Annotated in this window: 42 protein-coding genes; 11 read left to right on the forward strand and 31 right to left on the reverse strand. The window is 63.7% G+C overall.

The annotated features are described in order from the left end of the window. The first annotated feature begins 154 nt into the window (after positions 1–154). Entirely contained in the window at positions 155–1141 is a 987-nt protein-coding gene (locus AC0L3E_RS32135; RefSeq protein ID WP_128307314.1) for a phosphoenolpyruvate carboxykinase (ATP), read from the forward strand. A 217-nt stretch (positions 1142–1358) separates the two neighbouring features. On the opposite strand, the gene AC0L3E_RS32140 is transcribed toward AC0L3E_RS32135, so the two are convergent. The 17 genes from AC0L3E_RS32140 to AC0L3E_RS32220 form a co-directional block, all read right to left on the reverse strand. Further along, positions 1359–2318 carry a glycosyltransferase family 4 protein gene (locus AC0L3E_RS32140; protein WP_473606585.1) on the reverse strand — a complete coding sequence of 320 codons (960 nt, stop codon included), beginning with the start codon at positions 2316–2318 and terminating at the stop codon, positions 1359–1361. Continuing rightward, on the reverse strand, positions 2315–3172 hold the full coding sequence (locus AC0L3E_RS32145; RefSeq protein WP_473606586.1) for a glycosyltransferase: 858 nt from the start codon (positions 3170–3172) through the stop codon (positions 2315–2317). The genes AC0L3E_RS32140 and AC0L3E_RS32145 overlap by 4 nt, the downstream gene beginning before the upstream one ends. A 122-nt stretch (positions 3173–3294) precedes the next feature. Beyond that, positions 3295–4320 (reverse strand): nucleotidyltransferase family protein, encoded by a 1026-nt coding sequence (locus AC0L3E_RS32150; protein WP_473606587.1) that lies wholly within the window; start codon positions 4318–4320, stop codon positions 3295–3297. A 63-nt stretch (positions 4321–4383) separates the two neighbouring features. After that, positions 4384–5370: a dihydroxyacetone kinase subunit DhaK gene (dhaK, locus tag AC0L3E_RS32155; protein WP_473606588.1), complete on the reverse strand. Its 987-nt coding sequence runs from the start codon at positions 5368–5370 to the stop codon at positions 4384–4386. 90 nt (positions 5371–5460) lie between these two features. Further along, entirely contained in the window at positions 5461–5883 is a 423-nt protein-coding gene (locus AC0L3E_RS32160; RefSeq protein ID WP_127328785.1) for a hypothetical protein, read from the reverse strand. Between the two features lie 11 nt (positions 5884–5894). Then, positions 5895–7481: a phosphoenolpyruvate--protein phosphotransferase gene (gene ptsP, locus AC0L3E_RS32165; protein WP_127328784.1), complete on the reverse strand. Its 1587-nt coding sequence runs from the start codon at positions 7479–7481 to the stop codon at positions 5895–5897. Continuing rightward, entirely contained in the window at positions 7465–7767 is a 303-nt protein-coding gene (locus tag AC0L3E_RS32170) for an HPr family phosphocarrier protein (protein WP_127271907.1), read from the reverse strand. Before AC0L3E_RS32170 ends, ptsP begins: the two co-directional genes overlap by 17 nt. A 21-nt stretch (positions 7768–7788) precedes the next feature. Next, on the reverse strand, positions 7789–8178 hold the full coding sequence (gene dhaM / locus AC0L3E_RS32175; protein ID WP_013528085.1) for a dihydroxyacetone kinase phosphoryl donor subunit DhaM: 390 nt from the start codon (positions 8176–8178) through the stop codon (positions 7789–7791). Continuing rightward, positions 8175–8777: a dihydroxyacetone kinase subunit DhaL gene (gene dhaL, locus AC0L3E_RS32180; RefSeq protein WP_127328783.1), complete on the reverse strand. Its 603-nt coding sequence runs from the start codon at positions 8775–8777 to the stop codon at positions 8175–8177. Before dhaL ends, dhaM begins: the two co-directional genes overlap by 4 nt. 72 nt (positions 8778–8849) lie before the next feature. After that, positions 8850–10493 carry a dihydroxyacetone kinase subunit DhaK gene (locus AC0L3E_RS32185; RefSeq protein WP_473606589.1) on the reverse strand — a complete coding sequence of 548 codons (1644 nt, stop codon included), beginning with the start codon at positions 10491–10493 and terminating at the stop codon, positions 8850–8852. A 55-nt stretch (positions 10494–10548) separates the two neighbouring features. Beyond that, positions 10549–11562: an ABC transporter ATP-binding protein gene (locus tag AC0L3E_RS32190; protein WP_473606590.1), complete on the reverse strand. Its 1014-nt coding sequence runs from the start codon at positions 11560–11562 to the stop codon at positions 10549–10551. Continuing rightward, positions 11555–12667, reverse strand: a complete 1113-nt coding sequence (locus AC0L3E_RS32195; RefSeq protein WP_127320731.1) for an ABC transporter ATP-binding protein — start codon at positions 12665–12667, stop codon at positions 11555–11557. The genes AC0L3E_RS32190 and AC0L3E_RS32195 overlap by 8 nt, the downstream gene beginning before the upstream one ends. Before the next feature lie 2 nt (positions 12668–12669). Continuing rightward, entirely contained in the window at positions 12670–12876 is a 207-nt protein-coding gene (locus AC0L3E_RS32200; RefSeq protein ID WP_127320730.1) for a hypothetical protein, read from the reverse strand. Beyond that, positions 12873–13823: a carbohydrate ABC transporter permease gene (locus AC0L3E_RS32205; RefSeq protein WP_013528079.1), complete on the reverse strand. Its 951-nt coding sequence runs from the start codon at positions 13821–13823 to the stop codon at positions 12873–12875. Before AC0L3E_RS32205 ends, AC0L3E_RS32200 begins: the two co-directional genes overlap by 4 nt. Beyond that, positions 13820–14767, reverse strand: a complete 948-nt coding sequence (locus AC0L3E_RS32210; RefSeq protein WP_032901495.1) for a carbohydrate ABC transporter permease — start codon at positions 14765–14767, stop codon at positions 13820–13822. The genes AC0L3E_RS32205 and AC0L3E_RS32210 overlap by 4 nt, the downstream gene beginning before the upstream one ends. A gap of 126 nt (positions 14768–14893) precedes the next feature. Next, on the reverse strand, positions 14894–16225 hold the full coding sequence (locus AC0L3E_RS32215; RefSeq protein WP_027039732.1) for an ABC transporter substrate-binding protein: 1332 nt from the start codon (positions 16223–16225) through the stop codon (positions 14894–14896). Between the two features lie 277 nt (positions 16226–16502). After that, entirely contained in the window at positions 16503–17192 is a 690-nt protein-coding gene (locus AC0L3E_RS32220) for a PIG-L deacetylase family protein (protein WP_128307320.1), read from the reverse strand. Positions 17193–17220: 28 nt separating this feature from the next. On the opposite strand from AC0L3E_RS32220, the gene AC0L3E_RS32225 reads away from it, so the two are divergent. The 5 genes from AC0L3E_RS32225 (at position 17221) to nhaA (ending at position 24211) form a co-directional block, all read left to right on the forward strand. Beyond that, positions 17221–18111, forward strand: a complete 891-nt coding sequence (locus AC0L3E_RS32225; protein ID WP_473606592.1) for a DMT family transporter — start codon at positions 17221–17223, stop codon at positions 18109–18111. Positions 18112–18158: 47 nt separating this feature from the next. After that, positions 18159–20618, forward strand: a complete 2460-nt coding sequence (hrpB, locus tag AC0L3E_RS32230; RefSeq protein WP_473606593.1) for an ATP-dependent helicase HrpB — start codon at positions 18159–18161, stop codon at positions 20616–20618. A gap of 118 nt (positions 20619–20736) precedes the next feature. Then, a complete protein-coding gene (locus tag AC0L3E_RS32235; protein WP_127383477.1) occupies positions 20737–22068 on the forward strand; it encodes an ActS/PrrB/RegB family redox-sensitive histidine kinase in 1332 nt (443 codons plus the stop codon). Positions 22069–22153: 85 nt separating this feature from the next. Then, positions 22154–22717: an ActR/PrrA/RegA family redox response regulator transcription factor gene (locus AC0L3E_RS32240; RefSeq protein ID WP_013528072.1), complete on the forward strand. Its 564-nt coding sequence runs from the start codon at positions 22154–22156 to the stop codon at positions 22715–22717. Positions 22718–23014: 297 nt separating this feature from the next. Further along, a complete protein-coding gene (nhaA, locus tag AC0L3E_RS32245) occupies positions 23015–24211 on the forward strand; it encodes a Na+/H+ antiporter NhaA (protein WP_473606594.1) in 1197 nt (398 codons plus the stop codon). A gap of 29 nt (positions 24212–24240) precedes the next feature. Here the strand turns inward: nhaA and AC0L3E_RS32250 are convergent, their stop codons facing one another. From AC0L3E_RS32250 to cueR, 4 genes are all read right to left on the reverse strand, one after another. Next, a complete protein-coding gene (locus tag AC0L3E_RS32250; RefSeq protein ID WP_050596738.1) occupies positions 24241–24741 on the reverse strand; it encodes an MmcB family DNA repair protein in 501 nt (166 codons plus the stop codon). 91 nt (positions 24742–24832) lie between these two features. After that, positions 24833–25093 carry a hypothetical protein gene (locus AC0L3E_RS32255; RefSeq protein ID WP_473606595.1) on the reverse strand — a complete coding sequence of 87 codons (261 nt, stop codon included), beginning with the start codon at positions 25091–25093 and terminating at the stop codon, positions 24833–24835. Between the two features lie 941 nt (positions 25094–26034). After that, the gene (locus AC0L3E_RS32260) at positions 26035–26466 is read right to left on the reverse strand and encodes an OsmC family protein (protein WP_473606596.1); all 432 of its coding nucleotides are present in this window, start codon (positions 26464–26466) and stop codon (positions 26035–26037) included. Between the two features lie 55 nt (positions 26467–26521). After that, positions 26522–26947 carry a Cu(I)-responsive transcriptional regulator gene (cueR, locus tag AC0L3E_RS32265; RefSeq protein ID WP_473606597.1) on the reverse strand — a complete coding sequence of 142 codons (426 nt, stop codon included), beginning with the start codon at positions 26945–26947 and terminating at the stop codon, positions 26522–26524. 226 nt (positions 26948–27173) lie between these two features. On the opposite strand from cueR, the gene AC0L3E_RS32270 reads away from it, so the two are divergent. After that, the gene (locus AC0L3E_RS32270; protein ID WP_127269476.1) at positions 27174–27791 is read left to right on the forward strand and encodes a L,D-transpeptidase; all 618 of its coding nucleotides are present in this window, start codon (positions 27174–27176) and stop codon (positions 27789–27791) included. A gap of 111 nt (positions 27792–27902) precedes the next feature. On the opposite strand, the gene AC0L3E_RS32275 is transcribed toward AC0L3E_RS32270, so the two are convergent. The 7 genes from AC0L3E_RS32275 to AC0L3E_RS32305 form a co-directional block, all read right to left on the reverse strand. After that, on the reverse strand, positions 27903–28229 hold the full coding sequence (locus tag AC0L3E_RS32275) for an NIPSNAP family protein (protein WP_127269475.1): 327 nt from the start codon (positions 28227–28229) through the stop codon (positions 27903–27905). 81 nt (positions 28230–28310) lie between these two features. After that, positions 28311–28880 (reverse strand): NifU family protein, encoded by a 570-nt coding sequence (locus AC0L3E_RS32280; RefSeq protein WP_023811631.1) that lies wholly within the window; start codon positions 28878–28880, stop codon positions 28311–28313. 156 nt (positions 28881–29036) lie between these two features. Continuing rightward, a complete protein-coding gene (locus AC0L3E_RS32285; RefSeq protein WP_013528063.1) occupies positions 29037–29528 on the reverse strand; it encodes a universal stress protein in 492 nt (163 codons plus the stop codon). 93 nt (positions 29529–29621) lie between these two features. Beyond that, entirely contained in the window at positions 29622–30689 is a 1068-nt protein-coding gene (trpS, locus tag AC0L3E_RS32290) for a tryptophan--tRNA ligase (RefSeq protein ID WP_127332038.1), read from the reverse strand. Between the two features lie 172 nt (positions 30690–30861). Beyond that, the gene (murJ, locus tag AC0L3E_RS32295; protein WP_473606599.1) at positions 30862–32469 is read right to left on the reverse strand and encodes a murein biosynthesis integral membrane protein MurJ; all 1608 of its coding nucleotides are present in this window, start codon (positions 32467–32469) and stop codon (positions 30862–30864) included. Positions 32470–32515: 46 nt separating this feature from the next. Continuing rightward, a complete protein-coding gene (locus AC0L3E_RS32300; protein WP_128307711.1) occupies positions 32516–35317 on the reverse strand; it encodes a [protein-PII] uridylyltransferase in 2802 nt (933 codons plus the stop codon). Positions 35318–35396: 79 nt separating this feature from the next. After that, entirely contained in the window at positions 35397–36215 is an 819-nt protein-coding gene (locus AC0L3E_RS32305; RefSeq protein WP_473606602.1) for a glycosyltransferase family 25 protein, read from the reverse strand. A gap of 185 nt (positions 36216–36400) precedes the next feature. On the opposite strand from AC0L3E_RS32305, the gene AC0L3E_RS32310 reads away from it, so the two are divergent. The 3 genes from AC0L3E_RS32310 (at position 36401) to AC0L3E_RS32320 (ending at position 40271) form a co-directional block, all read left to right on the forward strand. Then, positions 36401–38905 (forward strand): heavy metal translocating P-type ATPase, encoded by a 2505-nt coding sequence (locus tag AC0L3E_RS32310; RefSeq protein ID WP_473606600.1) that lies wholly within the window; start codon positions 36401–36403, stop codon positions 38903–38905. A 43-nt stretch (positions 38906–38948) separates the two neighbouring features. After that, on the forward strand, positions 38949–39341 hold the full coding sequence (gene copM / locus AC0L3E_RS32315) for a CopM family metallochaperone (protein WP_128307710.1): 393 nt from the start codon (positions 38949–38951) through the stop codon (positions 39339–39341). Positions 39342–39425: 84 nt separating this feature from the next. Then, the gene (locus tag AC0L3E_RS32320) at positions 39426–40271 is read left to right on the forward strand and encodes an aldo/keto reductase (RefSeq protein WP_473606601.1); all 846 of its coding nucleotides are present in this window, start codon (positions 39426–39428) and stop codon (positions 40269–40271) included. Here AC0L3E_RS32320 and mutS read toward each other — a convergent pair whose 3' ends face one another. Further along, positions 40272–43001, reverse strand: a complete 2730-nt coding sequence (gene mutS / locus AC0L3E_RS32325) for a DNA mismatch repair protein MutS (RefSeq protein ID WP_128307709.1) — start codon at positions 42999–43001, stop codon at positions 40272–40274. It abuts the gene before it with no gap. A 213-nt stretch (positions 43002–43214) separates the two neighbouring features. Here mutS and AC0L3E_RS32330 point away from each other — a divergent pair, with 213 nt between their 5' ends. Then, a complete protein-coding gene (locus AC0L3E_RS32330; protein WP_128307708.1) occupies positions 43215–45494 on the forward strand; it encodes an NADP-dependent malic enzyme in 2280 nt (759 codons plus the stop codon). Between the two features lie 33 nt (positions 45495–45527). Here AC0L3E_RS32330 and AC0L3E_RS32335 read toward each other — a convergent pair whose 3' ends face one another. Both AC0L3E_RS32335 and AC0L3E_RS32340 read right to left on the reverse strand, forming a co-directional pair. Beyond that, positions 45528–46229 (reverse strand): antitoxin Xre/MbcA/ParS-like domain-containing protein, encoded by a 702-nt coding sequence (locus AC0L3E_RS32335; RefSeq protein WP_128307707.1) that lies wholly within the window; start codon positions 46227–46229, stop codon positions 45528–45530. Positions 46230–46620: 391 nt separating this feature from the next. Next, on the reverse strand, positions 46621–46794 hold a 174-nt coding region (locus AC0L3E_RS32340; RefSeq protein ID WP_473606603.1), incomplete at its 5' end, for a PfkB family carbohydrate kinase.

Raw genomic sequence — 46794 nt, forward strand, 5'->3', positions numbered from 1 at the left:
AGGGCAACGCTATCGCTTTCATCCTGTCGAGAAAGGGCATGCCGTCGTAAACGGTTGAAATGCCCGGAAATATCTGGCCGGTGGTCAGCGACAAGCTTCCCGGCATGGTCGAAATCTATCGTCATCATGCCGATGCCGTAAAGGCGCGTCCCGCTTGACCAGACCTTCAGCCTGCTATGGCCTCAACGGCCTGATCCTTGGCATATCGGCCGAGCGCCCGGAGCTGTGGCAGGATTTCGACCGGATGCTGGGCAGCCTGCGTATCGCGGAACCCGTCGAGCCGGACTTTCGTCTCGAGATCGCCGAGACAGACACCCTGGACGAGGCGCCCAACGGATCCCTCGTCTTCGATGGCGAGGTGCCGGAGGATGGTCCCTGCCGGATGTTCGAGGATGGTGGTATCATCCATCTGGTCTTTCCCGGGCGTCAGACCGTTGCCATCAACGGCGTGGCGGGATGGGCCGAACTCCGGATCCGCCCCGGCGCGAAAGCCGCGTGGACACCGGCAATGCTGGTGCTCGACGCCGCGCTCGACGCCGGTGGCCAGCATATGCTGCACACTGCCGGCTTGACGTTGCCGGACAGCGATGCGGTGGTGCTGATCCATGCTCCGAGCGGCACCGGCAAGACCACGACGTCACTCGCGCTGGCAACTCAGGGCTTTGGCCTCTGCTCCGACGACGCCATGATCGTGCATGCCACTTCGGGCAAGGTCGTAGCCTGGGGTCTGCCGCGCGCCGTCAAGATCCATCGGAAGACCGCGGAGATGATCCCGCAGGTGGCGCCCTGCCTTGGCCAGACTTGGGATCGCAACAGCGAACAGCCCGTCTCGCTTGAAAGGCTGGAGGATATCATCCGGGTGGAAAACGCGTCCGCCCGGCCGGTGGCGGCCCTTCTGCACCTGGCGCGTTCCGCCGGAAGCCAGAGCCGGCTCGTCGCCATGGCCGGCACCGACGCAATGGTGGCACTGGCGGTGGACAACGTCCGCACCGGTATGACCGGGCTGCTGCCGATGCAGAAACGCCGGCTGGCGACCATCGCCGGGCTGGTCAATGCGGTGCCGACCTTCCGGTTGGAGGTGGGCGCGCGCCCGGCTGACGCGGCGGCACTGATCAGCGCCGCTCTGACGACTCGGGACTGAATACCCCAGGCAACGTGGGGCCGCTATTCCTTGTTCCCAAGGGCGTGGGGATAGCGTGTTTCGGAGTGCTTCTACTTCGCAGTTTTGCGCAAAAACAACGATTTAAGCGCAGCGCCGCCTCGTTATCCTTGCTGCGCGAGGTACGGAAGAGCAAGGGTCCGGGAAAACTCGAATGGCGCTACAAAGGTCAGGTTTGGCAGGGCACACCCGAAGCCGCTCATCTCATGGGCCCGACAGCTCCGCCCGCAGTAAGCAACGAGGCAAACATGCGCGCGTAGTTCTCCGCCTGCACGCCCCAATCCCACTCTTGGATCGTCTCGATCATGCGGGCGGCCATCCTCGACCGGAGCGATGGCGTGTCCCGCAACAAGGCTAGCTTGTTCGCAAGCCCCTCCGCAGTTCCATCGAAGAACAGCCCGTTGTCGCCATCCCGAATCAGCTCGGGCATGTTTCCCACACGGGTGGTCACCAAAGGGACACCGCACGCCGCCGCCTCCAAGCAAGGATTGGGAGTGCCTTCGCTGAGGCTGGCGCAGACATAAACGTCGAGATCCCGATAGAAGCCGGGCATCTCGTCATGGCTACGCCAGCGTTGCTCGCGAATCGCCGTCAGTAGGCGCGCGCCCGGCACGGCCGCTACCGCGGGCTCGATGACGTCGTGGAAGCCGCGATGTGCTGGACCATGGTTGCCGAGACTTCCCGCCCATCCGACACGGAGCTCGCCAGAACCGGGTTGTGGCTCTTGTGCGGGACAAAAGAACGTCGTGTCGACTCCATTGGGCGTGTAGTGGACCGGAACACGCAGTAGAGGACCGTATTCGTGCTCGAGCTGCCGATTGTTGACAAAGACAGCGCGCGCCAGCCGGTGCAGGGCGGCGAGCCCGGGCTCGCGGAATTCGCCCTCCAGCTCTCTGTGGCTGCAGATCCCGACGAGCAGCCTGTCAGACCGCCTGGCGAGGGCCGATTCCGGCAGGGGCAGCTTCGAGATCTGGAGCCAATAGAAGATGAGCACGATGTCCGCCGTGTTCACGTCCGACTCAGTCACATCATGTTGAAATCGTTGGACGATCTCGAACCTTCTTTCCAGCACGCGCCGGAGATTTTGGGTCTTGCGATCAATCGCCCAGCCGGGTCGATCCGCGATCGCCAGGACGCGGGGGAGGTGTACCTCATTCACGAGGCGTACCGCTCAAGCCAGTGTGCCGACCATGGATTGGCCTCGTCCAGATCGTCGTCCGTCGCGCTGGCGCGCACGTGGCTGGCGTCCGGCAGCAGAATATCCTCTGATCGCAAGCGGGGTCGCCATCCGTGCCAGCCACGACCAATGACCTCTTCGCTCAGGAACCGGCGGCCAGCATACTTGCATGCGGCGTGCTCTGCGCTAAGGAACAGATAGTGCTTCATGCGAAAACGCTCGGAGTAAAGCCTCACCGGACCCGCGAACCGTACGAGATGGCCGCCTGACCACGCAATCTCCATGGGGCCGTCCTGTTTCTTGTAGGCACGGACGCAGTGTGGGGAGGTTGGCCGGAACGGGTAGTAGGTGCGCAGCGTGTGTTGATAATCGGGATTGTCGTGATCGGGAGCTTCTCTGGTAGGAATGAACGTAAACTCGGAAGATTCGATCGCATTGAAGCCGAGTGCGTCGGCTGCCGCAATGGCGGAGACCAACGATGAGTACGAAGTCGGCGGAAGGTGGATCTCGTCAGCGTCAACATGCATGAACCAGTCTGCTTCGAGCGACTGAAACAGTTCCTCTTTGCGACGAAGAAGGTGCTCCCAGCAATACCAGCCGTTATGCGGGATGGTTTCGAATCCTATCAATCCGGCTCCGCAGTAGCGTTGGGCAATCTCAAGCGTTCGGTCCGTCGACTGATTGTCGCAGATGTAGACCTGTACGCCTTGACGAAAGAGGTTCTCGAGACATCCGGAGACGAACCGTTCTTCGTTCCGTGTCGTAAGGACCGCGACGACTCGCGGGGAACTCCGATCACGCGCAGCATTCGCAATGTGGGTATTGAGATCGGCCAAATTCCTCAATCCTTCGTCGTGTGCTTCCCGACGCAGGCTAAAGACTCAGAGCGGCCAAGCCAAGAGCGCCATCACTTTCCGACCTGAGGTGATGGCGCGACGCTTTTCCGGGGGAGAACGTCTCACACTTTTCCTGGAATTGCTCTGGCCCTGGCCAGCCGTTGGATCCAGCGGAAGGCGTCGCGGCGTAGGCGCGAACCAAGCTTGTCCCTGGAATTGACGCCGAGCAGCGTATTCGTGGTGATCAACCGCCTGGCCAGCCGTATGGAGAGATCGGGTTTGATGCGGCCGGCGAGTTCGAGCGCGCGGCTTTCGTCGAACAACTGGCCGGTCACATCGAGCACGATTGCCAACTCGAGCTCGATGCCGGTGGTACGGGCAGCGTCGAAGAGGCGTGCTTCCGCTTCGGGTGATTGCAGCGCCCGCACGCCTTGCAGCACGTCGACGCAAAGCTGCAGCCGGTGGAATTTGTGGCCGCCGGCGGCATGCACGATGGCGATCGTGAGAAGAGCCGCCGGCGTGTCTGTCGCGTCGCCGTCGATGGCGCGCAATTCAGGGAAACCCAGCGACAGGCGCCGCCGCATGCCGGTGTCATGCACGAGGTCGCCATGCAGTTCGACCAGCAGGCTGGAATTCTCCTTTTCGAGCCATTTGAATTCCTGCAATTCGTAGGATTCGGCCTCGTCGCTGCCAAGCTCGAAGCCGCATGCCGCGATCACCTGGTTTGCCCTGGCCAGATTGGCGGGTTCGACCAAGATGTCGATGTCGGTGAACGGCCTGTCGGCGACGTTGCGGTAGAGCTTGCGCGCGAAGACCGGCCCCTTGACGATCCGCGCCGGAACATTGTCCGCCGCCAGTCCCTTCATGATGCGGTCGCCATGATACTTCAACAGCATCGACTGGCCGGTGGCGATCGTCGCTTTCTGGCGCAGGTCCTCCAGTTTGTCTCGCAGCTCCTGATCCGACGGCAGTTGCGCGTCGCCGCTGAGCCTGCGCAGCATGATCGGCAAGACGCCATGGAATTCGGCGTTGTCGAGCAGCGACATCAGCGTCTTTGCCGACAAATTATCGACGTCGACAGTCGGCGCCTCCGGATCTGCGTAGCGCAGCAGCAGCTTTTCTTCGGCAGGGGTAAGCGGTGGCAGCATCAACCTGGACAATGTTGCGATTGAAGGGAAAGATGTTGCAGAAAAGCAGGGTGGAAGCCAGCTTTACATGCCCCAGCGCAGCGCTGCTGTGTGCACCGGCGCGTCCCAGAATGCGGTCGTCTCGTCGTCGAGCATGGTCAGCGTGATCGAGCAGCCGGCCATGTCGAGCGAGGTGACGTAGGAGCCTACCAGCGAACGGGTCACCGTCACGCCGTGTTTTTCGAAGATCGCCCGCGCGCTGTTGTACATCAGATAGAGTTCCATCAGCGGCGTGCCGCCGAAGCCGTTGACGAACAGCAGCGCCGGACCCTTCGCCCTATCGCCGAGATCGCCCAGGATCGCGGTGCAAATCTCCTGCGCGATAGCATCGGCGCTTTTCAGCGTGTCGCGCCGGCGGCCGGGCTCGCCATGGATGCCGACGCCGAATTCCATCTCGCCATCGCCGATGTCGAAAGTCGGCCTGCCCGCCGCCGGTACGGTGCAACTGGTCAGCGCCACGCCCATCGAGCGGGTAGCAGCGTTGACGCCGTCGCCCAGCGCCTTCAGCGGCGCCAGCGCCAGGCCATGTTCGGCAGCGGCTCCGACGATCTTTTCCACCACCAGCGTGCCGGCGACGCCGCGCCGGCCCGTCGTATAGGAAGAATTCTCGACGGCGACATCGTCATTGGTCACGATCTGCAGGATGCCTTCCGACATTTCGGCCGCCATGTCGAAGTTCATGACGTCGCCTTCATAGTTCTTGACGATGAACAGGCAGCCGGCGCCCGTGTCGACGGCTTGCGCCGCCGCCAGCATCTGGTCCGGCGTCGGCGAGGTGAACACCTGGCCGGGGCAGGCGGCGTCGAGCATGCCGTGCCCGACAAAGCCGCCATGCAGCGGCTCGTGGCCGGAGCCTCCGCCGGAGATCAACGCCACCTTGCCCGGCCGCAAGGTCTTGCGGCGGATGAATTTGTGCTCGTCGCCAAGCACCAGGATGTCGGCATGGGCGGCCACGAAACCGTCGAGGCTCTCGGTCAGCACCGTGTCCACCGAGTTCATGAACTTCTTCACGATCGTCTCCTCCCGAAATAGGCCTTCCAAACAATTCCAGGAAAAATGTGTCGCGGTTTTTTCCGGAATTGCGTAAAACAAAGAGTTCGATCAGCTACCCTTGCCGGTGATGCTGGTGATCTTCTGGATAAAGTCGTTCACCGCTTTGTCGAGTGCGGCGTTCTGCTTGTCGTCGCCGAAATCCGGCACCACAAGCGAGACATGCCGCGTCTTGCGCATGCCTGCCGCGACCGAAATTTTCCCCGGATGCGCCTGATGGTAGGCGGCGAGAAACTGATCGCGCTCAACCGGACTGAAATGGCAGACCGAAAATATAGCCGGCAAATGTTTAGACGGGATCGGAATTGAATAGGCAGGACTGGAAATCTGCGTGACGAAGCTTCGGTGTTTGCCGAGCGCATCGGCCAGGCGCTGGCGCATGCCGGATGGGCGCTGGTCGATGACGTGCGACAGGATCGTCTTGTAGGCGCGGATCGCGTCCTCGGAGCCAGGTTCGGGTTTGATGTCGACCATGCCGGCCGCGCCTAGACAGAAACGTCCGCGATGGCCGCCTTGGCCATGGCGAGTTGCGCCGGAGCGACGGAAAGATCGCGCAGGCCGGCCTCGAGCAGTGACGGGATCGAGGCGGGATCGCCGCCTGCATCGCCGCACAGGCTGACCGGGATTCCTTCCCGCTGGCCAAACGCGGTCACGGCAGCGATCAGCCGCAGCACGGCCGGATGACGGACCGAATTGAGATGTGCCACGGCAGCGTTATCGCGGGCAGCCGCCATGACATACTGGGTGAGGTCGTTGGAGCCGATCGAGAAGAAGGCGGCATCAGCAAAGGCTTCCGGCAGGATCGCCACCGACGGCACCTCGACCATGATGCCGAGCGGCGGCATCTTGCTCGCGATGCCGCGCGCGGCAAGTGCGGTCTGCTCCTCGGCGAACATCGCCGCTGCCTGTCGGTATTCCTCCACAATGGCGATCATCGGAAACATCACTTTCAGATTGCCGTGCACCGCGGCGCGCAGCAGTGCCCGGATCTGTACACGAAACACCTCCGGCCTTGCCAGCGACAGCCTGATTCCGCGCAGGCCGAGGAACGGATTGCTCTCCTCGATGGTGAAGCCGGGCACCGGCTTGTCGCCGCCGGCATCGACGGTGCGGATCGTCACCGGTTTTTCACCAGCCCATTCCAGCACCTTGCGATAGGCGCGATACTGTGTCCCCTCGTCCGGCAGCGTCTTGCCGAACAGGAATTCGGTGCGCATCAGCCCGACCCCGTCGCAGGTGGCGATATCGATGCCGTCGACCTCGGACGGGTCGGCGATGTTGACCTGCATCCGCACCGCCGTGCCGGCCTTGGTCACCGCCGGTCGCGCCAGGAAGGTCCCGGCCCGATCGCGGCGCGCCCGGAATGATGAGGAGGATAGCCGAAAAGCGGCGATTTCGGTCCTGGAGGGCGACACCACGATGCCGCCATGTTCGGCGTCGAGCAGGGCGATACCGGCGAGATGAGCCGGCGAAGCACCGAGACCGACGATCATGGGTACGCCGCGCGAGCGCGCCAGCATGGCGACATGGCTGGCCGTGCTGCCCGCCCTCAGCGCGATGCCGCCGCCGCTGCTCCAGTCGGTTTCGAGAAAACGCGTCGGCGCGATATCCTCGCCATAGAGGATGGCGCCGGCGGGCGGCTCGACGTTGCCAACCTCCGACAGAGCCCGCAGCACCTGGTCCCTGATATCGCGGATGTCGGCGGCGCGCGCGCGGAAATAATCCTGGTCCGAAGCATCGTAGCCGGCGATTTCAGCGTTAAGCGCCTGCCGCCACGCCGTGTCGGCCGGCAGGCCGGTGCGGATCGCGGCATAGGCCGGGCTGCTCAGCGCATCGTCTTGCAGCATGGCGATCTGAAACTCGAGAATGTCGGCGGCATCGCCCTCGGCCATCCCGATCATTGCAGTGAGACGGCCCGTGGCGATGCCGATTGCGGCATCGAGCGCGGCCTTCTCATCGTCGGCTGTTTCTTTGCCGACATAGGAGCCGACAGTCTGGTCGAGGTCGAACAGCGGCCCTTCGGCATAACCGGCCGAGGCCGAAATGCCTTTAATCCTAAGCGGTTCGGGCATGGTCCGCGCCTTCGTCGAAATCGCGCCGCACCAGTTCGACCAGCGCGTCGACGGCATCATTGGCGCCGTCTCCGCTGGCCCTGATGTGCAACAGCGTACCCTTCGGCGCCTTGGTCGCCATCACCTTGACGATGCTCTTGGCGTCGAACCAGGGGCCGTTGGCGGCAAGCGCGATTTCCACCTCGGCGGCAAAGCTCTTGGCCAGCTTGGTGAACTTCACCGAAGGACGCGCGTGCAGGCCCACCTCGTGGGTGATCACAACGGTCGCTTCGGCGGATGCGGACATGTCTTCAAACTTCCCGTTCACTCACGACGGCGACAATTCATGTGCCGTCGCCACCACTTCCCGGAGCGAGGCGCCGCCGGAGGCCTCGGTCGCCGCCATCACCGCGCCTTCGACGATCGGCGCGTTGCAGACGATGATCTTGTGCGAGCGTGGCTCGCCGATCATCTCCACCGCCATTTCCGAGTTGGTCTCGGCACCGCCGAGATCGACCAGAATGGCGACACCGGCTTCCGACCAGGCCTTGTCGATGGCGCCCATGATCGCCTCGACATTGGTGCCGAGCCCGCCATGGCCGTTTCCGCCGCACCATGCAAGCGGCACTTCGTCGCCCACCATCTGCCGCACCATGTCGGCCGTGCCCTCGGCAACCAGCGGCGAATGCGAAACGATGACGATGCCGACATTGCTCATGGCTGACCTTCCAGCGTTTCGACGATCGTGCGCACCAGAAGCGCGGTCGAGCGTGCACCGGCATCCATGTGGCCGATCGACCGGTCGCCAAGGAACGACGCACGGCCGCGCCGGGCCTTCATCGGCACGGTCGCCTCGGCGGCCGCATCGGCGATACCTGCGATTTCCGGCGCCGTCTTTCCCTGCAGCAACGCGTCATGCACCGGCTGCAGCACGTCGAGCATGGTTTTTTGTCCAACCTGCGACTTGCCCCGTGCTGCCACCGCTTCGATCGCCTTGCCGAACGCCGCCGTCAGATTGGCGCGATCAGGCGCCGCTGAAATCTCCTTGCCGAGTGCCAGGAAAAGGGTGCCGAATAGCGGGCCGGAGGCGCCGCCGACCGTCATCACCAGCTTGGTGCCGATTGCCTTCAAGGCATCGGGCAGCGGTTTGGCCGAAAATGCTTCGGCTTCCGCGCGCACGGCCTCGAAGCCGCGCTTCATGTTCAGCCCGTGGTCGCCGTCGCCGATCGCCTGGTCGAGCGCCGTCAACTCCTCGGCGTGAGCGGCAATGGTATCCGCAGCGGCCGCGATCAGCCTGGCAAGGTTCAACGCCGCCATGTCACCCGCATTTCCGGTTTCTATCTTGCCGGCAGTATCGAAAGAACGATCATTCGACAACTGGAGCATGAATCAGGCCGCTTCGTGCAGTGCGGCGGCGGCCGCGAAGACTTCGGCCACCGCGTGAGCGCCGGGGTCGACCACACCCTGCAATTTGCTGCCGACATAGGCGGACCGTCCGGCCTTAGCTTTGTCCATGGCGGAGGTGGCTTCGGCACCGCGTCGGGCCGCCACAGCCGCTTCGTCCACGCTCTTGGCATCGAGCGCTCTGAGGGCTGGCTCGAGGGCATCGACCATGGTGCGATCCCCCATCCTGGCCCCGCCATAGAAAGTCATTCGGTCGAGGCCGGCAAGCAGCGCCTTGGCTAAGCTCGCGCCGCTCTCCAGAGCTTGCGCTGCGGCGGTGAACAAGATCGACAGCAGCACGCCGCTGGAGCCGCCCATCGACGCGCTCAGAATGTCACCTATCGCGCCAAGGGTCGCCGCCGGCTCGGCAAGCGGCAGCGCATCAAGCCGCTCGAGAACACTGCGCGCGCCGGTCGCCACCGTCGAGCCGGTGTCGCCGTCGCCTGTCTTGGCGTCGAGCCCGTTCAACGTGGTTTCCAGCGCGATCAGCCGTTCGCAGATGGTGACGAGAAGAGAGCGGGTCCGCGCATCCTGGCTGGGCTTGCGTGCCGCGCTCTGTCCGGCCGCTTTCGCCATCGGCACGACGGCAGGTGAAACAACCGGCTTTGCCGGCATCCAGGCGTGCGGACCGACCGGCGCCTGCAAGGCGGTTTCGCGCGCCGCATCCAGCCGGATCAGCGACAGCGAGAAGCCGTTCATGTTGAGCGCCGTCATCAGCGGGCCCGGGCCGATCGTCAGCTTGATGGTTTTGGCCAGCGGCGATGCAAGCACCGCATTGGCGACGACAGACATTTCGAGCGGCGGCACGGAGCCGAGATTGTTGATCAGCAAGGCGTAGGTGGCCTCGGGATCAAGCCGTGCCGCGAGGCGCTCCACCATGATCGCCACCAGTCTGTCGGCACTCTGCACCGCAATCCTTTCGACGCCCGGCTCGCCATGAATGCCGAGGCCGAGTTCACCATCGTTCTCGCCAAACCTGTCTTCGTGCGGCTGGCCGGGGATCGAGCAGGACGACAGCGAGATGCCGAGCGAAACGATATCCTTCGCCGCCGCGCGAGCGGCCGTTGCGACGAATGCCAGATCATGGCCGGCCTCCGACAGATGGCCTGCGATCTTGTGCACGAACAAGGTGCCGGCAACGCCGCGTGGCTGGTTGATGTCCGGCAGCGCGATGTCGTCGGCGACGATCACCATCTCGACACGAAACCCTTCGGCGCGCGCCTTCTCGGCCGCCAGACCGAAATTGAGGCGGTCGCCGGTATAGTTCTTGACGATCAACAGACAGCCGGCCGGACCGGTGACCGCGCGAATGGCGGCCAGCACCGCCTCGACGCTCGGTGAGGCAAAGATCTCGCCTGAGACCGCCGCCGTCAGCATGCCTTTGCCGACGAAGCCGGCATGGGACGGTTCGTGCCCGGCCCCGCCGCCGGAGACGACACTGACTTTCGCCTTGTCCCAGTCGGCGCGCAGGATGACCTTGATCTCGGGATAGCCGTCGAGGCGCGCGAGATCGCCTGATCCGATGGTCCGCAACAGGCCGTCCAGCGCCTCGGTGACGATCGTTTCCCTGCGATTGAAAAAGTGCTTCATCGAATTCGTCCCGTACTGGCAAAGTCAAAACCGGTGCTGAATCACCGAAAACCGCTCACATCAATCGCTGTCCATCGGCGCCGAAATACAGCGGCGCCCGGTAGCGGATCACCACTTTGTCGCCCTGCGCCAGATCCGTGTCGGGATCGGTCAGCGTCACCAGTTTCTTGGTCCCCACCGTCACATGCAAATGGTTCTGATCACCGAGATGCTCGACCCAGTCGACGACGCCGTCGGCATGACCATTCGCAGCCTTCGCGATCGAAAGATGTTCGGTGCGCGCGCCGATCGTCTTGGTCCCGGCCGGTGCGCCGCCGTCAGGCAGCAGTCCGGTCGGCAGAAGATTGATCGCCGGTTGGCCGAGCCTTGCCGCGACATGAAGGTTTGCCGGCTCGGAATAGATGGTGCGCGGCGAACCGATCTGCACCAGCACGCCCTCAGTGAGGATGCCGATACGGTCGGCCATGGTCATCGCCTCGATCTGATCATGCGTGACATAAAGCATGGTGGCGCCGAGTTCGGTCTGGATGCGCTTCAGCTCGAGCCTGAGATCGCCGCGCAGCTTGGCATCGAGCGACGACAGCGGCTCGTCCATCAGATAGATCGAAGGCTTGCGCACCAGCGCGCGGCCGATGGCGACGCGCTGCATTTCGCCGCCCGAAAGCTTGGTCGAGCGGTTGGCGAGCTTGTGATGGATGCGCACCATCTTCGCCACCTCCTCGACTCGGCGGCGGATCTGGTCCTCCGGCATTTTCCGCGCCGGCGAGCGCAGCGGGAAGGCGAGATTGTCGAACACCGAGAGGTGGGGATAGAGCGAATATTGCTGGAAAACGAAGGCCGTGTCGCGCTCGGCCGGCGACAGTGTCGTGGCATTGTGGCCCCCAATCTCGATCATGCCGGAATCCGGCCGTTCCAAACCGGCGATGAGCCGCAGCGTCGTCGTCTTGCCTGCCCCCGTCGGCCCGAGCAGCACGACGAACTCGCCATCTGCTATGTGCAGGTCGAGGCCGTCGACGGCGACATGGTCGCCGAAACTCTTGGTCACGTTCTTGATGTGCACCTCAGCCATGCTGGGCCCTCCGCTCCGAGGCGACATCGTGGATCGCGGTTCTCACCGCGCGGCCCGATCCCTTCTCGAACAGCGACAGCCGCGCGCTGCTCAGCGTCAGGCCGACATGGTCGCCGGTGGAGAGCCGGATTTCGGCCGGCACGCGTGCCTTGATGATACCGTCCGCCGTTTCGACCGCGACAATCTGCGTGGTGCCGAGATATTCGGTGCCATAGATGGCGCCGCGCAGCTTGGAGGCGTCGTCGAAGCGTATGTGCTCCGGGCGGATGCCAAGGGCCATGTCGCTGGGTGCGATGTCCTCTCGTACCTCCGGCACCGCGACCTTCGCACCTTGCACGATGATCTCCCTGGCGCCTTTGGCCAGCCCGCCGCCAAATCCCAAAAAGTTCATCGGCGGCGAGCCGATGAAGTCGGCGACGAACATGGTCGCTGGGCGGTCGTAGATTTCGCGTGGACTTCCGAACTGTTCGATGACGCCATGGTTCATCACAGCGATCTTGTCGGCCATCGACATCGCTTCCATCTGGTCGTGCGTGACATAGACCGTCGTGGCACGGATGCGGTTGTGCAGTTCGCGCAGTTCATGGACCATCAAATCGCGGAATTCGGTGTCGAGCGTGCCGAGCGGCTCATCCATCAGGAAGCATTTTGGCCGCCGCACGATGGCGCGGCCGAGCGCGACCCGCTGGCGGTCACCACCGGCAAGTCCGGAGACGGATTTGTTGAGCAGATGATCGATGCGCAGCAGTTTTGCCGTTTCCTCGACACGGGTGCGGATCTCGGCCGAAGGCATGCCTTGCGCCAACAGCGGGAAGCCGATGTTCTTGCGCACGTTCATGTGCGGATAGAGCGCGAACAGCTGGAAGACGAAGGCGATGTCGCGCTCGCGTGCCCGCAGCATGGTGACGTCGTCGCCGCCGAGCAGGATCTGGCCGCCGGTCGGCAGTTCGAGCCCGGCTATCATGCGCAAGGTCGTCGTCTTGCCGCAGCCCGACGGCCCGAGCATGACGAAGAACTCGCCATCCTCGACGACGAAGTTGGAATCCTGCACGGCGACGAAATCGCCGAAGGCCTTTCTCAGGTGCTGGACGCGGATTTCGGCCATGATTATTCCGGGAATTTCGAGACGATGATGAACATCACGGTGCCGGCGAGCATAGTGATGAAGGAGTAGGTGTAGAGCGACAGCGCGAAGGGCTGGAACAGCATCAGGAAGCCGATGGCGATCAGCGCCGTGGCGATGTTTTCCATCAGCCCGCGCCTGGCCCAGACCGGCCAGCGCGACTTGCGTTTCTGAGGCTTGGTCATGCTCATTTGCGCACCGCGCCGAAGGTGATGCCGCGCAGCAATTGCTTGCGGAGCAGGATGGTGAAGACCAGGATCGGCACCAGGAAGATCGTCGTGCCGGCCGCGACCGCCGGCCAGTCCTGGCCGCCTTCGCCGATGATGGTCGGGATGAAGGGCGGCGCGGTCTGCGCGGTGCCCGAGGTCAGGAGTGCCGCGAACGCATACTCGTTCCAGGCGAAGATCAGGCAGAAGATCGCGGTCGCTGCAATGCCGGTCGTCGCTTGCGGCAGCACGGTGCGCCAGAAGGCCTGCAGCCGCGTATAGCCGTCGATCATCGCCGCCTCTTCGTACTCGCGCGGGATTTCGTCGATGAAGCCTTTCAGCAGCCACACCGCCAGCGAAACATTGACCGCCGTGTAGAGCAGGATCATGCCGAGCGCGGTGTCCGACAGGCCAAGCTCGCGGTACATCAGATAGATCGGAATGGCGACGGCGATCGGCGGCATGAAGCGCGTCGACAGGATGAAGAACAAAAGGTCGTCGGCGAGCGGCACCTTGAAGCGTGAGAAGCCGTAGGCCGACAGCGTGCCGAGGAAGACGGCGCAGAAAGTCGAACCGAAGGCGATGATCAGCGAATTGACGAAGCGCGGCAGGAAGTTGGACGGGCCGGCGATCACCATGTTGCGCTTGCGCGTGGTCTCGTCGCAGAAGCCTGTCGCCGGGCCCAGCGAGTTGATGTATTCCGGCGTCTGCCGGGTCCGAGTCGTGAACAGATTGCAGTAGCCCTCAAGGCTTGGCTGGAACAGGATCTTGGGCGGATAGGCGATCGAATCCGGCGGCGTCTTGAAGCTGGTGGCGAAGATCCACAGCAGCGGCACGATCGAGATCAGTGCGTAAAGTACGATGATCGTGCCGGCGATCCGTTTCGAGTTGCTGCTCGGTGCGACGACCGAATGGGCTGTGGTCAGGCTCATCTCTGCTTCACCTTGTTGAGCGCCTTGACGTAGATGTTGGCGAGGCCGAACACCGCCACGAAAAGAATGATTGCGAAGGCCGAGGAATAGCCGGTGCGCCAGCTTTCGAAAGCCTGCCGCTTCAGCGTTATCGAGGCGACCTCGGTGGTCGAGCCCGGCCCGCCGCCGGTCAACAGATTGACCATGTCGAACATCTTGAAGTTCTCGATGCCGCGAAACAGCACAGCCAGCATGATGAAGGGCAGCGCCATCGGCAGCGTGATCGACCAGAATTGCCGCCAGTTGGAGGCGCGGTCGACCTCGGCCGCCTCGTAGATGTATTCGGGGATGGAGCGTAGGCCCGCGAGGCAGATCAGCATCACGTAGGGTGTCCACATCCAGGTGTCGACGATGATGATCGACCAGGGCGCCAGCGACACGTTGGAGAGCATCTGGATATCGGTCGGCGGGATCCTCGTGACGAAGGATATGGCGTAGGCGAACAGGCCGATCTGCGGCTCATAGAGGAAGCGCCAGAAATTACCGACCACCGCCGGCGACAGCATCATGGGCACCAGGATCAGCGTCGTCCAGAAGGCGTGGCCGCGGAACTTCCTGTCGATCAGCCAGGCCAGGGTGAAGCCGATCAGCGTCTGCAACAGGATGGTCCAGAACACGAAATGCGCCGTCGTCTGCATGGCGATCCAGATATCCTTGTCGCCGAGGATGCGCTGGTAGTTGGCAAAGCCGAGGTTCTTCACCACCTCGTTCGGGCGGTTGGCGCGGTAGTTGGTGAACGACAGATAGATCGCCCAGAACAGCGGAAAGATGTTGATGGCCAGCAGCAACAGGATCGTCGGCGAGATGAACAGCCAGGCGAGGCCCTTGTCGCTGATGCCCCGGACCTTGCGGGCCAACGGCTCCGGAGTCGCCCGGGCAACGTTCTCCGCGGTCCGATTGAGCATGGTGAGTCCTGCTTCGGTCACTTGGTCGTCTCTGTCATGGAATTTATCTGAACTGCGTCCCGTGCCAAGGGCGGCACGGGACGCATGGGTCGAGCTCGGGAGGAGCCGGGTTACATCTTGCCCCAGTTACATCTTACCGTCGTCCTGGAAGACCTGCGTCCAGTCCTTGACCAGGCCGTCCAGCGCATCCTTGGCCGAACCTTGGCCGGCGACGACATAGTCGTGGAAACGCTTCTGCGAGGCCTGCAGCAGCGGGGCGTAGCTCGGCTCGGCCCAGAAGTCCTTCACGATGGCCATCGAGTCGAGGAAGGTCTGCGCGTAGGGCTGGCTGGCCGGGAAGCCCGGGTCCTTGACCACCGCGTTGAGGCAGGAATAGCCGCCGAGCGACCACCATTTGGCTTGCACGTCCTTGTTGGCGAACCATTTGATGTATTTCAGCGCCGCTTCCTGCTTGTCGGAATAGGACACCACGGAGATGCCCTGGCCGCCGAGCTGGGCGAACTGCTCGCCGTCCGGACCCTTCGGGTTGACGAAGTAACCGATTTTGTCGCCGCCGACATTCTCGTCCTTCTGCAGGCCTGGCCATGTGAAGGCGAAGTTCATGTGCATCGCCACCTGGCCGGATTTGAAGGCATCGACGCCTTCGCCCATATAGCTGTTCGAGGCACCCGGAGGCGTGCAGCAATCATAGAGCGCCTTGTAGAACTCCAGCCCCTTTACCGATTTGTCGGAGTTGACGAAGCCTTCCATTTCGTAGGGCTTTTTGGGGTTTTCGTACTGGAAGCCATAGCTGTAGAGCACGTCCATGGCGCCCATGGTGATGCCTTCCGAGCCGCGCTCGGTGTAGATCGAGGCGCCGTAGACGGTCTTGCCGTCGATCTCACGCTTCTGGAAGAACTCGGCGACCTGCTTCAACTGGTCGAAAGTGGTCGGCGGGCCGAGATCCCAACCGTACTTCTCCTTGAATTCCTTCTGCAGTTCCGGCTTGGAGAACCAGTCCTTGCGATAGGTCCAGCCGACGACGTCGCCCATGGCCGGCAGCGCCCAGTAGTTCGGCGTGTTCTTCGGCCATTCCGAATAGCCGACGACGGTTGCCGGCACGAAATCGTCCATGCTGATCTTCTCCTTGTCGAAGAAGTCGTTCAGCTTGACGTAATGGCCGTTCTCGGCAGCGCCGCCGATCCACTGGCTGTCGCCGATGATCAGGTCGCACAATTTGCCGTGCGAGTTCAGCTCGTTGAGGAAACGGTCGGCATAGTTGGTCCATGGCACGAACTCGAATTTCATGCCGATGCCGGTTTCCTTGGTAAAATCCTTGGACAGTTCGACAAGCGCGTTGGCCGGGTCCCAGGCGGCCCAGCACAGCGTCAGGTCTTCAGCGTGCGCGACGTTCGAGACGGCTGTCGACGCTGTGATCGCCGAGGTCAGTCCCAACGCCAGTTTCAAGCTCGATTTCATGACTTCCTCCCATTTGCGAAACGCGCCCGGATGACGGTTTCAAAAAGCCCTCAACCCCTCTCCTCAGGGGCCCAAACATGGCTGCGCGGTTATGCTGCGGATGTTTAGTAATTTGTTTAGTGATGCAATTTTTACTAAACAAAGCAAGCGAATTCGTTGCTGCGCCGCAGCATGCTTATCGCGATGTCTGAAAACGTTGGAGAAGCGCGGCTCGCTGGTCGGCTCACCGAAGCCGTTCAAGCCGCTTCTGGCCAGGGCCGTGGGTCGCCTCGGCTTCTCAATCGACCCTTCTGGTGCTCACCATCACCTTCCGGATCGGCGGCGCCGGCGGCAGCAGCGCGCGGATATCGGCGAACGGGAACGACGGTTCGAAGCGGAAGGCTTCGGCCGATGAGCCTTGCGCGCCGTTGCACTGGCCGGCTCGAAAGGCGTTCTGTGTCCGCGCGATGTCGACGAAGCGGTCGGGATCCTGCGACTGATGCATTCGGATCGCCTCGGCCTTGACGTCGGCATGGGCGGAAATGTCGACATAGTGCGTCGGCGAAAAACCGGTGCCGCCCATCGTGTCGGCATGCAGCACCGGGACGGCGAAAGACGCCGCGATGCGCACGCCGTCCGACAGCGCGCGATGGTCGGCATGATAGTCGTTGGGCGCATGCGTGATCACCAGATCCGGGCCGGTTTGACCAATCAGTGCTTTCAGAGCTCCGATCAGCGCTGCATCGGCCACCAACTCGCCGTCCGGGAAGTCGAGGAAGCGTGGCATTGCGCCTACCAGCGCAGCCGCGGCCGTTGCTTCATCGCGACGGACACGAGCGAGAACAGCGGGATCACTCGTGCCGCCCCTGGCACCATCCGTAGCCATGGCAAAAGTGAGCTCTGCGCCTTGCGCGGCATAGGCGGCCATCGTACCGAACATGAAGATCTCGATGTCGTCCGGATGGGCACCGAGCGCCAGGATTTTCAAATCACTCTCTCCCCGGAACTGGAACAACGTGACGAACGGAATCCTGCTCGCCCTGATCGCCTACGCAAGCTATTCGGGCAGCGATGCCGTTGTCAAAAGCCTGGGCGGTCAACTCACGATCTTCGAGATCGGCTTTTTCATAACTTTGTTCGCGGGCTTCTTCCTGTTCTTCACGCGACCTGCGGGCGAACGCTGGCGCGATTTCTGGCGCACCAAAAGACCATGGGCGGTGCAGGCGCGCGCCTGGGCGGGCATCGCTTCCGGCGTGCTCAGCGTCTACGCCTTCACCACCATTCCTCTGGCCGAGTCCTATGCGCTGATCTTCCTGGCGCCGCTCTGCGTCACCATTCTCTCCACGGTGATCCTCAAGGAGAAGGTCGGCCCCTGGCGCTGGCTGGCGGTGGTCGCCGGTTTTGCCGGCGTCATGCTGGTGGTGCGGCCTGGCTTTCGCGAACTCAATCTCGGCCATCTTGCCGCCTTCGGCGTTGCTTTCCTCGCGGCCACCAGCGTCATCCTGATGCGCTCGCTGGCGCAGCAGGAAAAGCGCACCACCATGCTCGGGGTACTGGTCGGTTGCGGCCTGCTGTTCAACGGCATCGGTGCCGCCGCCACCGCCTTCACTGTTCCCAGCGGAAGGCAGTTGCTGTGGCTGGCAATGGCCGGTGCCTTCACCGCAGGTGGACAATTCCTTCAACTGCTGGCCATGAAATACGCGCCCGCCAACCGCGTCGCGCCGACCCATTATTCGCAGATCGCCTGGGCGGTGATCCTCGGCGCGTTGTTCTTCCAGGAATATCCGGACAGGCTGTCGCTGGTTGGCCTGGCGGTCGTTGGCGGTGCCGGCCTGTTGACCATGGTGCGGGAGGAAGCGCGGCTGGGCACCGTGCGCTGGAACCCGTTTTCGCGCACCCGGCTTTGAACCGACTCTGGTTGCGCCGTGGCCGTAACCGCTGATATGCGGGCGCCATGACCACAAAACCCCTGCCGGAGCTTCCTGTATCCGCCGTGCTGCCGGCGCTGAGGGAAGCGCTCGGCCATGGCAACAGCGCCGTGCTGGTTGCGCCGCCGGGCGCCGGCAAGACGACGCTGGTGCCGCTGGCGCTGCTTGACACGCCTTGGCTCGGCGCCGGCAAGATCATCCTGCTTGAACCGCGCCGGCTCCCCGCCCGCGCCGCCGCCCGCCGTATGGCTGAATTGCTTGGTGAGGAACCCGGCGCCACCGTCGGCTATGCCATGCGCATGGAAAACCGCATTTCGGCAAAGACCAGGATCGTGGTCGTCACCGAAGGCGTGCTGGCGCGCATGATCCTCGACGATCCCGAACTGCCCGGTGTTTCGGCTGTCATTTTCGACGAATTCCACGAGCGCTCGCTCGACGGCGATTTTGGTCTCGCTCTGGCGCTCGACGTCCAAGGGGCGCTCAGGCCGGATCTGCGCTTGGCAGTGATGTCGGCGACGCTCGACGGCGCGCGTGTCGCCAAACTCATGTCGGGCGCACCGGTCGTCGAAAGCGAGGGTCGCGCCTTCCCCGTAGACATCCGGCATGACGAACGCCCCGCCGGCATCGCCATCGAGGATGCCATGGCCAAGGCGATCCGCGCCGCCCTTGCCGACGAGAGCGGCAGCGTCCTTGCCTTCCTGCCCGGCCAGCGCGAGATCGAGCGCACCGCCGAACGGCTGGCCGGCAAGGTTGGCACTGAAACCGACATCGTGCCGCTCTACGGCATGCTCGACGGCAAGGCGCAGGACGCCGCGATCAAACCGGCACCATCAGGCCGCCGCAAGGTGGTGTTGGCCACCTCGATCGCCGAGACCTCCATCACCATCGACGGCGTGCGCGTCGTCATCGATTCGGGCCTGTCGCGGCTGCCGCGCTATGAGCCGGCCAGCGGCCTCACCCGGTTGGAGACCGTGCGCGTCAGCAAGGCTTCCGCCGACCAGCGCGCCGGCCGTGCCGGGCGCACGCAGCCAGGCGTCGCCATCCGGTTGTGGCGGGCCGAGCAGACTGCTGCACTCCCCGCCTTCACGCCGCCGGAAATCCTTGAGGCCGATCTGTCCGGACTGCTGCTCGATTGCGCTGCCTTTGGCGTTGCCGATCCGGCAGGGCTCGCTTTTCTCGATCCGCCGCCTGTTCCGGCCCTTAACGAGGCAAGGGGGCTACTACGCGCGCTGGATGCCATCGACGACATGGGGCGCCTGACGGACGCGGGTGCAGCGATGCGCAAGCTCGCCCTGCCGGTGCGGTTGGCGCACATGGTTGCCGAGGCAGCCGGCAGCGGCCATGCCTTCGAGGCGGCGATGCTTGCCGTGCTGCTCACCGAACGCGGCCTTGGTGGCGACGGCGCCGATCTGGAGCGGCGGCTGATGCGTTTTCGCGGGGAAAAATCGCCACGCGCTACAGCCGCCAAGCAGCTCGCCGAACGGCTGGCGAGGCAGGCTGGCGAGGCGAAGGGCAGCGAAGCTGCGGCAGCCGGTCCCCTGCTCGTCCACGCCTGGCCGGATCGGGTGGCGAAGGCGCGCGGCGAGCGTGGCCGTTTCGTGCTGGCCAACGGCTCCGGCGCCATGCTCGACGCCGCCGATCCGCTGGCGGGCGAGCCGTTTCTGGTCGTCGCCGACCTGCAGGGCAAGGCACAGAATGCGCGCATCACGGCGGCGGCAGCGATCGGCGAGGACGATGTCCGCGCCGCGCTGGCGGACAGGATCGAGGTCCGCCGTGAAACGAGCTTCGACCGCGACAAGCGCGCCGTGCGCGTCCGCGAAACCGTGCGCCTTGGCGCCATCACGCTTGCCGAGCGCATGCTGCCGCCGCCAATCGGTGCTGACGCCGACCGCGACGTCCTCGATGCGGTGCGCCAGCACGGGCTGTCGCTGCTGAATTGGAGCAAGGAGGCGCAAACGCTGCGCCAGCGGCTTGGCTGGTTGCATCGCGGCCTTGGCGCGCCCTGGCCCGATATGGCGGATGACGCCCTCATCGAGCGCCTCGACGACTGGCTGCTGCCTTACCTGTCCGGCGCGGCGTCGTTTGCCGCCATCGATGCGGGCGTTGTCTCGGCCGGGCTGGCCAGCCTCGTGCCACACGATCTGCAGCGCAGGATCGATACGCTGGCGCCGACCCATTTCGATGCTCCGTCGGGCAGCCATGTGCCGATCCGCTATGACGGCGAATGGCCGGTGCTGGCGATTCGCGTGCAGGAGCTGTTCGGCCTCGACCGCCATCCTTCGATCGCCAATGGCGCCGTGCCGCTGACGCTCGAACTCCTGTCGCCGGCGCACCGGCCGATCCAGACGACGCGCGACCTGCCCGGCTTCTGGCGCGGCTCCTGGGCCGATGTGCGCGCCGACATGCGCGGCCGCTATCCCAAGCATGTCTGGCCGGAAAACCCGCTGCTCGCGACCGCCACCGCCCGCGCCAAACCCAGAGCATGATCCCAAAAAGTGAAAGCCGGTTTTTGGAAAAGATCATGCTCAAACAAGAAGTAGAGCCCCATTCCGACTCCTCGGATTGGGGCGGTACCTAGCGTTTGCCGCTTCGCGGCTGTAATCCATGGCCATGATCAACGTTTTGCGTTCGCCCGATTTCCAGCAGAGCCAGAGACTGCGCCTCAACACGCTGATCCGGTTGCGCTGGCTTGCCATTGTCGGGCAGAGCCTGACGGTGCTGGTCGTCGCCTATGGGCTGAAGTTTCCGCTGCCGGTCAGCCTCTGCTTTGCCCTGATCGCCTGTTCGGCATGGATGAACCTGTTTCTCGCCTTCCGCTTTCCGGCGGCGCACCGGCTCACGCCGCTTGCCGCCTTCGGCATCCTCATCTTCGACAGCCTGCAGCTTGCCGGCCTGCTCTATATGACCGGTGGCCTCACCAACCCGTTCTCGCTGCTCATGACCGTGCCTGTCGTCATTTCGGCGACATCGCTGCCCCTGCGCCTGACCGCCATCCTCGGCGGGCTGGTCATGTCGGCGGCGACCTTTCTGGTCTTTGTCCACCTGCCGCTGCCCTGGCATGAGGACGCGCCGCTGGCGATGCCTTTTCTCTATGTCGCCGGCATGTGGATGGCGGTGCTGTCCTCGATCGCCTTCACCGCCATATACGCCTTCCGGGTGGCCGCCGAAGCCCGGCTTCTGGCCAATGCGCTCGCCGCAACAGAGCTGGTGCTGCAGCGCGAGCAGCACCTTTCGGCCCTCGACGGGCTGGCCGCCGCGGCCGCGCACGAGCTCGGCACGCCGCTCGCCACCATCGCACTTGTCGCCAAGGAGATGGAAAAGGCGCTCGGCAAGGATCCGAAATATGGGGAAGACGTAACGCTGTTGCGTTCGCAGAGCGAGCGCTGCCGCGAGATTCTCAAGCGGCTGACCAGCCTGTCCTCCGAGGGCGAGGCGCATCTTTCGCGGCTGCCATTGACCTCGCTGGTCGAGGAGGTCACCGCGCCGCACCGGGACTTCGGCATCTCGATCAAGCTTCGGCCCGGCGAACGCATCGGCCCCGAGCCGGTCGGGCGACGCAATCCGGGCGTCATCTACGGCCTCGGCAATTTGGTCGAGAACGCCGTCGATTTCGCCCGCAAAAGCGTCACCGTGCACTGGAGCTGGGACGAGGCCACCGTCACCTTCTCGATCATCGATGACGGCCCCGGCTTTCCGGCCGAGATCATCGACCGCATCGGCGAGCCCTATATGTCGACGCGTCAGGGCAATGAAACCGGCGGCGGTCTGGGCCTCGGCCTGTTCATCGCCAAGACCCTGCTCGAACGCTCCGGTGCCGTGCTCGATTTCCGCAATTCCAGCGGCCTGGGCGAGGGCGCCATGGTACAGATATCGTGGCCGCGTGGTGTGTTCCTCAATCCGGAAATCACTTCGGCCAGCATGTTCGACACCGCCTGAGAGCCTTGAAGGACGTCTAAAAATTGGACAATCGGGCTCAGGAACTATATTTGCGTAAAATTAAGGCAGCAGGAATTTTGAGACTATGACAGGCGACGAGAATATTGGCGCAATGGTTGAAGGCGAGGACACCTCGCTGCTTGTCGTCGATGACGACAAGCCGTTCCTCACGCGTCTGGCCCGCGCCATGGAAGCCAGGGGCTTCGTGGTCGAGACGGCCGAGAGCGTCGAGGAGGCGGTTGCCAAGGCGCGCGCCAATCCACCCGCCTACGCCGTGGTCGACATGCGGCTGGGCGACGGCAACGGCCTCGACGTGGTCGCGGCCATCCGCGAAAAGCGCGAGGATTCCCGCACCATCATCCTGACCGGCTATGGCAACATCGCCACCGCGGTGACCGCGGTGAAGCTCGGTGCGGTCGATTATCTCTCCAAGCCCGCCGACGCCGATGATATTTTCGCGGCACTCACCCGCACCGCCGGCGAGCGCGCGGCGCCGCCTGAAAACCCGATGTCGGCCGACCGCGTCCGTTGGGAGCATATCCAGCGCGTCTATGAGATGTGCGAGCGCAACGTCTCCGAGACAGCGCGCCGGCTCAACATGCACCGCCGCACCTTGCAGCGCATACTGGCCAAGCGCGCGCCACGTTAGGATCGCAGGGTGTCGCTTGGGGCCAAGTTTGTAACCAGCGGCGGAGAGGGCCCAATCGCCGAAGTCAGCGCCGCCCCTCATCGCCCTGCCGGGCACTTCTCCCCGTATGGTGACGGGGAGAAGGGGCTAGCCGCAACCTAGGCGTAATTTCTGTAACGTTGGTGATTGGCGAAATCATAAATGACAGCGTCCCTCTCCCCGTCACTATACGGGGAGAGGATGCCGGCAGGCAGGTGAGGGGCGGCGCTAGCGCTTGGACAATGAAGCCCGCCAAACAGGCGGCTTAACGGAGGCGACATGCAGGATCTGAAGCAGCGGCCGTTTTCCGTTTTCCGCGAATTTCTCGATAGCGAAGCGGCCGGCGGCATCATCCTGATGGTGGCGGCGGCACTGGCGCTGATCGTCGCCAACTCGCCGCTCGCCGAAAACTATTTCTCCGTGCTCCACGCCTATCTCGGCCCGCTCAGTGTCTCGCATTGGGTCAATGACGGGCTGATGGCGGTGTTCTTCCTGCTCGTCGGACTGGAGATTAAGCGCGAGATGCTGGACGGCCAGCTCTCCACCTGGCCCCGGCGCGTGCTGCCCGGCATTGCAGCCGCCGGCGGCATGTTGGTTCCGGCACTCGTCTATGTGGCCGTCAACCGCAACAATGCGGCCGCCCTGTCCGGCTGGGCGATCCCGACCGCCACCGACATCGCTTTCGCGCTCGGCGTGCTGTCGCTGCTCGGCAGCCGCGTGCCGGCTTCGCTGAAGGTGTTCCTCACAGCACTCGCCATCATCGACGACCTCGGTGCCGTCATCATCATCGCCATCTTCTACACCAGCGGCCTTTCGCTGGCTTATCTGGGTGCTGCCTTCGCCGTCATTGCCGCGCTTGTCGTGCTCAACCGCATGCGGGTGATGACGCTGGTTCCCTATCTCGTGCTCGGCGTCATCCTGTGGGTGCTGGTTCTGAAATCCGGCGTCCATGCCACGCTCGCCGGCGTGGCGCTGGCGCTGACCATCCCGCTTGAGCGTTCCGCCGGGATCGGCCACGATCTCGACCGTTCGCCCCTGCACCGGCTCGAGCACGGCCTGCACAAGATAGTGGCCTTCGTCGTCATCCCGATCTTCGGCTTTGCCAATGCCGGCGTTTCGCTCGCCGGTCTCAGCGTCAGTGCGCTGATTGAGCCGTTGACGCTGGGTGTCGCCGCCGGCCTGGTGGTCGGCAAGCTGGTCGGCGTGTTCGGCTCCTCGGCACTTGCCATCCGGCTCGGTCTTGCCGACCTGCCAGCCAATGCCGGCTGGACGCACATGATCGGCATATCGCTGCTGTGCGGCATCGGCTTCACCATGAGCCTGTTCATCGGCCTGCTCGCCTTCGCCGGCGACGTGGCGCTGCAGGACGCGGTCAAGGTCGGCATCCTCGCCGGTTCCTTCATCGCCGCTATCCTGGGCGCTGCCGTGCTGCTCATGGCGCCCGCCAGGGGTGGCGTGGAGGACGGTGAAGAGTAGAGGCAGTCTTAGGACTTGGGGGACAATCGCTACTCGCTCTCACCCTCCAGCGCCGGCACCGACACGCCGGCAAGCTCTGCCGCCAGCAGCCGCGAAGCGCCGGCCCGCGCGATCCGCAGCATCAGCGCTTTGCGCGTTGCCGCTGCCATGCGGTGCTCGGGCGCATCGCGCAGGATCTCGGCGCCGTAGCCGTCGGAGAGGATGAAGCCGCACTCCTGGGGAAATATCTCCGAGGGCACGCCGGGATGGGTGGCGAAGAAGAAGCGGTCGGAATGCAGCCGGTAGTCGGGCCATTTGCGGTCGACCCTGAAATCCTCGATCGAGGATTTGATCTCGATGATCCAGATATCGCCCTGCCGGGTCAGCGCGACGAGGTCGGCGCGGCGGCCCGTGGCCAGCGACAGTTCGGGCAACACATGTGCGCCCATATCCATGAGCAGCCGCTGTACGCCGCGCCGCACCAGCATGGCGCGTTCGGACTGGCGGCCGTCGATGAGAGGGTTGATGAGGATGGGGGAGATGATCGGCATGCCAGGCACCATGCCAGATTTTGTTCACGGTTTGAACCTGTTTTATGCAGACGATTGTATATTCGATATACCCGGATATACCCAAAAGAAGTCAGGCATTGATCCTTGAAAGATTGACTTTGCGGTGCGTACCGTCGCTTCCATGGGGACGGGTGACGCAAAATCGAACACTAAAGAAGGCCAACAAGTATGGGCCTTTGACCTTGACGCTCTGCGCAAGGCTTTCAGAAAGTCCGTTCGGGAGCATAAAGTCACGGCGGCTGATTGGGCGGAACACGCCAAGCAGTTCCTCGAAAAACAAAGAGATCGTCAGCGCGAATCGCCTTGATATGCCGCGCCGATCAATTTCCATTTAGTAACCTTAAGATAGCAGAAAAAAGTCTTTGCGCGTTACCAACCAAAGTCAGATGCAACCGCTTTAGTTCCGCGAATGTCGAATGGCATAAGCAGGGAGACGTCACTTCGACATTTCCGTGAAGTGCGCAACCCATCTGCGGGTGGCGCATGGCTTTCTGTAAATTAGATAAAGCTAATTTAAGTGAAAGGTGATATTTTGGAAGCAGCCGGGGCTCCCCCAATACACCCCGCTCCGGTCAGGCCCGGTGGCGGTCCACCCAAAGGAAGGCTACCGGGCCGATCCCTGCAACCAACCGGTGATCCGCTCGTTGACCCCATGCCGGGTTGATCCCCCGGCACTCCAGGACCTGCCCGCTGCCGAGGGGCGGCGGGCCTTTTTTGCCGATTGGATTCAAGCCCGCAGCGATAGCGAAGGCTCCGGCGGATGCCGGAGCCTTCGCGTTTGGTGATCCCGTCAGAAGTGGATCCAGAAGGATCTGCGGAAGCATCGCCGGCGCCAATAGCCATTGCGCCAATAGCGACGGCAAACCCGCCTCCACCCGCGTCGGCGACGGCGGCGGTGCCATCTGCGGTGCCGCACGAACTCGACGCCGTCCTGAACATCGGGACCATCCGGGCCGAGAATGTCGTCGGATGATTTGTCGAGTTCATCGAGAATGCCGGGCCCCGTATCAGGGATGCCGGCCAGGGCGGTGGCAGGACGCGCGATTGCGACGACGGTCGCAGCCCCTGCAAGCCCAAGCATTCCAGTCAGAAACAATCGCCGATCCATGCCAACCTCCATCGTTGATCATTGCGACAAGGGAAGACATAGAGCGGCAGATTGACGCGCCCAGATGCCGAAGAAAATTGGGTCAATCCCCCTGCCGTGCCGGCGGCGGATCTTTTTAGCGGTCTCCGACAATCCACGCGGCCAAATGCGCCTGTTCCCAGGGATCATTCCTCCGACAAGCCGGTCGCCGTTGCGTCCGTTTCGATGCTCACCGGCACGCCCTGGCGCAGGGAGTTGCTGACCGTGGAAATCGCCGCGGCCCTTGTGATGATCTCCGCCGGGTCGGAGCCGTCCAGCGTCGTGCATGAAACCTTCATGATTGACGAGGTCGCGAGCAAAGGCTTGCCTTCGAGGTTCAGCGTGACGGTCACCGCGATCTTGTTGAGCGTTACACCCATTTCCTCGGCGACGTAGCGAAGGTCGTTGTAGAAGCAGCCGCCGATCGCCAGGGCGAGCAGTTGGCCGCCATTGAAGCCCAGGCCCATGCCGCCAGCCTTGCCTTCGGGCCGGTCGACGATGATCGTGTGGCCGCCGGCCCAGCCCATGGCGGCTTGCGTGTCCTCCACATTGCGCAGTTCGACGGTCATCGAGACCATTGCGGATGTCCTCCCGGCAGGAGTCGACCAGGCGTCGGGCCTCGTCGACGTACGGTCATTGTGCAGGCGCAGAGGCGGCCTTGTCGCTGGGCAACGCCGCCCCCGCCATGTCATCAAGGATCGGACAATCCGGCCTTTCGTCGCCGTGGCAGGCATGGATCAGTTTCTGCAGCGTCGAGCGCATCGACTGCAGCTCGCGCACTTTCTCCTCGATCGCCGTGACATGGGCGGCGGCGATTTCGCGCACGTTCTGGCTGGCGCGGCTGCGATCCTGGTAAAGCGCCATCAACTGGCGGCAATCGTCGATGGAAAAGCCGAGATTGCGCGCGCGGCGCAGGAAGGCCAGCCGGTGGATGTCGTCTCCGGAATAATCGCGGTAGCCGTTGGCGGCGCGCGCCGGGGCGATCAGGCCGATCTCTTCATAGTAGCGGATAGTCTTGGCCGGCAGGCCGGAGCGGTGGGCGGCGTCACCGACATTCATGACGGTTCTCCTCGATTTCCAGGAGCCCATGGAGCAGGCCCCTTGAATTTGCTTCACAATCCTGTGAGTCCTGTGGCCAAAATGCCATAGTGATACGCTTACCGGTACGTCAAGGCAGGCATATAGGCATCGCGCGCTTGGCAAGCAAAGCAAATGCCAGCATGAATGATGATGAGAGAGCGGCCGACTCGTGCCGCCGAAGTTGGGCGGGGCACCGGATCACCTGATGCGCATGAAGTCGTTTGCAATCATCGCCGCACTGGCGCTCTCCACTGCTATCGCCGGTTGCAGCACCATCGGCTCGCAGATATTCTCCAACAACTACGGCGCGGTCACCGACGCAGGTTATCAGCTGCCGCGCATCCCGATCGAGAAAGTGCCGATGAAGTACCATCGGCAGGAAGTGAACTACGACAGCCCGGAAAAGCCGGGCACGATCATCGTCGATACGCAGAACAAGTTCCTCTACTTCATCGAGGGCGACGGAAGGGCCATTCGTTACGGCATCGGCGTCGGCCGCGAGGGCTTCGAGTGGCATGGCACCGCCCACATTGCGCTCAAGCGCGAATGGCCGACCTGGACGCCGCCGAGGCAGATGATCCAGCGCCAGCCGGAATTGGAAAAGTTTGCCGGCGGCATGCAGCCAGGCCTGAAGAACCCGCTCGGCGCGCGCGCCATGTACCTGTTCAACAAGGGCGGTGATTCAGGCTATCGCCTGCATGGCAGCCCGGAGTGGAATTCGATCGGCAAGGCGATGTCGTCTGGCTGCATCCGCCTGATGAATCAGGACATTATCGACCTCTATGACCGCGCCTCGGTCGGCGCCAAGGTCATCGTTCTCTAGAGGCAGTTTTCGTACGCGGACCGTCTAGGCAACAACGGACGTCCCAAGCAGAAAACCGGGCAATTCGGCCCGGTTTTTTGTTGTTTGCGCGATGCGACGCCTGCTCGGTGGTCAGGACACCGCCGAGAACGAGGTGGGGGCCAAAATTTGGTTGGTGATTGTCTCGGTGATCTGGCCGTCACGCTCGGAATCTTCCCGCGCCTGTGTCCAGGCCGGGTCCTTCACGAACGCCGTCCAGCGCTCTTCGCGTTCGGCCAGCGATTCCCATGCCAGCATGTAGGTCAGGTCGTTGTTCGAAGCACCGATCAGCGTGGTAAAGAAACCCGCTTGGCGGATACCGTGCTTTTCCCATAATTTGAGGGTGATCTTGTCGAAGCGATCAAGAAGCGCCGGCAAGCGTCCCGGCAAAGCCCGGTAAACCCGAAGTTCGTAGATCATTTTGGAGTTCCTTCCGGCCGAGGCGCCGGAAGCGAAGAAATCGGACCAGATGGTCAGCAGGGTAGAATTTTAAAGGGGGCGTCAGGAGACCTGCTCGACCTGCTGCACTTCCGGCACGAAATGGCGCAGAAGGTTCTGGATGCCGTGCTTCAGCGTCGCCGTCGAGGATGGGCAGCCGGCGCAGGCGCCCTTCATATGCAGGAACACCGTGCCATTCTCGAAGCCGCGGAAGGTGATGTCGCCGCCATCCTGGGCGACCGCCGGGCGCACCCGCGTGTCGAGCAGTTCCTTGATGGTGATGACCAGCTCCTCGTCGGCCTTGTCGTAGAACTCACCGGTCTGGCTGGTCTCGGCGGCCGGGCCGGCCTTGGCCATGACGGGCGCGCCGGACATGAAATGCTCCATGATGGCGCCGAGGATCGCCGGCTTCAAATGCTGCCAGTCGGGGCCATCCTTGGTCACGGTGATGAAGTCATAGCCGAAGAAAACGCCGGTGACGCCAGGAATTTCGAACAGCCGGCCGGCCAGCGGCGAGGCGACAGCGGCGCTGTCGGCATCGCGGAAATCGGCGGTGCCTTCCAGAAGCACTTCCTTGCCGGGCAGGAATTTCAGCGTCGCCGGGTTTGGCGTCGATTCGGTCTGGATGAACATGGCCGTCTCCGTGCCCGTTTGGGCATCTAGTTTGGAACAATTCTAAATAGGCTCAATTGGCTGGACATTCAAGCGAAACGCATCGTCGGAACAGCTGGCCGGCGGAATGTTTTTTCGCGCCCATCATCGGACCGGCATCACCTGAAGAGCAGAATCTCAGGCCAGGCTGTCGATTTCCTCGTCCGACAGGTTCTGCGGCACGACAGTCACCGGGATCGGGAAGGCGGCACCCTTGCCGGCCACGGCGCCGACCAGTGGCCCCGGGCCTTCCTTGCCCGCACCGGCGGCCAGCACCAGGATGGCGATGTCCTGGTCTTCCTCGATCAATTTGTGGATCTCTTCCGTCGGCTTGCCTTCGCGCACCACCATCTCGGGCTCGATGCCGAGCTTCTGGCGCACCTTGTTGGCATAGCTGTCGAGCGCGGCGCGCGCCGTGGCGTTGGCTTCCTCGCGCATGATCTTCTCGACACCCAGCCAATGCTGGAAATCGTCCGGCACGATGACATAGAGCAGCACCAGCGTGCCGCTGGTGCTCTGCGCCCGTTTCGAGGCATAGGCGACGGCACGCTCGCATTCCGGCGTGTCGTCGATGATCGTCAGGAATTTCCTGCGATGGCCGGCTTCGCGGCTGAGGCGTTTGGAGACCATGTCTATCTACTCGGTGTCGTGCGGCCGCAATCTGCCACTGCGGGGGACCGGCGGCAAGTCGCCGGCCTTGTGCCAGTGCACCCGATGTCGCGATCAGCCCTGCAGCAGGCCGATAATGTCGCGCACCGTCTTCATCGTCGCTTCGGCCAGCACGCCGGCGCGCTCGCCGCCGTCCTTGAGCACAGCGTCGACATAGGCGCGGTCATCCGAAATGCGGCGCATCTCGCTGGCGATCGGCGCCAGTTTTTCCACTGCAAGATCGGCCAAGGCCGGCTTGAACACGGAAAACTGCTGACCGGCGAATTCCTTGAGTACATCCGCCTTCGATATCTCGGCGAGACCCGCATAGATGCCGACCAGGTTCTCCGCCTCGGGTCGGCCGGCCAGGCCGTCCAGCTCGCTCGGCAACGCTTCGGGATCGGTCTTGGCCTTGCGGATCTTCTTCGAGATGTCGTCGGCATCGTCAGTCAGGTTGATGCGCGACAAATCCGACGGGTCCGATTTGGACATTTTCTTGGAGCCGTCGCGCAGCGACATGATGCGCGCCGCCGGCCCGCCGATGACCGGCTCGGTCAGCGGGAAATAGCCGTTGACGGTCTCTTCGCCGACCTGCATCTCGACGCCGACGGCAAGGGCCGCGATGCGGTCGGAGAAGTCGTTGTTGAATTTCTGCGCGATGTCGCGGGTGAGTTCCAGATGCTGCTTCTGGTCCTCGCCCACCGGCACGTGGGTGGCACGGTAGAGCAGGATGTCGGCAGCCATCAGCGAAGGATAGGCAAGCAGGCCGAGCGAGGCGTTCTCGCGATCCTTGCCGGCCTTGTCCTTGAACTGCGTCATACGGTTCATCCAGCCGATGCGCGCCACGCAATTGAAGATCCAGGCGAGCTCGGCGTGCTGCATGACCCGCGACTGGTTGAAGACGATGTGCTTCTTCGGGTCGATGCCCGAGGCAAGGAACGCAGCGGTGATCGACCGCGTCTGATCGGCTAGGTCTTCATAAACGAGTTGGGCTGTCAGCGAATGCAGGTCGACGACGCAATAGATGCAATCGGAGGTGTCCTGCAGGGCAACGAATTTCTTGATGGCGCCGAGATAGTTGCCGAGGTGCAGATTGCCGGTCGGCTGGACACCGGAAAAGACGAGTGGCTTGAAGGCGGTCATGATTGTCCTCATGGCTTGTGGAGGGCCGTATAAGCGTGATTCCGAAAAGTTGCAGACTTTTCGGAGCCAATCGCGCGGCTGGAAACCGCGCGCGGCGAAAGTCTTGCGACGGCGCGCTTATGGACGAAGACGGCGCTGCGATCAAGACGGCGCTGCGGGCGTGTCGGGCGCTCTACTCGTCCAGGTCGGTCTTTGCGACCGGTGGCGCCGACTTGCCCGATCCCCGCTTGACGTTGCGTCGGATCATGCCGAAATCGGCGCCGCCGGTGGCAAACGCGGTGATGAAGTAGAGCAGTGCTCCGCCGGCAACCAGCGACAGCAGCGTCGTCGCCTTGACCACCAGCGGCGAGCCCGGCCCGAGCCTGACGGCGAACCAGTGCTCGGCAAAATAGAGCGCCGCTCCCATCACGATCGCCGACAGCACCAGCCGCGGAATGCGTTTCATCAGCGGCACGTCGCGCCCCCAATGGCCGCGCCGAATCAAGACGCCGAGCAGCATCAGCGCGTTGACCCAGCCGGCGACGGCCGAGGCCACCGCAATGCCGGGCGCCCCCATCCGTGGAAACAGCGTCAGTGCCGTGGTGACGTTGACCGCCACCGAGATGGCGGCAAAGATCATCGGCGTTCGCGTATCCTCGCGGGCAAAGTAACCTGGCGTGAACGCCTTGATCAGCACGAAGGCCGGCAGGCCGAGGCCGAAGATGGCCAGGATAGCCGCCACTGTCGGCGTCGAGCCGTTGGCGGCAAATGCGCCCCGCTCATAGACCAGCCGCACGATCGGCTCCGACATCACCCAGAGTGCGGCTGCTGCCGGCAGCGTCAGGAACAGCGTGAATTCCACCGAGCGGTTCTGCAGATTGGCCGCCTCGATCAGATTACCCGACTTCAGCGCCCGCGACAGTTCGGGCAACAGCACGATTGCGACCGCGACGCCGACCACGCCGAGCGGCAGCTGGTAGATGCGGTCGGCATAGGCGAGCGAGGACACTGCGCTGTTCTGCGCCGAGGCGATTGCTGTGCCGATCAGTTGGTTGATCTGGGTGATGCCGCCGGTGATCGCCGCCGGCAGCGCCAGGATCAGCAGCCGCTTGACCGCGGGCGTCATTTTCGGCCGGCGGAAGCCGATCGAGATGCCGGCGTGGCGCACCGCCACCCAGACGATCGCCAGTTGCACCAGTCCGGCGGCAAGCACGCCCCAGGACAGCCCGTAGCCGACGGTGAGGGCATCCGAGCCCTTATACCAGGCATAGGCGAGCACGCCGATCAGGATGATGTTGAGGAACACCGGTGCCACCGCGGCGGCGAAATAGCGGCGCAGCGAATTCAGCATGCCCGCCATCATCGCGCCCAGCGACATGCAGATCAGATAGGGAAACATGATCGTCGCCAGCGTCACCGTGGTGTCGAACTTCCCCGGCGTGCCGGCAAAACCCGGCGCCACCAGATAGCGCACGATCAGCGGCATCGACAGTTCCATGATGATCGTCAGCGCCAGCAGCGCCGTGAACAGCACGCCGAACACTTCCTCAGAAAAGCGCTTGGCGCCTTCGGTACCGTGGGTCTCGATCTCCTTGGCGAACAGCGGCACGAAGGCGGCGTTGAAGGCGCCTTCGGCAAACAGCCGGCGAAAGGTGTTGGGAAACTGGAAAGCGGCGTTGAAGGCATCGGCGACCGGTCCGGTACCGAGTGCGGCGGCCATCAGCATCTCGCGGCCGAAACCGAGCGCGCGGCTCATCAGCGTGCCGGAAGCGACCGTTGCGAATTTCTTGACGAGGCTCATGCTTTTGGGAACTGCCTGCGAAATTGGGACAAAGTGATGGTCGTTGTCACTCGGCCGCCGCCCTGGACTTGCCGCCGCGTTCGGGCACGATGCCTTCGAGCGTTGCCATCAGCCGATTGCGGATGGTGGCGATGCGGGCCGGGCTATCTATCTTCTGGCCAGTGAGATCGGTGACATAGAAAGTGTCGATGACCTTTTCGCCGAAGGTGGTGATGTGGGCCGATGCGATGTCGAGCGACAGGTCGGAAAGCGTTCCGGTGATCTCCGACAGCAGTCCCGGCCGGTCGAGGCCCTCGACCTCGATGACTGAAAAACGGTTCGACAGCGTGTTGCGGATTTCGGCGCGCGGCGGGATCTTGAACACCTTGGAGCCGCGCCGCGGCTTGGTGCGCTTCTCGATCATTTCCGGCAGCCAGCTCTTGCCCGACAGCACGTCCTCGATCAGCCGGCCGACACGCTCGGCACGCCGGCGCTCGTCCTCGTCGCGATCGAATTCTCTGCTGATCAGGATCGTGTCGAGGGCGCGGCCATCCGACGTCGTGAAGATCTGCGCGTCGACAATGTTGCCGCCGGCTCCGGCGCAAGCCCCGGCGATGACCGAGAGCAGACGGGGGTGGTCCTGCGCCAGCACGGTGATTTCGGTCACCGCCTCGAACTGGTGGGTCTTGACCATGGTGGCAAGCTTGTTGCCTGACACGTCGGCTTCGCGGATGAACTCGGCATGGCGCAACTGGTCTGCGAGATCGACGGTCAAAAGGTAATTCTCGTAGTGTTGGCCGACATAGCGCTTGCGGGCCTTGTCCGGCCAGTCGGCAAGCGCCTCGGCCAGAAGCTCGCGCGCCGCCGCCGTGCGCTGGGCGCGCGACACTTCCGAAAACCCGCCGGTCAGCAGCAATTCGGTCTCGTAGTAGAGCGTGCGCAGCAGCTGGCCCTTCCAGCCGTTCCAGACACCGGGTCCGACGCCCCTGATGTCGCAGACGGTGAGGATCAAAAGCAGCTTCAGCCGCTCGACCGACTGCACGATCGCGGCAAAATCCTCGATGGTCTTGCGGTCGTTGAGGTCGCGGGTCTGCGCCGTCATCGACATCACGAGGTGGTTCTCGACCAGCCAGGCCACGGTTTCGGTATCGGCCGGCGACAGCCCCATATGCGGGCAGATGCGACGGGCGATCCTGGCCCCGGCCTCGGAATGGTCCTCCGGCCTGCCCTTGGCGATGTCGTGCAGCAGTACGGCGACATAGAGCGCCTCGCGGCTCTTCTTCAGGCCCGGCATCAGCGTGTGCGACAGGGGGTGGACCTTTTCGCCGTCGCCGCGCTCGATCTCGGCCAGCACGCCGATGCAGCGGATCAGATGCTCGTCCACCGTGTAGTGGTGGTACATCGAGAACTGCATCATGGCGACGATCTTGCCGAAATCCGGGATCAGCCTGCCGAGCAGTCCGGCTTCGTTCATGCGACGCAGATTGAGTTCGGCATTGCGATCCGAGGTCAATATGTCGAGGAACAGCCGGTTGGCCTCCTCGTCGCGCCGCAGCGACTTGTTGACCAGGCCGAGCGAACGGGTCAGCAGCTTCAGCGCGTCAGGGTGGAATTCCAGACCGTGCTTGTCGGCGAACCAGAACAGCCTGAGCAGATTGACCGGATCGCGCTCGAACACCTGGTCGTCGGCGATGTTGATGCGGTGGTTGTCGACAATGAAGTCGGAAGTACCGGCCAGCTTGCGCTTGCGCCTGGAGAAAGTCAGGAAGATGCGGTTGAAGCCAGGTACGTGCTTGGCCTGCTCCTCCTCGAGCGCGGCGCAGAAGATGCGGGTCAGGTCGCCGACGTCCTTGGCAACGAGAAAGTAGTGCTTCATGAAGCGCTCGACCGCCGACAGGCCGGGGTGTGTGGTGTAGCCGAGCCGTTCGGCGATCTCGCGCTGGATGTCGAAATGCAACCGCTCTTCGGCCTTGCCGGTGAGGAAATGCATGTGGCAGCGTACCGCCCACAGGAAATCCTCGGCCTTCTGGAACTCGCGGTATTCGCCCTCGGTGAAGACGCCCTTGTCGACCAGTTCCTCACCGGTGCGCACCCGATAGAAATATTTGCCGATCCAAAACAGCGTCTGCAGGTCGCGCAGGCCGCCCTTGCCGTCCTTGACGTTGGGCTCGACCAGATAGCGGCTTTCGCCGGCCTTGGCATGGCGGTCATCGCGTTCGGCAAGCTTGGCCTGGACATATTCGGGGCCGGTCGTGCGCACCACCTCATGGTCGAACCGCAGCATCAGTTCATCATAGAGCTTTTCCTCGCCCCACAGGAAACGTGCTTCGAGGATCGAGGTGCGAATGGTGACATCGGTGCGCGACAGGCGCAGGCATTCGTCGATGTTACGGGTGGCGTGGCCGACCTTCAGCCCCAGGTCCCACAGCATGTAGAGCATGTATTCGACTGTCTGTTCGCCCCACGGCGTCTGCTTGTAGGGCAGCAGGAACAGAAGGTCGATGTCGGATCCGGGCGCCAGCGTTCCACGGCCGTAGCCGCCGACAGCGACAACGGCCATGCGCTCCGCCGAAGACGGGTTCTTGACCCGGTAGACATGGGTGACGGCGAAATCGTAAAGCGCCCGGATGATCTCGTCCATGAGGTGCGACAGCCGCGCCGCGCAGGCGCTGCCGCCGCCATCGTCCATCAGCATGCGTTCGGCAATGGCGCGCCCTTCCGCCAGTCGTCCCTTGAGCAGTTGGAGCACGCCATTGCGCGCGACCTGCCCGGAGCCGTCGCCCGCCGTGGCCGCGGTCAGCGCGGTCATCTCGCGGCGCAAGGCTTCGCCGTCGATCAATTCGTCGAGCTTCAGGGAGATTCTTGCCATATACCCAGCCGGCCTTGCCGTTTCGGCGGCGTCTATAGCGCGTTTTCGCGGCGCTGGGTATGGGGCGTTGAAAGCCGGTTCAAGACCCGGCTGAGCTCTGGCTCGGATAGATAAATGGAATGACCATTCTCCGCTTCAGTCGACAGAAATCGGCAATGCGCTTGACTATTCGCCGAGCCTCGGCTTTTACCTTCGCTATGGCTGTCTTTCTGCGTCTCCCGGTCCCGGCGGCGCACTGGATATCGCGCTTTTCCCTGAGCAGGCTTGGCAATTGGAGCGCCCTGTCGCCAAGGAACTGATCTTGTGCGCAGAGCGCAGGAACAAGCTGATAGATCGTCTCGTCTCGCAAAACCGAAAACTCGGGGTTGAAGACAAGGTCGTCGACAGCGATGCCGATCTCCTCTGTGGCCTTGATCAGGTCGAGCGCGGTTTGCCTGGAGATGATGTAGCCGGCGGTTCCTATATGTCCGGCGTCGAGTTTGGATGTGGAAAAGCCGTGACCGATGGCAATGCGCTTGCGTCGGATCACGGTCTTGCAAAAATAGCTTTCGAGCTTGACGACTTCGGCATCGGCTGGAATCCAGTCGCTGTCGCGAAGCAATGCGCCGGCTTTCGCGGCAAAGACGATGTCGTCCTCGAAGATTGCCCCGTAGCGAGCGTCGCCTTGCGCGATGGCGGCCCAGCAGGCCCGGTGACTGAGCAGGCAGGCGATCTCGCCGTCAGTCAATGGCAGCCTGTTCCGATATCCGACATTTTGCGGCAGCTGGTCCAGGTCCGGCCGATCCCGTGCGTCGATGGCCTGAACGCGTTCGAATGGGACGTCGATGCGGGCAAACTCCGCCGTCACACGGGCAAGGCGATCGGGAGACCGATCGAGATTGATGACCAGACGCTTCATTGCCAAAGAAAATCTCACCCCGGGACGCTCGCTCTCTAGCAGGCGTGGTGTTGCCGCGTGAGACTTTTTTTGGGGTGGATGGACGCGCGGTGGACCGGAGAAGAAAAGTCGAAACAGCCCTTGACCTTCCAGTTACTGGAAGCCCTATCTCCACGTCACACACCGATCCATCGAGGCATTTTCGAATGACGCATTCCGATCACGATCATCACGCGCATGGTAGCTGCTGCTCGACAAAAGGCGCGGTGCCCACCACGAAGAGCGTCGTCCGCGACCCGGTCTGCGGCATGACTGTCGATCCGGTCGCCGGCAAGGCGACGACCGAGCATAATGGCCATCCCTATCATTTCTGCAGCCAGGGCTGCCGCGCGAAATTCGTCGCCGAGCCGGAAAAATTCCTGACGGCCACCGATCCGGTCTGCGGTATGAGCGTCGACCGCGCGACAGCCAGGCACTTTGCCCGCCACGAAGGCCAGGGCTTTTACTTCTGCTCGGCCGCCTGCCAGGCGAAATTCGAGGCGGAGCCGCAAAAATATCTCGGCGACAGGCCGGCACCGCAGCCGATGCCCAAAGGCACGCAATACACCTGCCCGATGCATCCCGAAATCATCCGCGACAAGCCAGGATCCTGCCCGATCTGTGGCATGGCGCTGGAGCCGATGGGCGTACCAACGGGCGATGAAGGGCCAAATCCCGAGCTGGTCGATTTCACCAGGCGGTTCTGGGTGAGCGCTGCCTTGTCGGTCCCCCTTCTGATCATCGCCATGGCACCCATGATCGGCCTGACGTTTGAAGGTCTGGTCGAGGACCGGGCAAAAGTCTGGATCGAACTGGTCCTGGCAAGTCCGGTGGTGCTTTGGGCCGCCTTCCCCTTCTTCCACCGCGGCTGGGACTCGCTCGTCAACCGCAGCCCCAACATGTGGACGCTGATCTCGCTCGGCGTTGGTGCTGCCTATCTCTACAGCGTCGTCGCCACACTGTTTCCGGATATCTTTCCGCATCAGTTCCGCGGCCATGGCGGTGCGGTACCGGTCTATTTCGAGGCTGCTGCCGTCATCGTTGCGCTGGTCTTCCTTGGCCAGGTGCTGGAGCTCCGCGCCCGTGAAAAGACCGGCTCGGCAATCCGCGCCTTGCTTGATCTCGCGCCGAAGACCGCGCGGCTGATCGCCGCCGACGGTTCCGAAAGCGATGTGCCGCTCGATGCCGTCAAAGCCGGCGATCGCCTGCGCATACGCCCCGGTGACGCCGTGCCGGTCGATGGCACGGTGCTGGAAGGGCGATCCTCGATCGACGAATCGATGATCACGGGCGAGCCGTTGCCGGTCGAGAAGGTCGAGGGCGATGCGCTGACCGGCGGCACGCTCAACAAGAATGGTGCGCTGATCATGCGCGCTGAGAAGGTCGGCGCCGAGACGACGCTGGCGCGCATCGTCGATCTCGTCGCCAAGGCGCAGCGCTCGCGCGCCCCGATTCAAGGGTTGGCCGATCGCGTTTCTTTCTACTTTGTCCCGGCCGTCGTCCTTGTCGCGATTGTCGCTTTCATCGCCTGGGCCGTGTTTGGACCCGAGCCCAGCCTGATCTTTGCCATCGTCTCGGCGGTGTCGGTGCTGATCATCGCTTGCCCCTGTGCGCTCGGCCTCGCCACGCCGATGTCGATCATGACCGCAACCGGGCGCGGAGCGCATGCCGGCGTGCTGATCAAGGAGGCCGCAGCACTCGAACGCTTCGCTTCCGTCGACACGCTGATCGTCGACAAGACGGGGACGCTGACCGAAGGCCGGCCGAAGCTGACCGATGTCGTTGCGGCAAACGGTTTTTCCGAGGAGGAATTGCTGGCGCTTGCCGCCGGTCTGGAGAAGGGGTCGGAGCATCCTCTGGCTGAAGCCATCGTCGACGGCGCTGCTACGCGCGGCGTGACCGTTGCCGAGGCCAGCGCCTTCGAGGCGGTCACCGGCAAGGGCGTGTCCGGTTCGGTCTCGGGAAAGACGGTCGCGCTCGGCAATGCCGCGATGATGGCGGACCTTGGCGTCGACATCGCAGCCATCTCTGCCAAGGCCGAGGCGTTGCAACTCGAAGGCAAGACGGCGATGTTCGTCGCTGTCGACAAGAAGCTGGCCGGCATCGTCGCCGTCGCCGACCCTATCAAGGCAACGACGGCCGAGGCGATCAAGGCGCTGCATGAAAGCGGCTTGCGCATCATCATGGCGACCGGCGACAATGAACGCACGGCCAACGCGATCGCCAGAAGCCTCGGCATCGACGAGGTCCGCGCCGCCCTGCTGCCGGAACAGAAGGCAGCCCTTGTCGAGGAACTGCGCGCAAAAGGCGCCGGTGTTGCCATGGCCGGCGACGGCGTCAACGACGCACCGGCCCTTGCCGCCGCCGATGTCGGCATCGCCATGGGCAATGGCGCCGATGTCGCTGTCGAAAGCGCCGGTATCACTCTGGTCAAGGGCGACCTCAACGGTATCGTGCGCGCCCGCACGCTGGCGCAGGCGACGATCCGCAACATCCGCCAGAACCTGTTCTTTGCCTTCCTCTACAATGTGCTTGGCGTGCCGGTCGCCGCCGGCGTGCTCTATCCGCTCACCGGCACGCTTCTGTCGCCGATGCTGGCGGCGGCGGCGATGAGCCTGTCTTCGGTGTCGGTGATCGCAAACGCGTTGCGGCTGAGAACATTGAAACTCTGATCCAAGCCCCCAAATACGAAACCCATCCAACAGGAGACCATGAATGACCTTCGCCAAAAAACTCGTGCTGCTGCTGATGGCAGCCGGAATGCTGGTTGCCGTCTTCCTCGAAAGCGTTCCGGCGCAAAGCGAAGAGATGAAACACGACATGGGCGCCATGGCGGCGGATGCGACCAGCCCTTCGACGGAAGGCTACAAGGCGGCGATGGACAAGATGCATACCGACATGATGGCGTCCGACTATACCGGCAATGCCGATGTCGATTTCGTCAGAGGCATGATCCCGCACCATCAGGGTGCGATCGACATGGCCAAGGTCGAACTCGCCAATGGCAAGGATCCGGAAATCCGCAAGCTGGCCGAAGGCGTCATCGCCGCGCAGGAAGCCGAGATCAAGCAGATGCAGGCCTGGCTCGCCGCCCATCCGGTGAAGTAAGTCTTCAGCCATCGCCAGCGCGGCGAGAGCGCCTCTGGATTTCTCGTCCAGCCTGTGATGCGATCGGCCCAAATGGAGCCCGCCATGCCGTCGACCATCAGAACCACCAAACTGCCCTCAGGCGAAGCCGTTCAGGTGCTTGGCCAGGGCACATGGAAGATGGGCGAGGATATCAGTCGCCGCGCCGATGAGGTGAATGCTCTGAAGCTCGGCCTCGACCTCGGCATCACGTTGATCGACACCGCCGAAATGTATGCCAGCGGCGGTGCCGAGGAGGTGGTGGCCGACGCCATTGCCGGGCGCCGAGACGAGACCTTCCTGGTCTCGAAAGTTCTGCCGTCGAACGCTTCACGCGCGGGCGTGCAGCGCGCCTGCGAAAACAGCCTGAAACGCCTGCGCACCGACCGCATCGACCTCTATCTCTTGCATTGGCCCGGCAGCGTGCCTCTGACCGAAACGGTCGCGGCTTTCGAGACCTTGAAAAAGGCTGGCAAGATCCGCCACTGGGGCGTCAGCAATTTCGACACCGACGAGATGGAAGAGCTGATTGGCGTGCCCGATGGCGGCAATGTCCAGACCAACCAGGTGCTTTACAATCTGGTCCGGCGCGGCCTCGAATTCGACCTGGCGCCCTGGAGCCGGCAGCGCAACATTCCGCTGATGGCCTATTCGCCGGTTGAGCAGGGCGCGTTGGCGCGCAATGCCAGGCTCGACGCGGTCGCCGCTCGCCACGATGCGACCTCCGCGCAGATCGCCTTGGCCTGGGTGGTGCATCAGGAGGGCATCATCGCCATCCCGAAGGCCAGCAGCCGGGAGCATGTCCGCCAGAACATCGCGGCGCTCGACATCAAGCTGACGCCGCAGGACATCGCCGATCTCGACCGCGCCTTCCCGCCACCAGCGCGCAAGCGCGGGTTGGAGATGATCTGACTATGTCCCCGCCAGCCCCTTCAGCCGGTAGAGTGCTTCCAGTGCCTCGCGCGGCGTCATCTCGTCGGGATTGATCTCGCCGAGCGCCGCCCCCAGCGCATCGCTTTTGGGCGGCTTCGGCGCTTCCCGCTTCACCGCCACCGAAAACAGCGGCAAATCGTCCACCAGCCGGTTCGTCTTGCCCGAAACCTCACCTTCCTCAAGCTGGTGCAGCACTTCCTTGGCCCGGTCGACCACCGCTTCCGGCAGGCCGGCCAGCCGTGCCACCTGCACGCCGTAGGAGCGGTCGGCGGCCCCCTTGCCGACCTCGTGCAGGAAGACGACGTCGTTTTCCCATTCCTTGACCCGCATGGTCACGTTGGAGAGCCGCGCCAGCTTGCCGGCCAGCGAGGTCATTTCGTGAAAGTGAGTAGCGAAGATCGCCCGGCAGCGGTTCTTCTCATGCAGATACTCGACCGCCGCCCACGCGATCGACAGGCCGTCGAAAGTGGCGGTGCCGCGGCCGATCTCGTCGAGGATAACCAGTGCGCGCTCGCCGGCCTGGTTGAGGATCGCCGCCGTCTCGACCATCTCGACCATGAAGGTCGAGCGGCCGCGCGCCAGATCGTCCGAGGCGCCGACCCGCGAGAACAGCCGGTCGACGACGCCGATATGGGCCGATGTCGCCGGCACGAAGGAGCCGGTCTGGGCCAGGATGGCGATCAGTGCGTTCTGCCGCAGGAACGTCGATTTGCCGCCCATGTTGGGGCCGGTCAGGAGCCAGATCGCGCCGTTCCTGGCGCTGCCCTCCGGCGACAGGTCGCAATCATTGGCAACGAACGGGCCTTCGCCCGAACGGCGCAAGGCCTGTTCGACCACCGGATGCCGCCCGCCCGTAATCTCGAAGGCAAGGCTCGAATCCACCACCGGCCGGCACCAGGCTTCGCTTTCCGAAAGCAGCGCGAGCGCCGCCGACACGTCGAGCACGGCCAGCGCATCGGCGCCGGCACGGATCTTTTCCGCCTCGCCAACCGCTTCCGCCGTCAGCGCCTCGAAGGCGGTCAGTTCGATGCTCAGCGCCCGGTCGGCGGCATTGGCGATCTTGGTCTCGAGTTCGGCAAGCTCGGTCGTGGTGAAGCGCATGGCGTTGGCCATGGTCTGGCGGTGGATGAAGCGCGCCTTGGCGCCATCGCTGCCGGTCATCACCGCATGATGGTTGGCGGTCACCTCGATATAGTAGCCAAGCACATTGTTGTGCCGGATTTTCAGCGAGCGGATGCCGGTCTCGTCGATCAGCGAGCGCTCCAGCCCGGCGATCACCTTTCGCGATTCGTCGCGCAGCGCCCGCATCTCGTCGAGATCGGCATGGTAGCCGCCGCGCAAGAAGCCGCCATCGCGCTTGAGCAGCGGCAGTTCGTCGCCCAGCGCCTGGGTCAGATGCTGGGCCAGCGCCTGGGGCAGAGCATGGATGGCGGCGAGTGCCGCCGCAAGTTCCGGGGGCAGGGCGGTCGCGGCAAAGATTTCGGCGATCGCGCCTGCCGCCTCGAAGCCGGCGCGCAGCGCGCCAAGGTCGCGCGGCCCACCCCGGTTGAGCGCCAGCCTCGACAGTGCGCGCGGCATGTCAGCAACGCTCTTCAGGCTCGACCGCACCGCCTGGCAGAGCCGCGTTTCGGAACGGAAGAACGACACCGAATCCAGCCTGGCGCCGATCGCAGCCGGGTCGGTCAGCGGCGCCATCAGCCGGTCGGCGAGCAGCCTTGCGCCGCCGCCGGTCACCGTGCGGTCGATCGCCTTGAACAGCGACCCTTCGCGGCTGCCCGACAGTGTGCGCAGCAGCTCGAGATTGCCGCGCGTCGCCGGATCGATGAACAGGGTCGAGCCCTGCTCTTCGCGCTCGGGCCGCGACAGCGGCGGGCGCTCGGCCTTCTGCGTCTTCTCGACATAGGCGATGGCGCCAGAGATCGCCGACAGTTCGGCGCGCGAAAAGGCGCCAAAACTATCCGGCGTCGCCACATCGAAGAAGCGGGCGATGCGTCCCGTGGCCGAGGCCGAATCAAACAGCGACGGCGGCTGCGGGCTGGCGACGCGGCCGAGCACGTCGAACACCGGTTTCAACTCCGGATCGTGGAACACCGGCTCGGCAACGATCAGTTCGCGCGGATCGACTCGGAAGATGTCGGCCAGCAGCCGGTCGGCGGTGGTGTCGGTGACGCGGAAGGCGCCGGTCGAGATGTCGATCCAGGCCAGCGCGAAGGAGTGGTCCGCTCCGCCTTTCACCCGCCCCAGTGCCATCAGGAAGCTCGATTCCGAGGGCGCCAGCAATTTGTCCTCGGTGATGGTGCCCGGTGTCACCAGCCGCACGACGTCGCGGCGCACCACCGATTTGCCGCCGCGTTTCTTGGCCTCGGCCGGATCCTCGATCTGTTCGCAGACGGCGACGCGGAAACCCTGGCCGATCAGCTTCTGCAGATAGTCGTCGGCGGCATGCACCGGCACCCCGCACATCGGGATGTCGAGCCCTTGATACTTGCCGCGCTTGGTCAGCACGATGCCGAGCGCCCGGCTCGCCTTCTCGGCGTCGTCGAAGAACAGCTCGTAGAAATCGCCCATGCGATAGAACAGCAGCGAATCGGGGTTCGCCGCCTTGATCTCGATAAATTGCTCGATCATCGGCGTGGCGCCGGCGTGGACGGTCGGCGCCGGCGTCATCGCCTCGGGGGCGTCTGGCTCGTTCGGGCTGTGCATGTTCATGCGCGGCACGCTAGCAGATGTGATGATGCGGTTTAATGCCGGCGCTTCGAAAAACAGGGGACGACTGGACGGCAGCTTGTCCGCAATTGCCGATGCGGACGGCGATTCCCGCGCGCTGGCGGTTTACACGCGGCGGCGCGTGGTCTTAATTCGGACCGAAACAAAGCACCCGCTTCAAGGAGGTGCCGCACCGGTGAGGAAATCAAGAACATCATGGCCAGGAAAACCGAGAACAGCGGTCCGTCCGTCAGCGCGCAGGAAGCGCTCGAATTCCACGCCATGGGTCGGCCGGGCAAGCTGGAGGTCGTCGCCACCAAGCCGATGGCGACGCAACGCGACCTCAGCCTCGCCTATTCGCCTGGTGTCGCGGTTCCGGTCCTGGCCATCGCCGAGGACCCCAGCCGCGCCTTCGACTACACGACGCGCGGCAACATGGTCGCCGTCATCTCCAACGGCACGGCTATCCTCGGTCTAGGCAATCTCGGCGCGCTGGCCTCCAAGCCGGTGATGGAGGGCAAGGCGGTGCTGTTCAAGCGCTTCGCCGATGTCGATTCCATCGACCTCGAGGTCGACACCGAGGACGCCGACGAATTCATCAACTGCGTGCGGTTCCTCGGGCCCTCTTTCGGCGGCATCAACCTCGAGGACATCAAGGCGCCGGAGTGCTTCATCATCGAGCAACGCCTGCGCGAGTTGATGGACATTCCCGTCTTTCACGACGACCAGCACGGCACCGCCATCATCTCGGCCGCCGGCCTGATCAACGCGCTGGAGATCACCGGCCGCGACATGAAGACCACGAAGATGGTCTGCAACGGCGCTGGCGCCGCCGGCATCGCCTGCATCGAGCTGATGAAGGCGATGGGCTTTGCGCCGGAAAACATCATCCTGTGCGACACCAAGGGCGTCGTTTTCCAGGGCCGCACCGAAGGCATGAACCAGTGGAAATCGGCGCATGCGGTCAAGACCGAGGCGCGCAGCCTCGCCGAGGCGCTCGACGGCGCCGACGTCTTCCTCGGCCTCTCCGCCAAGGGCGCGCTGACCACCGCCATGGTGCAGTCGATGGCCAAGAACCCGATAATCTTCGCCATGGCCAATCCCGACCCGGAAATCACGCCGGAGGAAGTGGCCGAGATCCGCACCGACGCCATCATGGCCACCGGTCGTTCTGATTACCCCAATCAGGTCAACAACGTGCTCGGCTTCCCCTACATCTTCCGCGGCGCGCTGGATGTCAGGGCAACCACGATCAATGACGACATGAAGATCGCCGCCGCGCAGGCGCTGGCGGCGCTGGCGCGCCAGGATGTGCCCGACGATGTCGCCGCTGCCTATCAGGGCAACCGGCCGAAATTCGGCCCCAACTACATCATCCCGGTGCCGTTCGACCCGCGCCTGATCTCGGCCATTCCGATCGCGGTCGCCAAGGCGGCGATGGATTCAGGCGTCGCCCGCAAGCCGATCCTCGATCTCGACCGTTACGCGCAGGAGCTGTCGGCCCGCCGCGACCCGATCGCCTCGACCCTGCAGCGCATCTACGACCGGGTGCGCCGCCAGCCCAAGCGCATCGTCTTCGCCGAGGGCGAGGAGGAGCAGGTCATGCGTGCCGCCGTCTCCTATGTGAACCAGAAGCTCGGCACCGCCATCCTGCTCGGACGCGACGACGTCATCAAGGAGAACGCCAAGCACGCCGGCATCGACCTCAACAAGCAAGGCATCGAGATCATCAATGCAAGGTTGTCGCGCCGCAACGGCATCTACACCGACTATCTCTACGAGCGCATGCAGCGCAAAGGCTTCCTGTTCCGCGACTGCCAGCGGCTGATCAACAACGATCGCAACCACTTTGCCGCCTGCATGGTGGCGCTGGGCGACGCCGACGGCATCGTCACCGGAGTCACCCGCAACTATTCGACCGCGCTCGACGACATCCGCCGCGTCATCGACGCCAAGCCCGGCCACCGCGTCATCGGCGTCTCGATCGTGCTGGCGCGAGGCAAGACCGTGCTGGTCGCCGACACCGCCGTGCACGATATGCCGAATGCCGAGCAGATCGCCGACATCGCCGAGGAGGCCGCGGGCTTTGCCCGCCGCATGGGTTATGAGCCGAGGCTCGCCATGCTCGCCTATTCCACCTTCGGCCATCCACAGGGCGAGCGCTCCGAACGCGTCCAGGAAGCGGTGCGCATCCTCGACAAGCGCCGCGTCGATTTCGAATATGACGGCGAAATGGCCGCCGACGTGGCGCTCAACGCGCGGGCCATGGCGCAATATCCGTTCATAAGGCTGACCGGCCCGGCCAATGTGCTGATCATGCCGGCGTTCCACTCGGCCTCGATCTCGACCAAGATGCTGCAGGAACTCGGCGGCTCGACCGTGATCGGCCCGCTGCTGGTGGGACTGAACAAGCCGGTTCAGATCGTGTCGCTGAACGCCAAGGACTCGGACATCGTCAACATGGCGGCGATCGCGGCGTATACGGCGGGGACTTGAGCGGCGAGCCTTAGCGGTGAGTCCGGGAGGCGTTCAGCCCGGCGCGAACACGCGCGCGGCCTCGACGACCTCGTCCACCTGATCCTGCCGCAGCAAGTCGATCGGGACGCGGCCGTCGAGCTGCGCCGAGGGGCGAGTCAGCCACAGCCACACCAGTCTGGGATTGCTGATCAGCGACAGCACGTCGCGAATGCCCGCTACCGGCCGGCCGTCGACGAACTGCGCCAGCGGGAAGACATGTTTGCGGCCGCCCTTGCGCAAGGCGATGACCTCGCCCCGCCGCTGCCAGCGGTGCAGGGTCGAGCGGGCGATACGCAAATTCTCTTCCAGATAGGTCGAGCCGGCGACGCGGCCCGCCCAGTCCTCGATCAGCATCGATTCGAGATCGTCGGATTTTGGCAGCGAAGGAGGCTCGACATCGGCCAACGGGGTCGTCGGCGGATTGATCACGCCGGCTATACCGGCTTCGCTGCGGCGCGCGGCTTCCGCCGCCAGCGCGCGCACGAATTTCGAGGCCAGGCCGGGCAGGTCGGTATGGATGGCGTCGATAGCGCGCTGGTGCTTCGGTGACAGCAAGGTGACGGCGGACGCTATGCTGCCGGCGATTTTGCCGACCGAGACCATGGTGGGCTTGTTGATGGTCTCGTCATAGTGGGCAAGCGCGCGTTCGACGTCTTCGGCGACCATCTCGGCGAAGTCGTCCTGCTTGAGGCCCTGGATCTGAAATCTGTTCATACATCTGTCTTCTGGGCCGCGCTCTCCTCCCACAGCTGCGGCCGGCTTTTGAATCTCTAGAGCGTAAAGCGGAAATCGCGACGGCAACAGATGCTGCGGCCCGACAGCTCGCTGTCTTGCATTTCTTGACATCCCAACTGGCTGTTGGCGCCCCGAAAGGTCAGTCGCGGGGCGCCAGATTGCGTGTAGGTGCGATGTGTGACAGCCGCGCGACGGTGAGAAGCGGAGGCGGCCTTCCCTTCTCCCCCTGTGGGAGAAGGTGGATTGGCGCGCAGCGCCAAGACGGTTGAGGGGTGTTGGACGGAGTACCGTCAGTGCCAAGCTGGAGCACCCCTCATCCGTCGCCTTCGGCGACACCTTCTCCCACAGGGGGAGAAGGGAAGAGCTTTCTCTACAGCAACCCCGCCTGCTCAGCCTCGCGGCGCAGATTCTGCCGTGGCCTGGGGCCGATCTGCTGGATCACCAATCCGGCCGCCAGTGAGCCAAGGTCGCCGCAAGTCTGCAGGTCGCGGCCTTGCGTGTAGCCATGCAGGAAGCCGGCGGCATAGAGATCGCCGGCGCCCGT

This window comes from Mesorhizobium sp. WSM4822, from assembly GCF_055811155.1.

Coding starts and splice junctions, on each gene's coding strand:
- AC0L3E_RS32320 (WP_473606601.1), top strand. CDS start 39,426: ATGCCGTCGACCATCAGAACCACCAAACTGCCCTCAGGCGAAGCCGTT.
- dhaL (WP_127328783.1), bottom strand. CDS start 8,777: ATGGCGGCGTTGAACCTTGCCAGGCTGATCGCGGCCGCTGCGGATACC.
- mutS (WP_128307709.1), bottom strand. CDS start 43,001: ATGAACATGCACAGCCCGAACGAGCCAGACGCCCCCGAGGCGATGACG.
- AC0L3E_RS32260 (WP_473606596.1), bottom strand. CDS start 26,466: ATGGTCTCGATGACCGTCGAACTGCGCAATGTGGAGGACACGCAAGCC.
- AC0L3E_RS32170 (WP_127271907.1), bottom strand. CDS start 7,767: ATGTCCGCATCCGCCGAAGCGACCGTTGTGATCACCCACGAGGTGGGC.
- AC0L3E_RS32235 (WP_127383477.1), top strand. CDS start 20,737: ATGGCCATGATCAACGTTTTGCGTTCGCCCGATTTCCAGCAGAGCCAG.
- AC0L3E_RS32300 (WP_128307711.1), bottom strand. CDS start 35,317: ATGGCAAGAATCTCCCTGAAGCTCGACGAATTGATCGACGGCGAAGCC.
- AC0L3E_RS32250 (WP_050596738.1), bottom strand. CDS start 24,741: ATGCCGATCATCTCCCCCATCCTCATCAACCCTCTCATCGACGGCCGC.
- ptsP (WP_127328784.1), bottom strand. CDS start 7,481: ATGCCCGAACCGCTTAGGATTAAAGGCATTTCGGCCTCGGCCGGTTAT.
- AC0L3E_RS32305 (WP_473606602.1), bottom strand. CDS start 36,215: ATGAAGCGTCTGGTCATCAATCTCGATCGGTCTCCCGATCGCCTTGCC.
- AC0L3E_RS32240 (WP_013528072.1), top strand. CDS start 22,154: ATGACAGGCGACGAGAATATTGGCGCAATGGTTGAAGGCGAGGACACC.
- AC0L3E_RS32275 (WP_127269475.1), bottom strand. CDS start 28,229: ATGATCTACGAACTTCGGGTTTACCGGGCTTTGCCGGGACGCTTGCCG.
- AC0L3E_RS32285 (WP_013528063.1), bottom strand. CDS start 29,528: ATGGTCTCCAAACGCCTCAGCCGCGAAGCCGGCCATCGCAGGAAATTC.
- AC0L3E_RS32190 (WP_473606590.1), bottom strand. CDS start 11,562: ATGGCTGAGGTGCACATCAAGAACGTGACCAAGAGTTTCGGCGACCAT.
- AC0L3E_RS32150 (WP_473606587.1), bottom strand. CDS start 4,320: ATGCTGCCACCGCTTACCCCTGCCGAAGAAAAGCTGCTGCTGCGCTAC.
- AC0L3E_RS32210 (WP_032901495.1), bottom strand. CDS start 14,767: ATGCTCAATCGGACCGCGGAGAACGTTGCCCGGGCGACTCCGGAGCCG.
- copM (WP_128307710.1), top strand. CDS start 38,949: ATGACCTTCGCCAAAAAACTCGTGCTGCTGCTGATGGCAGCCGGAATG.
- AC0L3E_RS32200 (WP_127320730.1), bottom strand. CDS start 12,876: ATGAGCATGACCAAGCCTCAGAAACGCAAGTCGCGCTGGCCGGTCTGG.
- dhaM (WP_013528085.1), bottom strand. CDS start 8,178: ATGAGCAATGTCGGCATCGTCATCGTTTCGCATTCGCCGCTGGTTGCC.
- AC0L3E_RS32195 (WP_127320731.1), bottom strand. CDS start 12,667: ATGGCCGAAATCCGCGTCCAGCACCTGAGAAAGGCCTTCGGCGATTTC.
- hrpB (WP_473606593.1), top strand. CDS start 18,159: ATGACCACAAAACCCCTGCCGGAGCTTCCTGTATCCGCCGTGCTGCCG.
- AC0L3E_RS32185 (WP_473606589.1), bottom strand. CDS start 10,493: ATGAAGCACTTTTTCAATCGCAGGGAAACGATCGTCACCGAGGCGCTG.
- AC0L3E_RS32215 (WP_027039732.1), bottom strand. CDS start 16,225: ATGAAATCGAGCTTGAAACTGGCGTTGGGACTGACCTCGGCGATCACA.
- AC0L3E_RS32270 (WP_127269476.1), top strand. CDS start 27,174: ATGCGCATGAAGTCGTTTGCAATCATCGCCGCACTGGCGCTCTCCACT.
- AC0L3E_RS32160 (WP_127328785.1), bottom strand. CDS start 5,883: ATGGTCGACATCAAACCCGAACCTGGCTCCGAGGACGCGATCCGCGCC.
- AC0L3E_RS32310 (WP_473606600.1), top strand. CDS start 36,401: ATGACGCATTCCGATCACGATCATCACGCGCATGGTAGCTGCTGCTCG.
- AC0L3E_RS32280 (WP_023811631.1), bottom strand. CDS start 28,880: ATGTTCATCCAGACCGAATCGACGCCAAACCCGGCGACGCTGAAATTC.
- murJ (WP_473606599.1), bottom strand. CDS start 32,469: ATGAGCCTCGTCAAGAAATTCGCAACGGTCGCTTCCGGCACGCTGATG.
- AC0L3E_RS32335 (WP_128307707.1), bottom strand. CDS start 46,229: ATGAACAGATTTCAGATCCAGGGCCTCAAGCAGGACGACTTCGCCGAG.
- cueR (WP_473606597.1), bottom strand. CDS start 26,947: ATGAATGTCGGTGACGCCGCCCACCGCTCCGGCCTGCCGGCCAAGACT.
- AC0L3E_RS32255 (WP_473606595.1), bottom strand. CDS start 25,093: ATGGAAATTGATCGGCGCGGCATATCAAGGCGATTCGCGCTGACGATC.
- AC0L3E_RS32205 (WP_013528079.1), bottom strand. CDS start 13,823: ATGAGCCTGACCACAGCCCATTCGGTCGTCGCACCGAGCAGCAACTCG.
- trpS (WP_127332038.1), bottom strand. CDS start 30,689: ATGACCGCCTTCAAGCCACTCGTCTTTTCCGGTGTCCAGCCGACCGGC.
- AC0L3E_RS32330 (WP_128307708.1), top strand. CDS start 43,215: ATGGCCAGGAAAACCGAGAACAGCGGTCCGTCCGTCAGCGCGCAGGAA.
- nhaA (WP_473606594.1), top strand. CDS start 23,015: ATGCAGGATCTGAAGCAGCGGCCGTTTTCCGTTTTCCGCGAATTTCTC.